This window comes from Acidaminobacter sp. JC074 (genome assembly GCF_022496765.1).
GTDB lineage: Bacteria > Bacillota > Clostridia > Peptostreptococcales > Acidaminobacteraceae > JABXKX01.
The window spans coordinates 1-41,310 of the sequence record NZ_VANV01000035.1 but is presented as its reverse complement, the minus strand read 5'-3'; the positions used below and the strand labels follow the sequence as shown (position 1 = coordinate 41,310).

The following is a 41,310-nucleotide window of genomic DNA, read 5'->3' as shown; positions in this document are numbered from 1 at the left end:
CACAATGGTGAGAAAATGAATGTGACACTTTGGAAGAACTCGAAAGTGTACATTATTCAAAAGCTTTTATCAAATGGGTATTTTAGGAAAATGAAACTGTATGATATGAGTGCTCAAGAGGTTGGATTGTTGTCAAGTGGTAACATCAATTGGAGAGAACTTTCAGGAGCCTAATACGGAAAACGTACGTTGGGTTCTGTGAGAGCGATGAGGTCGAGATTAATTACCTTGACCTCTAGCTACTCGATTATTAAAGCGTCACTTTGATACCTCCAGTAATCAGCTTGGTTTTAATGGAGGTTAACTCTTGGAATGATTTTCATTTGATATTAACATAAATCATGGCATTCCATTGTACTCAATTGATTTTTTGATTCTTTATAAATATAATTTAAACATAGATGTTTTGGGAGGTTTATTATGGCTTATAAAATAATGGAGTTATGTGTCTCGTTTGGCGCTTGTGAAGGTGAATGTCCTCTTGATTGTATTTCATATAATCATGGTATTTTTACTATTAGCTTGAAATTTGTACAGATTTGGCACTTGTGCAGAGCGTGTACTGATGATTCAATTGTTCATGAGTGATTGACTCCTAGGTATCTGATTTTCTTATATTTGTTTATTAAGCAGTTGAAACAATCCATGCAAATATGACTTGTGATGGACTTTTCATGGCAACTAATTAAAATGTGTAATGACTTTCATTACTAACTAGAAAAAAAAGTATATAAATAGTATACTGAAGTTTATATTGGCTTATGCAGGGTATAAGTGTATAAGTAGAAGATTATTTATTACTGTGAGGGGGATAGAATGAGTATTGCATTAGGTTTGTTAACAGGCTATGCTGCAATCAAAGCTTTTAGGAAGGAAGACAGGGGTTCAAAAAGTTTAACTTTTGGTGGCGAAATTGAAGTTGTTCATGCTATTAAGGGTAGAATTCGATTGCGTAGTTCTTACTTAAAAAATGAAGAGATTGTACAAGGTTTGTTATCACAATTAACCAAGATTTCGGGTATCGACCTTGTGAAACCAAGTTTAATCACAGGGAGTCTTTTGATTGATTATGATGGTGATCAAATTGACCAAGACTTATTAGTCGGTGCCTTGTACAGACTGATTGGAATTGAAAGTAATTTAGAGCAAATGAAAAAGTCAAAGGTATTAAAAGAAATACAAAATGTGAATGATAGTGTCAATTATGCAATGTTAGATAAAACAAAAGGTATGATTGACCTGAGAACGCTCTTACCATTGTCTTTTATAGGCATGGCAGGGTATAAGATTATGACATCTGGGACGATTACATCTCCTAGTGCTGTGACTTTATTATGGTGGGCTTATAACAGCATGCAATTAGGGGGAAAACATGAAGTTAACTGATATTATATTCAATTTACATATGCATTTTAAAGTTGTACATAGTTTGCCTGGTAGGGTACGTTTACACGTACCTGTAGCTAAAAAAGTACCAAAAGAATGGCGTTTTGGAAGTGAATATTTTGACTATGCTAAAATGATACCAGGTGTTGTAAATTTTGATTTTAACTACGTCACATGTAATGCTTTGATTGAATACGATGCCAAATTAACCAATGAAAAAAAAGTGATCACAGACATGAAATCTATTGCATATTTAGCAAATGAACATAAAAATGCATTTAAGGATTTTGAATCTGATGATAAAGATAAAATTGTGACTTATTTCTCAGGACTTGTTAAAAGTCATTTTTCGGGAGAGGAGGTGACGAATGCCAAATAGAAATTCGCCATTGATGAAGATAAATGTTATTCATACTCTTGAAGGGCGAATCAGAGTACATGTTAGGGGTTTAAAGTATCTAGGTGGAGTGAAAGCACGTATTATTGAAGAGCTGATTGAAATTGAAGGCCTGCTATATGTTGAGTTTTCAACTATTTCAGGTAACTTACTTGTTAAGTACGACCCTTTTCAACTTTTAGAACTTGATGTTATATCAGCTATAGGAATTGTTTTGGGTCAGTATTCTTTAATGAGTCTTCAGCTTGAAAGAGAAGAAAAGAATACCAATATTGTATCTGAAAGAAGATTGCAAGAGGAGAGCGTGTCTACATTTACAAAACGCTTGTTGATTACATCGAGTGCTTTAATTGCTTTTACTCTTAAAGGCTATCATAGAAGAATGAATGGTGGCTTTAGGGGGATTATGAGTTTACCATCGTTGCTTTCATTAGGTCTTTCCACTTCAATATTCAAAAGTGGTATTGATTCATTGAAGTATAACAAAAAGCCTAATGCAGACACATTGACCATGAGTGCTATTTTAGTAGCTGTTTTAACCGGTAGGTCTATGTCGGCACTTATGACCATCTTACTATCAGATGTCGCTGAATGGATGACTGCCTATACTATGGAAAGAACGCGTGAGGCAATTAGCGACATGCTTAATGTAGATAATCAAAATGTCTATAGGGTCCTAGAAGATGGCTCATTAGAATTTGTACCTATTGAAGACATCAAAGTGGATGATGTTGTTTCTATCCAAACAGGTGAAAAACTCCAAATAGATGGTACGGTTATCATGGGACAGGCCTATATAGATCAATCTGCAATTACAGGTGAGTATTTCCCTGTATCTAGGTCTGAAAAGGAAATGGTGTTTGCAGGTACTGTATTAAAATCTGGGCAGATTCACGTTAAGGTAGAAAATATCGGTGATGACACAACTGTTTCCAGAATCGTTCATCTTGTTGAAGATGCATCTTCTAAAAAGGCACAGATACAAACATATGCTGATCGCTTCTCAGCTCAGTTGATCCCACTTAACTTCGCTCTAGCAGGTATTGTTTTTCTAGCGACTAGAAGTATCACACGAGCATTAAGTATGTTGATCATAGATTATTCTTGTGGTGTTAGATTATCAACTGCAACAGCCTTATCGGCTTGTATCCATAATGCTGCTAGAAATGGTGTTCTCATTAAGGGTGGTAATTATATTGAGGCTATTGCCAATAGTGATTCGGTTGTCTTAGATAAAACAGGTACAATGACTGAAGGGAAACCAAGAATTATCTCAATGATTCCATTTGGTGACTCTGATGAAAAGAAACTCTTAGAATATGCGGCAGCAGCCGAGGAAGATTCTGCACATCCATTGGCTCACGCGATTTTGACTGAACTTCGAGTAAGAAACTATCACATTCCTAAACACGGATTAACGGATGTTGTATTAGGGAGAGGTGTACAAACATCGATAGATGAACGTGTGGTTCGAGTGGGTAATAAGAAGTTTATGTTAGAAAATAAGATAAACTTAGAAGTGTCGAAGGACTTGGCTGAAACGTTAGATAAAAGAGGCGAAAGTATTATTTTTGTGGCAGAAGATGAACAATTGATTGGTATCTTTGGTGTTCACGATGCCTTGAAGGAAAATATGAAAAAAGCCCTTAACAGATTGAGGTATCTAGGAGTAGATGATATCAGATTGTTAACTGGGGATGTAGCATTCCAAGCTGAAAAAGTAGCTGTTAGAATGAATATGGATGATTATGAATATGAACTGTTACCTGAAGACAAGGCTCATACTGTCTTACAAATGCAAGGTAATGGTGCGACTGTTATGATGATTGGTGATGGTGTTAATGATGCGCCTGCACTTGCATATTCTGATGTTGGTATAGCAATAGGAAATACAAGAACAGATATTGCTATAGAATCAGCAGATGTTACCATTACCAATGATGATCCGCTACTAATACCATCTACAGTAGTTTTGGTAAGAAAAACCATGAGGGTTATTAGAGAAAATTTTATTTCTGTAATAGGTATCAACACCGTTGGGATCGTATTATCAGCTTTAGGTTTCTTGCCAGTGTTTTGGTCGTCAGTACTTCATAATTCTTCAACAATTATCGTAGTTTTAAATTCTGGAAGACTGCTTCTTCATAGTTTTGATAGGAGGATACAGCAATGAAATTAAGTATTGTAGTCCTTCATAGGATTCCTGGAAGAATTCGTTTACAATTGAATAGACCGCCCAAGGATATTAGAGAACTCTTGTCTCAAGTTATGAAACATGAAGGCATTAAAAGGCTAACATACAATCCTGTATCGAGATCTTTACTTGCTGAGTATACACCAAGTGTAGTAAAAGCAACAGAGATACTACTTCGTGTAGGCATTGCGTTTTCAATACAGCAAAATGCCAATGTAAAACTTGAGATAAAAAAGGGTAACATCAATGTTGACCCAATGGATTATTATTCGGGGCTATCGATACTTGCAGGTATTGGTACTAGGATATTCCAGTTACCTATGACGGTACAAAACATATTGAACTACAATGCTGGTTTATCAACTACAGCTTCTGTATTAAGACATGCTTATAGGGAAGTACAACATGAAGGGATATATGATCCTGAAGTTGTATCGGTTGTATTTCTTATTAATTCTTTGATTAATGGAAATATTCTTTTAGCAAGTTCTATCACATGGATTGCAACTTTTGGTCGTCATCTACTTGCTCCAAAAGAAGATTCATGTACATTGAAAGCTGTTGATGTAAAAGGTGATGAAAGTAAATCTTATATTGATGTAGAGATTCATCCAAGATCAATGCAAGGTGATAATGTCAATCATTTAAGATTATTGGTTCATGGCATATCAAGAACTGTTGGTATTAAACCGGTAGAAAATCAAACATTAATGGATAGTATTAAAAAAGTTTCTAGATCTCATCATGATGTTCTAGAAGGTGTTGGGAATAAAAATCATCCTGTGTATATGAGGATAGAGTATTAAGGAGGTAAGAATGTTATTAGGAAGAACAGCAATGGGTGTACCAGGTGTAGGGCATATTAACAGAGATCATGTGACTGGTTTTGTAGTAGGTGTTGGTGTAGCAGCGGCAGGCTATTATGTTTACATGAAAAATAAGGACAGTATTGATGATTTCTTAGCTAACCATGGCATTTATGTGCCAAAGAATGAAAGTGAAAACTTCAAGGAGTTAACACTTGAGGAGTTGGTTCTTAAGAAGGAAACTATTGAGGATCTAATTGCTGAAAAAGAGATGGTCATGGAACCAATCGTTGTTGAAGAATAGTGTTTACTCCCATGGTCAAAACTATGGGAGTGTTTTCTTTATTGGGAGGTGAAACCTTGAAAGTAATCAGTCATATTCCTGGGCGTATGAGAATTAGAAGTGATGTATTGAAGAAGCGGTCGCAATCGATTACTGATCTATTGGCTCTTAATCATATCATCAAGGATTGTATTCTTGACGAAAGAGTCGGTTCTTTGCTTATTTTTTATGATAGTTCAATCTCTAAAAAGCAATTTCAGAAATTTATATCTGTTCTTTGGAGACGAGCATACTGTAAAGCAAAAAAGGCGAATCAATTGCAGGTAAGAGGTCTATTAAATACGGGAATGATAGTAACTTTGACAGCATCTATGATAGCTATTTACACAAGGCGTAAGTATTACCATGCTTTGTATGGATATGTATTTTTAGCATTGGCTTTAGGCCATGTTGTTGTCAATAAAAAACAGTTAAATGCATCGATTAAGTCATTAAAGTAGGAGTTTCTGATGAAGCTTCTTTTTTTCAGTTTCCATTAGATTATTTGGATTTTTGAATAAATTTTGCTAAATAAAATCATTTAAATGATTGACAATCGTATCTGAGTTATGTATACTTAAAAAAGTTATGAGAATGATTATCAATTTCATTTGACGAATATAATTGGAGGCGGTAATATGGCAAGAATGAGAGGACCAAGATTTAAGCAATCAAGAAGGCTTGGTTTAAATGTATGTGGCCACCCAAAAGCGATGAATAGAGCTGGGAATGGTCAGGAAAGAGATCGTAAAAAATTAAGTGCTTATGGTATGCAATTACTAGAAAAGCAAAGACTTCGTGGTTACTACGAAGTCATGGAAAAACAGTTTAGAAAGTATGTTATCAAAGCAATAAAAAGTGATGAGCTTTCAGGGGAAGCTTTAGTAAAAATGCTTGAAACACGATTAGACAATATGGTTTACAGGATGCATTTTGCGAGCTCTATTAGACAAGCTAGACAAATGGTTGTTCATGGACATATCAAAGTCAATGGTCAAAAGGTAGATAGACCATCTTTTGCTATTAAAGTTGGTGATGTCCTAAGCCTTAGGGAAAAATCACAAAAGGTGGACATGTTTAAGGAAAACTTAGAAAATGCAGCACCTACAGTACCATATGTATCTCTTGATGCAGATAAATACCAAGGTACTTTAACTGAAGAGCCTAAAAGAGATCAGGTGCCAATTGAAATCAATGACCACTTAGTAATCGAGTATTACTCAAAAGTAATGTAGGTTCTTATGAATAAGCAGGTAAAACTGAATCTTTTTTCATATTGGCATTCAAAAATTGTGAATAATTCGATAGATGACCTTTTGTTCACTTTATCTGATCAGAAGGTGACAAAGCAATCAAAATTCATTTACATGATGTTTCAGGATGAAGAAAAAGATTATTTTAAATCAGGTTGGCGTTTAATAGATGATGAGAATGAGTTAAAAGGCTTCCTAGAGCATATACTTCTGCCGACGATGTTTTATAATTGGTATGATAGATCGTCAGAAGGTTTTTATATACCAATGTCAACTATGGATGTAGTTTATAGAGAAGTTAAATCCTTGAATGAAATATCTCATGAAGCAGAAGAGCTCATTCAACTTCACGATTTGATTAAAAATGATGAGATTAGTGATTTATCTCTAGCTATGAGAACTCTAGAAATTCTTAGTGCAAAGTCTTATGATACCAGGGAGAAAAAGATAATAATTAAATCTTTTGATACCTTATCAGAAATGGCTCATGTCATAGATGATATGTTTGAGTTTGATGAAGTGTTTGAAGACGAGCTGATGATGACAAGGGAAAATTTTTATAAGATATGTAATCATATAGAAGATAACTCTTTCTTTGAAAAACGTCTGATGGCTTACTTGAATCAGCAATTAGCTATTTGCTTTTAATAAGAAGATTGTATTACAATGTAATACAATCTTCTTTAGGTTCATTTGAAGTTCAAAAGGTAAAAGTGACTTCATATATGTTCCGATTGTTAAATGTTTTACAAAAATTTCTCTATTGTGTTGACTAATTCCTAGTAAATTGCTAAGATTTAAATGAGAATCATTATCAACGGAGGTGTGAAATGAAAAAAGTGATGGTTGTTTATAAATCTAACTCAGGCAATACCAAAATGATGGCACAAGCAGTTGCTAGTGGTGCTATGGCCATTGATACAGAAGTTGTTCTGAAAACATTTGATCAAGCAAGTGTTGAGGATATTGAAAATGCAGATTCGGTTGCATTTGGTTGTCCTGCTTGTGGTAATGAAGAAATTGATATTGAAGTTGTTTTGCCTTTTCTAGAACTTGTTAAAGACAAGATGGCCCTAAAAAAGACAGCCTTATTTGGCTCATACGGCTGGGGTGAGGGGACCTATATGGAGGTTTGGTATAAGGACATGATGTCAATGAATGCTTTTCTTGTGGATAAAGGACTGACAATTCTCAATACCCCAGATTCAGGAGGTTTCCAAGCATGCGAACGTTTGGGTGTAAAATTACGATAATAGTCCTCCTATTGGAGGATTTTTCTATGTAAGTAGAAATGGTTGACTTTGACATTTTTTTAATTGACATAAGAAAGATATTTGAATATAATGGATGATAATGAGAATCGTTATCAAGGAGGGGATGTGAAAACTATAATCATATATTCAAGTATAACAGGTAATACAAAAAAACTTGCTCATGCTATTTACAATCATAAGTCAACTTTTGACATTATGGCTGTTGAAGATGTAAATGACTTGAAGGCTTACGATCGCATCTATTTAGGTTATTGGGTTAACAGGGGAACAGCAGATGAAGCAACACTTAAACTACTAAAGGATATAACCAATAAAGAGATAGCCGCTTTCGGTACTTCTGGTCAGTATTCAGATTCACCTGTGTCTCTTAAATATTCTAATAGTGTAAATGATTTGATACTTAGTGACAATGTTTATTTAGGTGGTTATATATGTCTTGGTAAAATTGAGGAATCTAGAACAGAAAGAAGGTTGAAGATAGCAAAAGGAGAGAAACACTATTTAACAGAAGAAGGGTATAAAAGACATTTAGAGTCAAGAAAACATCCGGATGAAGAGGATATCGACCGACTTTTAAGATGGGTAGACAGCATAGAGGAAAAATATGAAATCAGCGACTAAACGAATTAGCTTTTATGAACGATTGGAACAAAGGGCTAATGACCATGAACATTGGCAAAAAATAGTGTTAATTGTAGCCTTGTTTCTCTTATTAGTGGTGGTGACTGTATGTAATCTTGTTTTTGGAGCCGCTGATATATCAGTGAAAGATGGTATACGTTTACTATTACATGACGATGGTTCTATGCAAAGACAAATTATCTTCAATGTTAGATTACCAAGAATACTCATTGCAAGTTTAGTAGGGATATCTTTGTCTTTATCAGGTGTCATTTTACAGGGAGTCATGAGGAACTCCTTGGCTTCTCCAAGTATCATTGGTGTGACAAGTGGAGCTAGTTTTATGGGATATGTCTTTTTAGTCATGCTTCCTCAATATAGTGAGTTCTTAACAATCGGCACATTTATAGGTGCTTTTTCAACTACACTGATTATTTATGCTATATCATTTAAAAATGGTGCAAGTCCTATGAGATTAGTTTTATCAGGGATAGCAATATCCTCCTTGTTAGGTGCTGGTAGCGATCTAATTAGAACCTTCTTTCCTGATAGACTAGAAGGTGTAACAGGCTTCTTGATTGGTGGTTTAAATGGTCGAACTTGGGTTGATTTAGACTTGATTTGGCCTTATGCCTTAGTTGGAATAATCGTTGCGGTATTTATGCCTAGGCGTATGAACATAATGATGTTAGGTGAACAAGTCGCTTTATCCTTAGGTGTAAATACAGAAAAAACAAGGCTCTTTTTTATTGTTATAGCATCACTCTTAGCTGCAGCTTCTGTTAGCGTAGTTGGTATTATAGGTTTTGTTGGTATGATTGTACCTCATATGGCGAGGTTGATTATCGGATCAGATAATAACTATCTTTTTCCAACAACAATAATACTAGGCGCTATTGTTATATTAGCTTGTGATTTGATTGGTAGAACATTCTTTAATCCAATTGAAATACCTGTAGGGATAATTATGTCTGCATTGGGTGCACCATTCTTCTTATACTTATTAAGATCAAAGAAAGGGATTGAGACTTCATGATACAAGTCAATAAAATAAAGCTGGGCTATGACAACCACATCGTTATCGATGATTTATCGCTTGAGATAGAAAGTCATAAGATTACTACTATTATTGGCGCTAATGGTTGTGGTAAGAGTACACTATTAAAATCACTTGCGAGATACCTAAGACCATATGAAGGCAGTATATTACTTGATGGTCAAAATGTTGATCACATTAAACATCAACAGTTGGCAAAACGTATGGCAGTACTGCCACAGATAAGGCATATTCCAGGTGATGTTAAAGTAAAAACCTTGGTATCTTATGGCAGATATCCTTATATGAGATTTGGTAAAAGGTTACAATCTGAGGATTTTGAAATCATAGACTGGGCGCTTGAAAAAACAGGATTGAGTCATATGAAAAATCGACGTGTGTCTACCCTGTCAGGTGGGGAACAACAACGTGCTTGGATTGCTATGGCAGTTGCTCAGAAAACGGAAATTCTAATTCTTGATGAACCTACGACTTACTTGGATATTGCATATCAACTAGAAGTCTTAGAGCTCGTTCAAGATTTGAATAGAGAATTAAAATTAACAATTATCATGGTATTACACGATATCAATCATGCTGCAAGGTATTCTCATAGAATCATAGCAATGAAAGATGGCGGTATTCATACATATAATACTAGTGATAATGTTGTAAAATCTGATGTGCTAGAAGATGTGTTTAACATTGAAGCACGAATGTTTGATGATGACGTAAATGACTGTGTTTATGTTATTCCACAAAAGATTAAAAGGAGATTGTAATGAAAAAGTTAAGTTTATTTGTAGTTGTTATGTTAATAATGACTTCACTGATTGCATGTCAAACAAAAAAAGTTGCAGATGCAGGAGGAGAAGTTGCTGAGACTATAAATTCAAATCAAGAAGTTGAAGCTGATGTAGTTGAAGAGAAAACTGAAGTGGTTGAAGAAAAAACTGACGAAGTGGTTGAAGAAGCTTTTGAGTATGACTTTGAAGTATTAGCCAGAGAAGTCATTTCAAGCGAAGACACGGTCACATTTAAAGATGCATCTGGTGCTGAAGTAACTGTTAAAAAGAATCCAGAGAGAGTCATTGGCTTGTACAACTCATACAATGATTTATGGTATGAATGTGGCGGTGATTTAATTGGAAGAATTGATTCTGAAACTGGTTTGCCTGAGGCTTTTTTAGATGCAGAGATAGTCGGTTCAATAAGAGAACCTAATATAGAGAAGATATTAGAGTTAAAGCCCGACTTGGTTATTTTAAGAAATTCTAAGCAAGGCGGTATCATAAACATTTTGATAGAAAACAATATTGATTACATATCTATGGAGTACAACTCTTTTGAAGATTACTTAAAGATGATGAAGATTTTCACTGAAGTAAATGGTAGCCCTGAACTTTATGAGACATATGGTACAAACGTCATGATGGATATCATAGACATTATTAAGCGAGTACCTGATGAAAAGAAGACTGCTATGTTGATTTTCGGTACTTCAAAAAGCTACAAGGGTTATTTATCATCTACAACGAATGGACAAATTTTAAAGCAGTTAGGTGTAGAAAATATTGCTGAATCTTTAAGTGGGATAGAAGAAGGGGTAACTTCAGTTGAGTTTAGTTTAGAAAGATTATTAGAAGCAGATCCTGATTTCATTTTTGTACAATCTATGAGTGATATTGAAAAAGTTCAGGCGAATCTTCAAGAAAATTTAGAATCTGATCCTGCTTGGAATGCTTTATCAGCAGTAAAGAACGGAAAGTATATTTTTCTAGACCGTTCATTGTTCCATTATAAGCCTAACACTGATTATGCTGAGGCTTATAAACAATTGGCAAAAATAATCTATCCGGAGATTTTTGAATAATGTACAAGGAACGATTCAAATCTCATCATGATGCCAATAGAGCATTAAAAACTGCATTTCAAACAAATGAAAATGCATATGACTACTTGACGAGAAAACTGAATAAAGATGATTTAAAGGATAGGGTACTGTATTTACATGTACCCTATTGCAAAAAAATCTGTTCATTTTGTCCTTTTAGTAAATATTCAAAAGTTGAAAAAGCATCCTACGATCAATATCTAATGGATAGAGTTGATGAAATAAAGGATTACAAGTTTATAAGATCAAAAGCATTTAAGAGCGTTTACTTTGGCGGTGGTACGCCTACAGCGCTTGAACCAAGGCAGATAGATAATGTACTCAATCATCTTCAAAAAAAAATGCCTTTAGATGATCGAGTAGAAATCAGTTTGGAATCCTCGATATCTGAGTTAGATGATGAGATGTTAAGTGTTTTAAAGGCTCATGGTGTGAATCGGTTAAGTATCGGTGTGCAGACATTTAATGATCTAGGTAGAAGATTACTTAACAGAAGGGGCAGTGGCGATTTTGTCAAAAAACGTCTTGAAGTCATTCAAAAGATTATTCCCAATACCAATATTGATATAATTTACAACTATCCAGGACAATCCATACAAAACCTCAAAGAGGATATTAAGGTTGTCAAGGATTTAGACATTGGCGGTTTAAGTTTTTACTCCTTAATGATTCATAAGAATACCCCTTTAGAAAAGACCATAACACGTGCTGAGCTAGAGATTATGCACAACATTCAGAGGGAAAAAGTCTTTTTTGATCATTTGGTAAATGACTTAAGTGATGAAGGTTATGAGATGTTTGAATTAACAAAACTTATAAAAGATAAGAGAGATGAATATAAGTACATTGATATCAAACATCAAGGTGGTCATTGTGTTCCGATTGGTGTAAAAGCAGGAGGTCGGATTGGACGATACAGTTTTTTTAATCCAGAAACCATGATGCCACTATCAAAAAACATGAACATATCAGCTAGAGGAAGAATGGTTTCTGATAAATATTTGGAGATAGAGAAAGTCCTTAATCAACTACAACATGGAAGAATTGTGCTTGATGAACATCCAATCATTCAAGAGGTGATGTTGAAGGAGAGCTTAACTGATTTGTTGGAAAGATTAATCCATCATGATTATATTCAACTGACCAATAAAGAAATAAGATTTAAGAACGATGGTTTCTTTTATGGCAACAATATTATTAGCGATTTTTCTAAGATTATGATAGACTCTTTTTCAGAGGAAAATTAGATGATTAAGTATTTAGTGAAGTATATGAAACATATTAAGCTTTTGATGTTGCTTGTCGTGATAACTGCATTTATTCGTTCGATTGTTTCGGTGAGGGTGCCTATAGTCATTCAAGGGATCCTAAATGAATGGATCAATCAAGTGCCAACAGAAAAGACCCTAGTTTCAACATTGATATTGCTTTTTTCCCTTGTATCTATTCGTGTTCTTGCAAACTTAATCAATATTAGTAGTGGCAGAAAATTAGAAGCTAGACTTTCAAAAGTGTTGATGAAGGAATCTGTCAGTCATATTAATCGTTTATCAATGACTGTTCATGATAAAGAATCTTTGGGAGGCTTTTTATCTAGGGCCATATCAGATGTTGAGACTTTTACATCAATTGTCTACGAAGCGCCAAATGCAATCTTGTCTTCAATACTTATGATCATTGGATCGACTGCTGCTATGTATAGTATAAAGCCTTCATTGACCTTGATTATTTTGATTATTGTACCGCTTTATGTACTTTTAAATGTGTATGTTGGCCCCTTGGTAAGAAAATCTCAGTACAAGATAAGAAAAGATTACTCAGATATTCTTAAACAGGTTGAAAGTGCTTTTTCAAGTATCAAGTTGATTAAGCTTTTCAATCAATATGATTATATGGAAAAACGAGTAGATAAATCCTTAGGTGCTTATGAAGAAAAATTCTCAAGACAGGGTATCATAATAGGATCCTATAAGTCGGGGTTCTTGTTTTTAAGAGAAAGTATTCGCATTTTGGTAGTGGTATTTGGTGGTTATTTATTGGTTCGAGGACAATTGCAAGTAGGTGATATCGTTGCTTTTCAACTGCTTACAATGAGCTTTTTAAGACCGGTTGATGGGCTCTTAAGTATTGTGCCTAGTATCTTAAAAGCCTATGGATCATTTGATAGATACAAGGAGATGGTTGACTTAGAAGAAGAAAAGAATCATCAAATTGGTATTAATGCACCACTTGAAGGACATATTCAATTTAAAAATCTTAGTTTTTCTTATGAGAATGTCGCCTATAAAAAAGTCTTAGACGATATTAGTTTAGAAATTTTACCAGGTGAACATATTGGTTTTGTTGGTGAAACAGGCTGTGGGAAGTCTACCTTATTGGCACTTCTTATGCGCTTGTATGAAGTTGAAAATCAAATGATTTATTTTGACCAAAGAGACATCAACGATTATTCTTTTGATACGATAAGGGATTCTATTGGTCTTGTTCAGCAAGATGTCACCATATTTGATGGTACTATTAAAGAAAATTTGTTAATGGCAAAACCAAATGCAAGTGAACAAGAGATAATACAGGCCTTGTTTCATGCAAAAGCTTTAGGCTTTGTCGAGGAATTCGAAGATCAACTTGATGCTCTAGTAGGCAGCCGTGGTGTATTATTGTCAGGTGGCCAATGTCAAAGGTTAGCACTTGCTAGATTGTTTTTAAAGGATCCGAAAATAATTCTTCTTGATGAAGCTACAAGTGCTCTTGATAATCAGACTGAAAAAAGTGTCCAGTCAGCTTTAAGTAAACTACTTGAAAACAGAACAACCATTACAGTTGCTCACAGGTTGTCGACAGTAGAAGACTGTGATCGTATCTATATGTTTGAAAATGGTAGAATTATTGAAAGTGGTAGTCATGAAGAGTTACTAAGTGAAGAAAAAAGTTATTATAATCTATACATGTCAATCAGTAGTATCAGTTAAATGAGAACCACTTAAGTTTATAGGGACGTTTAAGTGAGTTATAGATAATGTAAAAAACACCTAATCCTTTGAGTTAGGTGTTTTAAATACAATGGCTCTTAAACGTTCATGCTATTTAAAAACCATAGATTCTTATCCAACTCTGGAATGTATTCCTCAAACATGCTGACAACTTCGAAGTCGTCTGTTTCATTAGCTAGTGCTCTGATTTCAATGGCTTCTTTTTTCAAAAGACTTAAATCCTTTATAAGTATCTCAATAACTTCTTTTACTGTAAATGTGTCTTTATTTGATTCTTTAATACTTGCATGAGCCAGATAATCCTTCATAGAAGCTAGGGGATTTTCCCCTTTAATCTTAATCAGCTCTACTAGGTCATCGTATTGTAAGAAGAAGACATTGTATAGTTCTTCTGTGAAGTTGTGGATAGCCATAAATTGAAGTCCTTTGACATTCCAATGCAAATTGTGTAGTTTGATATTAAAGACTGCTAGGTTTGATAAGTATTGATTCATTTTGTTTATTTTCATTTTTCCCTCCATTAGTTTGTGTTTTGTTTTAATTGTCTTTATTGTACAATGAGCTTAAGAAAAGAAATAGAGACAAATTTGTTTGTAAAAAGGATGCAATATGAACCATCAGATGAACGAAGGTTTTCAACTCATTCATGATTTGTTTAGATTAAGATGGATACCTGAAATAGTTCAAACAATCGGCTTAAAAGAACTAAAATACACAGAGATTAGTCAAGAAATTGGTGAAATATCTAATACAGAATTGAATAGAAAAATTGCACTTTTACTTGATAGACACGTCGTTAAGAAAACACAGGATGGTTATGCCTTGTCGGCATTTGGAAAAGATTTAGACCATATATTCAACCACTTCGTTGAAATGAGTGAAAAGTATTTAGTTTAAAATGGCACCTTAGGTGCCATTAACTCATTTTTGACTGTCTGTATTTTCGAGGAGATTCATGGGTTATTTCTTTGAAAACATTTGAGAAATAATTTTGATTGTCAAAGCCTACATCTAAGGAAATATCAAGTATAGATTTGTTGGTATTAGAAAGGAGATACTTGCCTTGATCAATCCTATATTTCTTAACGTAATTCATAATAGAAAGTCCTACTTCAGACTTAAAAGTTGCTGATAAATGAGCCTTAGAAACATATATAGAGTTACAAATATCATCAATTTTAATTTTTTGTGAATAATTTTCATGAATATAAGTCAGTGCTTTCTTAACAATCACTGATTTCTGAGATAGTTTTACATCGGTGATTAAGGAAGAAAAATTCTTAATGATGCATTCACCACATGAAAACATATCCTCATAAGTTCGATTGTTCATAATTCTATGTGTAAATTTTGCTTTAAAATGTTCTAAATATGGAGAATGGTTATGCTCCGAGTTGATTCTGTAGTAAAGAAGCGTCATTAAAGACAATAGATTTGCCTTGAGTTGATTATGATTGTCTAGAATGGCTTCTTCCATCATGTCACCAAACATTAAGGATTGCTTGTATTGTCTAATAGCTTGTTCTGTATTGTTAGACATGACAGAATCCACTATATTCTCTATAACTTTAAAAGGGGTATCCAAGTTACCTCTTTTTTTCATTTCTTCCTTGGTGATAAAAGCCCTATTAGGTTCTGATGAATGTGGACCTATATAGATCGCCTTGTCTAATATATGTTGCATAGTCTGGGATAGATAAAAAATCTTCGTTGTATCTTTTACATTTAGAAAAGATTTTAGTGTTTTATTTGCAGATGAACTCATAGCTTTCAGATGGTCATCTTTTGAATGACACAGTGGTCCAGCTATCATAAATCCTAAGATGTTTTTTTTCTTGTATATTGGTACAACTATAAAAGTGAAGTAGTCGTTACAAGTATATGTATAAGAACTTTTTCTTTTTTGATCGCATTTCGAGTTGTCATTTAAGCTTGTCATAATATCAGAGATGAATTCAAAAGATAAGCTTTTCCATAATTTATCATCAATTGAAAAGCTGATCAAGGAGCCTTTTATATCATATACGGCTGTTGGTAAATCTGTTGAATAGTGGTATGTGCTGATGGTGTGGTTGACATGGGGCGTAATCCACTGATTGTCATTTGTAAAAAGAACACTCATGTAAGACCTCCTAAGTGATAGTGATTCTCATTAATGATATTAAATATCTTGATAAATGTACAGATATTTTTAAGCATTATTTTTGATTCTCTAGATGATTTTATAGAAATAAAGATTTTTTTATAAGTTTTATTATGAGAATTTAGTATACTACTGGTATTGATAATCATTATCAAAAGGAGGAGGGTATGAAAACTTTAATTGTTTATTCATCAAGAACCGGTAATACAAAAAAATTGGCTCAGAGAATATATGAAGATGTTGAAAAACATAGTGCAGTCACCCTAAGTGCTGTTGAAGATTTGAATGAGGAGATTAAGGATTATGACTATGTTGCAATAGGTTACTGGAATGATAAAGGAACTGCAGATAAACTGGCTCAAACGCTAACTGAAAAAATAGTGGATAAAAAAGTGATTTTATTTGGGACACAGGGGGCAGATCCAAAATCAGATCATGGTAAGAAGTGTATTGAAAATGTGAATAAGATATTTAGGTCAAACCAAGTTGTAGGTCATTTTCTATGTCAGGGAAAGATTGATCCAGAACTGACCAAACAATTTCAGTCATTACCTAAAGACCATCCTCATGCAATGGATGAGGCACGTTTAAAAAGACATTTAGAAGCTGCGAAACACCCGGATGCAGATGATCTGAACAACTTATCCAAGATGATTCAGGACATATATAAAGAGGTTTAAATGAAGAAAATTGCTATATATGGAAAAGGTGGAATTGGTAAATCAACAACGACTTCTAATCTTGCAGCAGCTCTATCGATCAAAGGTTATAAGGTTGTTCAAATTGGATGTGACCCAAAAGCTGATTCTACAAAAAATTTAAACAAAGGTCAGGTCATTCCTACCATATTAGATCGTCTTAAAGAAGATGAAGATTTAGAATTAGAGGATTTAGTAACAAATGGTTTTAACGATATAAAATGCTTTGAGTCTGGCGGTCCAACCCCTGGTGTAGGTTGTGCAGGCAGAGGAATTATTACTGCTTTTGAGAAACTTGATGAACTTGAAATGTTTGATGAGTATCAGCCTGATATTGTAATATACGATGTTTTAGGTGACGTTGTCTGTGGTGGTTTTGCTATGCCTATTAGAAATGGCTATGCAGAGGAAGTTTATGTAGTAACATCAGGCGAGATGATGAGCTTGTATGCTGCTAGTAACATTACCACAGCAGTCAATCAATTTAAATCTAGAGGCTATGCTAAACTTGGAGGCATGATTTTAAATGCCAAAGGCATAGAGAATGAAGTTGAACTGGTTCAAAAGGTATCTGAGGAAATAGACCATCCAGTGATTCACTATATACCGAGGAAGCAAATTGTACAGGATGCTGAACATCAAGGTAAAACGGTTGTGGAAGCATTTCCTCAATCAGATATGGCGAAAGTCTATTTTGAGCTTGCAGAAAAGATTATGGCGTAGGAGGCTATTATGAGAAAGTTAGGAATTTTAATTTTGGTTTTATCACTGGTTATGGTTGCATGCCAAAGTGGTGGTGGTAATACAGGAAGTGTCAGTGAAAAGGCTGAAGAAAAAGAGAATGTTATTGAAGAAACGACTGAAGAAGTAAATGAAATGACAGAAGAAGTAAATGAAATGACAGAAGAAGTACCTGTAGTCGTTGCAGGTACAGTAAGTATAACCAATGCACTTTATGCTGTAGGTGTTGAGATAGCTGCAGTTCCTGAAACCAGTCATGAAATACCAGAAGACTTGCTTGACTTACCTAGAATCGGTATGTCAATGACACCTGATATTGAGATTGTTAAATCATTAGAAGCGGATTATTTTTTTACTAACGGTATGTTAAAGGAATCTTTAGATGCATCGTTTACAGAACAAGGCATACCTGTAGAATACATCAACATGTCAACTTATGATGATGTGATTGAGACACTTACATATTTTGGTGAGATTTTTGATAAGACAGAGAATGCTGAATCTGTTATTGCAGAAATCAGGTCTTATGAAAATCAGGCAAAAGAAATATATGAAGGTAAAGAGGCTAAAACGGTTGCAGTTATTTTCGGCACGCCAGGTAGTTTTATGTTAACGACAAGCAGTGCATTCACAGGAGAATTAATTGGTAAGGTTGGCGCAATTAATGTGACAGATGATATGCCTGGTTCTATGGCGCCTTATATTCCGTTTTCACTTGAAACTTTAGCTGAAAAAGATCCAGATGTTATTTTAAGATTGACTCATGCTTCACCAGAGGAGTCGAGAAAAATGTTTGATGAAGAGTTTGCCAATAATTCTTTTTATAGCAGCTTAAAGGCTGTTAAAGAAGGACAAGTGTATGATTTAGATAACAATTATTTCGGTGTTGCAGCAACTGTCAAATGCGGTGAGTCTTTATTAGAAATGGCTAAGTTGATCTATGGAAACTAGTAGCTTTAAGAAGGTAAACTTAATAATTGCCAGTATCATTCTGTTATTGGCAATTTTCTTATTGTCAGTCGCAGTGGGGAGTGTTAAGTTCCCATTTAAAGAGCTCATAAATACTTTGATAGAAAGACCGGATAATGTTAAAACATCGATTTTATATGATTTAAGAATGCCAAGGGCTATAATCGCCATGTTAGTGGGAGCCAATTTAGCTGTTTCAGGTGCCTTGCTGCAGTCTGTAATGAGAAATCCTCTTGCAGATCCTGGCTTGACTGGGATATCAACGGGGGCAAGTTTTGTAGCCATCTTGTTAATGCTGGTGTTTCCACAGTACTATAGCATATTACCAATAGGCGCCTTTTTGGGAGGCGCACTTGCTTGCATGATGGTCTTTTTATTGGCTTGGAAAAATGGGATTAAACCCGTAAGAATTATTTTAGCAGGTGTGGCTGTTAATGCCATATTAGGGGGCGGTACATCTTTGTTATCAATTTTGCACTCTGATAAAATTCAAGGTGTATTGATGTGGGTAAATGGTTCTCTAGTTGGTAAGTCATGGCATCACGTCGGTATCTTGTTACCACATGCCATAATCGGATTAGGCTTATCATTGACGACTATACATAGTGCCAATCTTCTTCAACTTGGAGATGATGCTGCCACAAACTTAGGCATCAATGTTAATAGAACTAGAATTTTATTATCAGCAGTAGCTGTTTATCTTGCTGGTATTTCTGTATCTGTCGTTGGAATCATTGGCTTTGTTGGTTTAGTTGTGCCACATATAGCAAGGCTTTTAATTGGTTCAAATTATAAGTTTTTATTACCATTCTCAATGGTTTTAGGAGCCACTACACTTGTATTTGCTGATATGGTGGCAAGAACAATCGCAGCTCCTATCGAGTTGCCAGTTGGCATTATAATGGCTGTAGTAGGTGGTCCATTCTTCTTGTATTTATTAAGGAAAGGTGAGAAGTAATGTTATTAGCTGAAAATATGTATGTTGGATATGATGGTGTAGATGTGGTAAAGAATTTCAACTACCATTTTGAAAAAGGAAAGATTTCAACTATTATTGGTCCAAATGGTTCAGGCAAATCGACAGTTTTAAAAGCTGTTTCAAGACTTCTTAAAACATCTAGTGGTGATATCCGGTTGAATGAAAAAGATATAAAAAGCTACAAGACAAAATCACTGTCTCAAATGATGGCAGTTTTATCACAGGTAAATTATGCGCCATCAGACTTTTCTGTCAGAGACCTTGTGAGCTTCGGAAGAGCACCTTATAGGAGGTGGTATGAGGTCAACTCAAGAGAAGATGACAAAGTGGTGGATTGGGCCATAGAGGTTACTAGACTAGGAGACCTTCAGCATAAAAGAGTAGTTCAGCTCTCTGGTGGAGAAAGACAAAGGGCTTGGATAGCCATGGCTTTATCCCAACAACCGAAAGTGTTACTTTTAGATGAGCCAACGACATACTTAGACGTATGTCATCAATTTGAAGTTATGGAGCTTGTTAAGGACTTGAATAAAACATTGGGTCTGACAGTGGTTATGGTCTTGCATGATTTGAATCAAGCTAGTATATATTCTGATAATATATGTTTACTTAGAAAAGGTGAGATCGTTTGTCATGGATGTCCAAGAAGTGTCATGACACCTGAAATAATTAAAGATGTTTTTAATGTAAGAGTTGATGTATCTACAGATGACCTAACTGGTAAAACAACTGTTATTCCAAGAGGATTGTAGGAGGGAAGATGTATAAGTATGATTTAGACTCTGTAAAGAAGCTAAGCCAGGTAAAAGTCGATGAAGATATTGTACAAGTATCAAAAGCAATATTTCCAGGAACACATTGTCCTTTGTTTGGTTCATTGATGGTTGCTTCTTATATTAAAGATTTGGCAGTATTAAATATTGGAACTGAGGAGTGTACCTTTTATGGTAAGGATTTTGCACATAGAAGACAATCGGGAAACGATAATGTTTATTCAATGATTGCTACTAAAAGAGAGGTCACTTTCGGTTTTCAGGAAAAAATTGAACAGACAATTAGAGAGCTTGTCGCTAATGAAAAGCCAAAAGCACTACTTGTTATTTCAACATGTGTACTAGAGTTAATCGGTGAAGACGTTGAAGCTATTGTAGATGGTATGTCATCTGAAGTTGATATACCCATGTTTACAATAAAGACTGAGCATTTTAAATGTAACAGTCATATTCCAGGTATCAGTGATACACTGGAACATTTAACAAAATTGATGACTAAACAAGAAAAAGAAGAAAAGGCTGTGAATATACTCGGACATAGATACCAAGGTTTTGAATCAACAGAGCTCAATAGACTTTTAATAGAACATGGCATTAAAGTCAAAATGAGCATTCCTTCTCAAACAAGTGTTGATGATTTAAAAAAAGCACCGAGTGTATCTTTAAATATCGTGACAGATTTTTCTGCACTGGCACTAGCAGAAAGCATGAAAAAGAAGTTTGATATTCCTTTTGTAATGTTTGAAAAACTACTGTCTCCTGAAAAAATAGCAGATGCTTATAGACAATTGTCTCAAGTACTTGATTTGGATTTAGAAGATTTTATTATAGAGCAAATATCAGTGATTGAAGATGCCATGATTGAGACGCAATATACCATGAATAAGAAGACTTTTATATATGGTAATACACCTTTTAAAGCTTTGGAGTTATCAGCCTTTTTAAGTAAAATCGGTATGGTTCCAATATGGGTACAAATGAGAGAACTCTACAGTGATGATCATGATTTAAAAGAACAAGTCCTAGCTTTAGGTCATGATCCCAAAATCTCTAGAGTTGCCAATATTATACCAATGAGAATGGTTTATGATATAGAAAAACCTTATATGTATATTGGTCATGAAAATCCTATGGAGCTTATGCATAGAGGCATTAAACAGCTTACACTTGACAAAGAAGGTGCTGGACTTGGGTTTGAGTTGCCACTTTTAGTCATGAAAAAACTTGTTGATATATCTAAAGGTGGTTCTATGTCGATGATGAGAGGAGCGATGTGATGTCATATATTAAATATTTTCCTATACCTTCCGACAGAATGGGGGCTTTATGGACCTTAGAGTCTATAGAAGATATGGCTGTTGTCGAGTTTGGACCTGCAGGCACAACACATTTTGCAATTGAAGGTTTAATGAATCTCAATGGAGAATCCAAAGCTAAGGTGTTCACAACGCATATCACTGAGAGGGAGTTAACTTTCGGAGATACCACAAACTTAGAACGTGCCATTGTAGAAGTTGACATCACTCAAAAGCCTAAATATATTTTTGTTTTCAATTCCTCTTTAACATCTATTATAGGTATAGATATGGCAAGTGTATGTCATCATCTTCAGAATCAAACAAATGCAAAACTTGTTCCAGTTGAAACCGGTGGTTTTAAAGGTGACTATACTCTAGGCATAAGAGAGATGATGTTTACTCTAGCAAAAAACTTAGTTAAAGAAAAGACTGAATCAAAGAGAACTTACAATATTATTGGCTGTCAAATAGACGAGTATAACCATATAAGTGATCTTAAAGAAATCAAAAATATGATGAAGATGATTTTTGATTTGGAATGTCAAAGTGTATTTTCTCTTGGAAGTACAGTTGATCAAATTGAAACAGCAGCTAATGCAGCATTCAATATTGTCTTAAGATCTGAGGGTCTTAAAGCAGCTGAATACTTAAAAAAGACTTATGGCACACCCTATATTGCTATTAGACCATATGGTTATAAAGCTTCTATGTCTTTTATTAAAGAAATAGAAGCATTAGGTTATGAGTCCATGCCTAGTAAAGACCAAATGGTTTTAAAGAGAATTATTGGTCAATTTAGGAGAATGGAAAAAAGAAAGCTTTTGATTGCTGGTAATCTTGATGCTGTACAAGGCATGATTGAATATTTTTATGAACTTGGTTTTACAGAGGTAATCGGTTTAGTAAATCATAAGAGACCTAAGAAATCTTTAAAATCTATTCAAGATGATTTACTCTTTATGCTTTCAGATAGAGAAAAAGAAGTATTATTAGATTCTTTTAATCCTGATATTGTCTTAGGTGATGCTGTTCTTTGTCAATTAGCGAGTAATAGGGGAATTGTTAACAAGCAAGTAGCCAATCCAAACTTTGATCAAATTCTTTCATATGATGGCACACCATATCTAGGGATTAGAGGCGGACTGTATCTATCAGAGATGATGATGAATTTATTAAGCCAAGTGAGATTGAAAAAAATGAATGAAGATATTAGGTAGAATAGACCATCAGACTTGTGCTGATGGTTTTATTTCATATAAAAATAGAACAGACAAAAATACGTCTTGGGGTGAAAAAGTTACTTCGTTGGGTTGATAATGATTCTCATTCGATGTAATCTTTATACTGGTGGTGTTTGAGAATGAAAAAATATTTATTAGGAAGATTATTAACATTGATTTTGGTTTTGATAGGGATATCAGTTATAACATTTTTGTTAGCAAGTGTATCAAGTATTGATGCTGCTGAGGCATATGTAAGGATGCATAGTCAGTCGCCGACACAAGAGCAAATTGAAAGCATGAGACAAGAAATGGGTTTGAACAATCCTCTTCATGTCCAATACTTTGATTGGTTGAAAAAAGTTCTGAATTTAGATTTTGGTAAATCTTTAAGGACAAGAAACCCTGTTTATGATGAGTTTAAGAGTAGTTTAATGCCTACAGTTGTACTGGTAATTGTTACATTGATTATTTCGACAGCCTTAACGGTCATACTGGCTTTATTGGCCAGTTATTTTCAAAATGGCTTTGTTGACCAGATTATTCGAATCGTTAATTTAATAGGTATGAGTATGCCTAACTTTTGGTTGGGTTATATATTGTTGTTGATATTTGCAGTCAAACTCAAGCTGGTTCCAATAGTATCAACTTTTTCAGTAAAAGATGCTATATTACCAGCATTTACGCTTTCTATTCCCTATGTGGCCTCTAATGTGAGAATCCTCAGATCTTGTCTATTAGATAATATGCATCAAGATTTTGTCATGTATGCAAGGGCAAGAGGTTTATCAGAGACTAAAGTGATGGTTTCATATGTTTTGAAAAACTCACTTGCACCCATGGTGACCATATTTGGTCAATCTATAGGCTATCTCTTAGCAGGAACGGCGATTATTGAAAGTGTGTTTTCATGGCCTGGATTGGGGTCTTACATCTTGAAGTCGATCATGTCTAGGGATTTTCCTGTAATAAACTTGTATGTCTTATTTATGGCATTTGTATTCGTAATTTCTAATCTGATGGCAGATTTGATTAACATTATGATGAATCCCAAACTTAAAGAATCAATAGGAGAACTGTAATGAAGTCTTTGATATCCTTTGAACTAATAGTTGGACTTATTTTGATATTACTCCTTGTCTTTATAGTGATATTCGGTCCTTTATTGACCTCGCATGGTCCTAATGATGTTCATTTAGAAATGAAAAATCAAGGACCATCTGGTCATCATTATCTAGGTACAGATCACATGGGGCGATGTGTTTTTACAAGAATGGTCTATGGTTCTAGATATTCTGTTGGTATCTCCTTATTAACACTAACAGGTACTTTTGTTTTAAGTGTTTTATATGGCTTTTTAGCAGGTTATACCGGTGGTAAATTAGATGTGTTTTTATCTGGAATATGTGACCTGGCGATGGCTTTTCCGCCTATGGTAATTGTGTTATCATTGATGGGTTTATTTGCAACAAGTATCAAAGGTTTGATTATCGCTATTATGATTGCATCGTGGCCATGGTATGCCAAGATCATTAGGAGTGTGGTTATTGTCGAAAAGAACAAATCTTATGTGACAGCCGCACTTATTTCTGGGAGTGGACACTATAAAATCATTTATAAACATATATTGCCCAATATTTTGAATACAATTGTTGTTATGTATTTTACTGGAATCAGTAACATGATTTTAATGGTTTCAGGCTTTTCCTATCTTGGTATCGGTTTTTCTAGTGAAATTCCTGAATGGGGTGCCATGCTTTCTAGTGCGAAATCCTATATTTTTACAAGACCTGAGTTATTAATGATTCCTGGTTTTTGCATATTTGTGACGTCTCTAGGCTTCAACTTAATTGGTGAGTCTTTAAGAAATGGAGAAGGATAATGGAGCGTGTGTTGTTGTCAGTGCAAGGCTTAAGTGTAAGTGTTGATCATGAGCCTTTGATTAAAGATATTAATTTTGAGTTAAGACAAGGCGAAATAGTATCCATACTGGGTTTAAGTGGTTGTGGCAAGTCTTTAACTTGTAAAGCTATATTAAACCTCCTCAACAAAAGAGTTTTTGACATAGATGGTCTTGTTTCTTTTGAAAAAAAAGACATCTATGGACTTAGTAAAAAAGACATGTGTCAGCTAAGAAGTGATCTCTGTTTGATTATGCAAAATCCTTTAACTGCTTTTAATCCATTAACAAAAATAGGTAAACAGTTGATGGAAACCATGATTCTTCATAAAAAAGTGACCAAGAATCAAGCCGAAAATATCTTGAAAAAAGTATTATTAGAACTGAACTTAACCAATATTGATTGGATTTTTAACGCTTATCCACATACCCTAAGTGGTGGCATGCTTCAGAGGTTGATGATAGGACTTGCACTAGCTTTAGAACCGAAACTTATTATTGCTGATGAAATCACTTCATCTATTGATGCGGCGACTAAGAAGGCTGTACTGGAAGAGATATTAAGGATGAAAAAGCGTGGTATTAGTGTTTTATATGTATCTCATGATATCAATGAGGTTAGATACATATCAGATAGGATAATGGTTATGGAAAAAGGGCAGATAATTGAAGAAGGACATGTTGATCAAATCATGCTTGCTCCTAAGCATGCACATACAAAACTTTTGATGACCTCTTCTTTAACTCGTACATCATAGAAGGTGACAAATGATACATATAAAAAGTTTGAGAAAAACATATCAGAAAGTTCAAAACAATGGTAAAAAAAGTACCTTACATGCTTTGGATCAAGTGGACTTTGAGATTAAGTCTAATAGAATTTATGCCATTGTAGGTGAGAGCGGCTCAGGAAAATCAACTTTAGGAAAAATAATAAGTGGATTAGAATCACACGATGAAGGTTGTTTATATTACAAGGGGGATTTGGTAAGGAATAAGTCGTTCTTTTATCGTAAAAATATCAGACAAAACATTCAGTTGGTGCAACAGGATACCTACAGTGCTTTAAATCCCAAGATGACCATTTACCAATGTGTTTTGGAGCCTATCAAGAATTTTAGAAGACTGACATCAGAGGAAGAAAAAAGACTGGTATACAAACTGTTAGATCTTGTCGAGCTTGATGAATCTGTCATGTTTAAAAGGCCAAATCAATTAAGCGGTGGTCAACAAAAACGTGTCAATATTGCGAGAGCAATCGCATGTGAACCTGAACTTCTTATATTGGATGAAGCTACCAGTGGTCTAGATGTGGTTGTGAAGAAAAAAATTCTAGACTTGCTAAAGAAAATACAAAATGAAAAAAATTGCAGTATTTTGATGATTACACACGATATTGACGTAGCCATGTATATGTCGCATCATATATCAGTAATGAAAGACGGCAAGATACTCGAACAAGTTAATTTTGAAAATGATTTGAGTTGCTTTAATCATGCATATTCAAATGTTTTAATAGAAAGTACTTTTTTAGGATAAATAGGAGGGATTATGAAAAATAAGTTAATCGTATTAGTTGTGGTAGTGGCTATGTTATTTGTAGCCTGCTCAAGTGATACAGGTACAGGCAATGGTGGTTCAGTGGAATTGAATATTGGACATAACCAGGAGTTTATGAATTTTACGACTCATAATGGTGGTGACAATGGTTTCATTTGGTATGCTAGTAACTGCTATGAATCTTTGGTTTATGCAAGTGAAGAAGGGATTGTACCAGGTCTTGCAACTTCATGGGACGAAACCGATCATGATTTAACATTGCATTTAAGACAAGGCGTTAAGTTTATTGATGGCACCGACTTTAATGCTCAAGTTGTAAAAGGTAATATTGAAAATCTTCAACGTATTCAAGGACAAGCTGTATCTTTTATTGAACTTTTAAGTCAAATAAAGGAGATTGAAGTCGTAGATGACTACACGGTTAAGTTTACCTTTGATCACTATAGTAAAGTTTATTTAAAAGAACTGGCATCTCTATATCCATTTGGTATGATGTCACTTAATGCCTTTAACGCTGAGGGCTATACAGAAGAAGTTTATTCTGGTAAACCTTTAGGTACTGGTCCTTATCAATTATCAAACTATGAAACAGGCAAGTTTTATGAGTTTATGAAAAACCCAAATTACTGGGGGGAAGAAGCTACTTATGATAAGGTAACTATAAAAGTTATTCCAGATCAGGAATCTATGTCACTTGCATTAAGAACAGGTGAAATTGATATGGTATTTGGTTCTTACCAAGTCAATAATGTTATGTTCGATGAGTTTAAGAATGATGAAGGTTTTATAGCGACTGAATCAAATCGCATCAACAAGTCACATTATATAGCTTTGAATGCAAATGCCTTACCATTTGATGACAAACAGGTGCGTTATGCTGTAGATTATGCGATTGATAAGGATGCTATTTTTAAAAGTATTCTTAAAGAAAGAGGTAAGATTGCTCAAACTCACTTGAATCCAGAATTAGAGTATTGTCATATTTCGGTTGATGAGAGAAACTTTGATATTGAAATGGCGAAATCTTTGTTAGATGAAGCAGGTTGGCTCATGGATGCATCAGGTGTAAGAATGAAGGATGGTAATCCACTAGAGGTAAGTATCGTTTATATTAATGGTTCTAGTGCTTATAGTGATATTTCTTTGGCACTTCAATCGATGTTAAAAGAAATTGGTATGACTGTGTCTATTGAAGGCCTTGACATGATGACATGGTGGGGCAAAGTTATGTCAGGTGATTTTACCATTTCTTTAAACTCAACTATTGGTGTGCCTTATGATCCATATGTGGAGCTAAAATCAATGGTCAGTTTAAATACACATGCTGTTGGTATGGCAGGTAGTGAAGAAAAAGCTGTGATCGATAAAAAAATTGCAGAAATTTATCAAACCAACGATCCAGTAGAGCTACAATCAATATTTAATGTAGTTATTCAAACACTTCATGAAAGTGGTTGTGATCTTCCTATCTATCATGAAAAAGAACCTGTAGTTTTTAATGCTAATAAGATTAATGAAGTTAAGTTTACAGATACTGTAACATTCTTAACATTTGATAATGTTATTCTAAATTAGCAAAAGGAGAGACCCATGAACTCTATTACAATTAATACACCATTAGACTATTTTGAAGTTTTGACAGATAAAGATTTTTTTGATACGTCAACAAGTACAAATGATGTATATAGGCTGAATCCTAACTATGGACATGGTACAGTTGAGAGAGTGGTTCTTTCTGAGGGAGTAGAGCTTGCATTTATGGATATGACCTTTCATAAAGATGTCATCTACGAATATGAGATACCTGTGAAATTCTTTGAGTTTGCTTATTGCATTGAAGGTAGGTTAACATATGGTCATTACGATAGGGAGACACACATCACGATAAATCCAGGTGATACATTTTATTGGATTAATGGTTCTGACAAGGGATGGATCAAGTATCACAAAAATACTAGGTATAATATGATAGCTATTATCTATAGGGATTACTTCTTTAATGGTTTAGTTGAAAAATCAGATGAGATAAAGAAAATTATGTTTTCGACGGATAAAAAATCTTATACGGGCTTTATCAAGTCTTCTGAGTTGATACTATGTTTTAATCAAATTCTATTTTGCAAAGAGGAAGATAAATCGTTACATAAGTATATGTATCTTTATAGTAAAGTATATGAAATGGCAGCAATATTCTTGAAGGAAAATAAGACAATGCAACATATTAAATCATCCTTAAAGTTGTCAAAAGAAGATAAAGATAAGATTTTTGAAGCCAAGGAACTTGTAGAAAATAATTTAGTCAATCCTTATTCAATAGAAGATTTATCAAGAAAGGTTGGTCTCAACACATTCAAGTTGAAATCTGGATTTAAGGAAATGCATCAGAATACAGTCTTTGGTTATTTGAGAGTATGCAGAATGAAAAAGGCTAGACGATGTCTTGAGTGTTCAGATTGTACGGTTCTTGAAGTAGCAAATAAGGTAGGTTATTCAAATCCGAGTCATTTTTCTGTTGCTTTTAAAAAAATTTATGGTGTTTTCCCAAGTGAGTTACGAAATGGAGTTATAAAACTCCCTGATGGAGTTGAGAGTTGTTCTCAATGAAATGTATAATAAACACGGTCTAAGTAGCCGTGTTTATTTTTTATTGGTTTGAAACAAATGTTTCATGATAACGAAAGGCTCGATGCCTTGAGTTCTTATTGGAGGTTTTTATGAATCAAAGAATGGATTCTATCAAACGTGTCTTTGCACTTTGTAAAGCACAAAAGAGTAAGCTTACAATGTCTGTGATTTTTTCTATCATTGGCTTTTTATTGTCCCTTGTACCATTTTATATTGTGTATATGGTCATTAAAGCTTTGATAGCAGATATCTTGACCTTAAATCAGTTGACTCAGTATGCTGTCGTCGCTTTAATAACAATTGTCCTAAGAGTTTATATGCTAGCAAAATCAAGTGAGTATTCTCATATTGTTGCATTTAATGTGCTGTATAAACTCAGAAAGGATACATCAGAGAAAATTATGAGGCTGCCGCTTGGTTATTTTTCAGGTGTCAGTGCTGGGGTATTAAAGAAGACCATTAATGAAGATATCGAAAAACTAGAACTCTTTATTGCTCACAATATTCCAGAAATCAGCGGTGCTATTGTTACACCTGTTTTAACAACTATCTACATGTTTTTCATGGATTGGCGCATGGGCATAGCTGCAGTACTGATGATTCCTTTAATGTTTTTGGCCATGTCCTTATCATTTAAGGGGTCTGACACTTTAATGGTTGAGTATTATGAGTCTAGTAAGCAGATGAATGCCTCTATAGTTGAATATGTTGTAGGCATGCCGGTTATCAAAGCTTTTGGTAGGAGCATGTCTTCATATAAGAAGTTAACAGAGTATATTAGAAAGTACGCCAAGTTTGAATACGATTGGGGTGTTGCATCAACTCCATATATGACTATGGTCTCTATGATAGCAGAAATAGGTGTTATAACCATTTTCCCTGTAGGTCTTTATTTATCTTATAGGGGTATCTTAGAACCAGAAATGCTTCTTCTTTTTATACTACTAGGTATAGGTTATGCAGCGCCTTTAATGAAACTGATGATGTTTATGGGCATGTTTGGTCAGATATCAAAAGGTGAAGAAGCTATTCATGCACTACTAACTGAAAAGGAGTTGAATGCTAGTGGGCGTGAAAAAATTAGTGCTTACGATATTTCATTTGAAAATGTGACTTTTTCATATGATGAAAGAGTTATACTTGATGATTTGAGTATAAACTTTGAACCTGGTCAAATTACAGCTTTAATTGGGCCTTCTGGGGCCGGTAAAACTACCATAGGTCGACTAATTCCACGATTTTGGGATGTGGATATGGGTTCAATAAAAATTGGTGGCAAGAACATTAAATCTCTTGACAATCAAAATCTAATGGAAAATGTATCGTTTGTATTCCAAGATGTTTTCTTGTTTAACACATCGATTATGAACAATATTAGGATGGGAAAACCAAATGCTAGCGATGAGGAAGTTTATGCTGCTGCCAAACAGGCCCAGTGTCATGACTTTGTTTCTAAATTAGATGATGGTTATCAAACGCTAGTTGGAGAAAAAGCTGTTAAACTAAGTGGTGGTGAAAAACAGAGAATTGCACTTGCAAGAGCAATTCTAAAAGATGCTCCAATTGTTATATTCGATGAGGCCACATCGGCAGCCGATCCAGAAAACGAAGATAAAATTCAAGAAGCACTCAACAAACTTATAAAAGATAAAACTGTTATTGTAATCGCTCATAGATTATCTTCAATAACTGAAGCAAATAAGATTGTGATTATTGATTCTGGTAAAGCAGTAGCCCAAGGTAATCATAAATCACTCCTAGAGCAGTCAAAAATTTATCAAAATATGTGGTTTGCACATATTGGATCTGAGGAATGGTCAATCATGGGAGGTGAGAAGGTTGTATAAGAGTTTAAAGAACTTGTATAAAGAAAATCCTAGAATTCTTTATAATTCTATTATTTTAAACATTTTAGTAGGTATGGTGAATGGTCTACCCCTTGCGGTAATTTATTTTACAATCAGAGACATTATTGATGCATCTTTAACAAAAGAGAGTATGCTCCTTTATATTGGTAGTTTTCTTTTAGCTTGTTTTCTTGTATGGTTTGTTAGAAAAGTAGCGAGTAAAAAAATGACCTTGGATACCTACTTGTTCTTGGGTGAAAAAAGAATCTATCTAGGTGATCATATTAGGAAACTGTCTATGGGATTTTTCGGATCTAAAGATGCCAGCCAACTAGGTGCCATTATGACTCAAGATTTTGATTTTCTCGAGATGGCTGGGAATGTCTTATTGGAGAAGTACTACATGACGTCTATAGCATCAATGGTTGCCTTCTTATTCTTGTCATTTGTTAATTGGAAGTTAGCTCTTGTAACATTTTTAGGCGTTCCATTAGCACTTTATCTTATTATGAAAAGAGATGATGATGACTCTCAGGCAACCATAAAAAGACAAGAGATACAAGGTGAGTTATCAGCAAATACCATCGATTTTGTATCTGGTATAAAAGAAATCAAAGCATTTGGTAAAAGTGATGAGTCACTTAAAAACTATACAGATTCAATTCAAGCATTTAGAGATGTTAATCTTAGTCTTGTAGGTCTAAAAGGTCCAAAGGTCATGAAATTTAAGATGGCTATTTCAATTTGTATGCCCCTCGTTTTATTTCTTGGTATATATATGTATAAGTTTACAGAAGAGATATCTTTGCCGCTGGCTTTAATCTTTCTTCTAGTAAGCTTGAAAATCTATGTACCTTTAGAAGAGATTGGTGGCTATCAGGAAATTCTGTCCTTGATTCAGGCTTCTTTGGTCAGAGTGAATAAGATATTTTCTAAAGAGCCTTTAGATGAGAAAAATCTGGTTTCAAAGTTGAATAAGTTTGATGTTGAAGTTAGAGATGTGACTTTCTCATATGACCAGAAAGTTGTTCTAAATAATGTGTCGTTTAAGGTAAAAGAAAAATCTATGACAGCCCTAGTAGGGCATTCAGGTAGTGGAAAGACTACTGTGACCAATTTGATTGCTAGATTTTGGGATGTTAACAAGGGTCAAATTCTGGTTGGGGGTCATGATGTTAGAGACATCGAAAACAAGGAACTTTTGTCTCATATGTCTATGGTTTTTCAGGATGTATTTCTTTTCAATGATACCATTATGAACAACATCAAGTTTGCAAAAACAGAAGCCACTGATGAAGAGGTTTACTTAGCTGCACAAAAAGCTATGTGTCACGATTTTATAATGGCTTTACCTGATGGCTATCAAACAGTAGTAGGAGAAAATGGCAAGAAGTTATCAGGTGGTGAAAGGCAAAGAGTATCAATTGCAAGAGCTATATTAAAAGATGCTGAGATTATTCTTTTGGATGAAGCGACTGCCAACATTGATCCTGAAAACGAGGTTGTGATTCAGAAGGCTATTGATAAACTTGTTGAAAATAAGACAATCATAATTATTGCCCATAAGTTATCTACCATAAAAAATGCAGATCAAATTGTTGTCTTAGACCAAGGGGAAATTTCACAAATAGGTGTTCACGATGACTTAAAAGAAGTAGATGGTATTTACAGAAGCTACTGGTTACATAGAGAACAAGCAAATAAGTGGAAAATTGCAAATTAGTTAAGATTTATACGCCATGTTGGCGTATTTTCTTTTTATATGCTAAAAGTTATGTTAAACTTAATCGAGAATGATTATCAATTGATGAATGGAGGGAAAAATGAATCACGTCCAGAATACAAAAGTACCAGAAACGATGTATATTCCTTTAGTCAGCAGAATCTATACATCTGAAAAGTTTCCAAAAGTTTTGTATGATGAAATCGCATTAGATCTAAAGGAAAAACTTAACTTAGATCTTATATGGGATGCATCTAATGAATATGCACTTCTTGCATCTGCGACAAGAAGCTATCATATAGATAAATTTGTTGTTCAATTTCTAGATCAAAACCCTGGTGGCAACGTCATTAATATGGGGGCGGGTTTAGAAACTATCTTCTCTAGAATATCTAGCGTTAAAGGAAACTTTTATAACATAGATCTTAGAGAATCCATGGATATTAGAATGCAATTGATTGAAGATGGAGAATTTGAAAAGTCTGTAGAAGGTGATTTGTTTAGCGAGGATTGGATCAAACTAATCGATACATCTCTACCAACATTGATTGTTTATGCGGGTGTTTTTCAGTATTTTGAAGTTGACCAAATCAAAAACGTCTTAAAATGTACGTCTCAAGCTTTTAAACATGTAGAGGTTGTATTCGATTCGACCAATAAGGCCGGTTTGAAGTTTGCAAATGATTATGTTAAAAAGACAGGGAATCATAGTGCGGAAATGTTCTTCTACATAGAAAATATCCACGAATTTTGTTCAGATATCTCTGGACAGGCAAGAGTACTGGAAGTCATTGATTTTTATAAGGAGATTAGACCTATATTAAATGGTAAGATAAAAATTTCGACTTATATGATGATGTTCTTTTGCGATATTTTAAGAAGGGCCAGAATCTATCATTTGAAGTTATAAAATTGCATATGCACTATATTAGTAAACAAAGAAATGGAAAATGATTAAGTTTTATGTCAAAGGGTAAAGAGATGATAGATTTAGTCAGAAAGGATGAATAAATGAAAAATTTAAGAGTAAGAATAAAGCTTTTTTTAGGATTTGGTTTAATACTTATGATGATGATAGGTATTATATTGTTTTCAAACTATAACATCATTGCATTTGAGGAAGCAAATAATTGGAACATACATACATATAAGGTCTTAGACTTATTAGATGCCTCATTAGAATCCATGATTAATATGGAGACTGGTCAGAGAGGCTTTGCGTTAACAGGTGATGAATCTTTCTTAGAGCCCTTCGAAGGAGGCATGGCAGCTTTTGAAGAAAACATTGTAGCAGTAACAAAGTTAACCAGTGATAACCCAGAGCAACAGACACTACTAAAAGAAGCTAGGGATGCAGCTGAAGAATGGATATCCATAGCCAACACAAGTATTGACAAAAGAAGACAAGTTAATCAAGGTTCTATGACTATGGATCAGATTATTGCAGATGAAAAAGAGGCATATGGTAAAGCTTCAATGGACCATTTTAGGTCAATTATTGCGCAGAGTGTGGCAATGGAGCAAGTATTAATTGAAGAAAGAAATGATACGGCGGTTTCCTTGATGAACGTGACAAAGTCAGGTTTAATTATTAGTGGTATACTTGTTGCAATCGTATCAGTGGTTATTGCCCTTATTATCACTTCAGGTGTTGTAACGCCATTAAGAAAAATTGGAGATCATTTGAAATTGATGGCTGCTGGGGATTTAAAAACGGATGTACCTGATGAGTTAGTCACAAGAAAAGATGAAATCGGAGAACTATCACATTCTCTGTTAAAAATGAAGACTGATTTTCAGTATTTAATCAATAATGTGACAAATGTTGTAGGTGAAGTTGAAGTATCAACAGAGTCAGTAGCAAACATCGCAAAAGATGCCAATATTGCAACATCTGAAATTTCTAAATCAATAGAACAAGTAGCAATAGGGGCTTCATCACAAGTCTCATCAACGAGTATCATATCAAATAAAGTAGAAATGCTTGCTGATATCGTTAGAAATAGTAATGATGCAATACAAAGTGCTTTTAAGAGTTCTGAAAATGCAACTGAAATGAGTATCAAAGGTCAAGAAATAATGAGCAACTTAAACCTAAAGACTAAAGCTAACAATCTGAAGACAAAGGAAGTTAATAGTGCTATTATGGAAATGAATGCTTATGCCAATAATGCTGAATCTATTGTAGCCTTGATAGATAATATTTCTGAGCAAACTAATTTACTAGCTTTAAACGCAAGTATTGAAGCTGCTAGAGCAGGTGAAGCCGGTCGAGGTTTTGCGGTTGTTGCTGATGAAATAAGAGGTTTAGCTGAGGAAACATCTAGAGCAACAAATAACATAAGTAATCTAATACAAAATATCCAATGCAAGTCACAAAATAGTGTTGGTATAATTAGTGAAGTATTAGAAATTGTTGATGACCAGAATGAATCAATAAAAAATACAACTCTCATTTTTGACGAAACATCATCGGAAATTAATAAGCTTATGTCACATGTAAATATAGTTAAGGATTATTCACATCAGATTAATGTAAGTAATGAGGATATTTATTCTGCTGTAGAAGATATTTCGAGATTAACAGAAGATGCTTCAGCTTCAACAGAAGAGATATCTGCATCAGCACAGCAACAGCTTGCATCAATGTTTGAGCTAGCTTCACATTCTTCTGTTACCAAAGATCATGTAAGTAATTTAAGACGAGAGGTGTTTAAGTTTAAGATTTAAAAGGATGAACTTTTTACGAAACATATATAATACAAGACAATAAAGAAGCGGTTTAAAAACCGCTTCTTTATTCGTGGTCAATACATGGAAAGATGCTGTCTTTAACTTGACCCTTAAGCCAGGCCTTTGCAACTTCTTCTACGCTTCCAGAACACCCTCTTATTACTTCAATAGATTCTTTAGTGAGTTTACTAAGTGCGTTGCCGCCAAGGTTGTTTGTTAAGAGGACTTTTACATTCTCTGAAGCCAAGACACTTGCAATATTTGATCGGCAGCCACATCCTTTAGGTGCCTCAATTCTACTTTCTTCTATAATAAGTTTAGTATCTGTGTTTACTTTATAAACAGTAAAATATTCACAATGTCCAAAATGACCGTCTACAGAATTGTTACTAGTAGGTAATGCTATTTTCATCTTTTTCTCCTTTATAAAGCTTGTTTGATATAGTTAACTAAATGACTAAGACCTATAGGATTTTTATGTAAGTAAAGGTTAGGTTCAATCATTTCCAGTTCTAATAATAAGGGATTGTTTTCCTTATGCAAGTAATCAATTCTAACATAGGCCGTTTCGTCAGGTAGGTTAGAGATGATTTTTTGAATAAAAGCCATGTCACTTGCATCTACTTTGTCTGGTATATATTGACCACCATGATGTGTATGAACAAGAAAATTACCTTCAGCAGGTATTTTATTCATTGTAAAAACTATCTCGTTATTGATAACAACAGTGGATTTTTCACCAGAAGTTTCAATCGAGTCAATGTAAGGCTGTAACATGGCAGAAGATTCTTCTAAGATGCGACTAGAATACATGATAAGATCAGGATCATCTTTACTAAAACGAAAAGTATTTCTTCCACTTGCACTAACTGTTGGTTTTAATATTACCATTTCTGTACTAATGTTATCTAGAGCTGATGCTATGTCATTAGGACTAAATAGGAATTCTGTTTGAACAATAGGGATTCCTTTAATTGATAAATCATGGAGATATAGTTTGCTGCTGTTTTCTATTATTGTAGATAGGGGATTAATTAACTTGGTTTTTGAGCTAATACCTTGCATTGTTTCAAGAAACTCATCTACACGTTGATCATAATCCCAACAAGAACGAATAATAACCAAATCTGATTTCTCAAAATCATATTCTTTATTATCCCAGTTGATAATATCAACATAATAGTTTTCTTTTAATAGAGCTTTCTTTAAAGTGAGATCATCTACATGTTGATTTATTCGATAATATTCACTAACTAGAATCGTTATTCTTTTTTTCATGCAACCTCCTTATGATAATGATTATCAATTAAAATTGTATATTCAAATTTTATTTTTGTCAACGAACAAAGTAGCAAACTATATATTGTGAAATATATGTCATAAAGGCGAGTGATGGCAGGCAAAACTTTGGTGTGCTAGTCGATACAATTATGTAATCGTTGCAATTTTGAAAATGTGTATCGATAAATATGTTGAAATTTGAATGGTTTTCACTAGTTTTACTCTCAATTGATTTTTGCGAGTATATTACTAAGAAATGTTGAAAATATATTGACAAAATATCTATATGGGGCTATAATAACTTTGTTAACTCAGGGTAACTTTGCGAATGATTCTCATTTTGAAAGGAGTATACATGTCTTATAATGAATCCGCAGAAATGTATTTAGAGACAGTATACATTCTTGAAAAGAGTCATGGACATGCACATGGTACTGATGTAGCGAAAAAACTTGGTGTTTCAAAGGCAAGTGTTTCAAAAGCTATGAAACTCTTAAAAGAGAAAGGTCTTATTCACAAAGAAACTTATGGTACAATAACTTTAACGCCTAAAGGTTTAGAGTTATCAAAACAAATATATTATAATCATAGGATGATTTCGCTTTATTTAAAGGAGTCTTTGAAATTATCTGATCAAGAAGCTGCAGACAATGCATGCAGAATGGAACACATAATTTCTGAAAATATGCTAGAGTGTATAAGAAAATATCTGGAAGAAAAGCATATTGAGGTTTCTGAGTTGGAGGAGGAATGATATGGAAAATACTTTTTTTACAAAAGGCATTTTTAAGAAGATGGCAAAATCAGATGAAAAGAATGGCAAAATATCAGACCTATCAAGAGCAAAAATTAATACTATTTATGAAATAAAAGATATAAAGACTAACGATAGTGAAATTGAGAATTTTCTATTCACCTTGGGGTGTTATCCAGGTGAGAAAGTCGTTGTTATTTCAAGGTTAGCAGATAATTTTGTAATATCTGTTAAAGACGCTAGGTACAGTATTGATACTGAACTAGCAAAAGCTATTAAAATATAGCTTTTTATTTTGAATCAAAAGTTAACTGCGGTTAACTGTGATAGATGTTATCATTTATATGAGGTTATAGGAGGGAATTATGAAAATTGCACTTACGGGAAATCCCAATAGTGGAAAGACAACTTTGTTCAATGCCATCACTGGTAAGATTGAAAAAGTAGGTAACTGGGCTGGTGTTACCATAGAAAAAAAAGAAGGACCTATTAAGTCAAGTTTAAACAGTACAGCTAGAGATATTGTTGCAGTTGACTTGCCAGGTGCATATTCGATGTCACCATTTACATCGGAAGAGAACATCACTAGAGATTTCGTTAAAAACGAAAATCCTGATGTGATTGTAAACATTGTTGATGCTACAAATCTATCAAGATCTTTGTTTTTTACAACACAATTATTAGAACTTGATATTCCAGTGGTAGTTGCACTTAACAAGAGTGACCTTAATGTTAAGAAAGAGAACAGAATCAATGTTCAAAAGTTAAGCAAGGCTTTAGGTTGTCCAGTTATAGAAACAGTTTCTACGAAATCTTCAAATAACGGTTTGAATGAGCTGATCAGCAAGACGGTTGAAGTCTTAGGAAAAGGACAATCTGCTCCATTTGACGCAAAAGATGTTAATCATTCAGATGAAAAATCAGTAAGAGCTTCAGATGAAAGTAGATATTCATTTGTAAACAAGATTGTTACTGATGTAGAGAATAGAAAAACTAAGTCAAGCTCTCAAACGACGCAAGATGCTGCAGATAGAATTTTAGCACATAAGTGGTTAGGTTTACCTATCTTTGCCGTAATTATGTGGGCAGTATTTTCAATTTCACAAACACATGTAGGTCCATTAGTTGCTGATACTTTAGTAGGATGGATAGAAGGATTCCAGGGAGCTGTTGGTGAAGCACTAGGCGACTCAGTATCTCCAGTACTTTATGCTATTTTAGTTGATGGTATCATTGGTGGTGTTGGTGCTGTTGTTGGTTTCTTACCACTTATCATGGTATTATTCTTCTTACTTGCATTATTAGAAGATTGTGGTTATATGGCTCGTGTTGCTGTAATTATGGATAGATTCTTTAAAAAAGTTGGTTTATCAGGTAAGTCAATTATTCCAATGATTATTGGTACTGGTTGTGCAATCCCTGGTGTAATGGCAACAAGAACAATAAAGAATGAAAGACAGAGAAGAACAACTGCAATGTTAACACCATTTATGCCATGTGGTGCAAAGCTTCCTGTTATCGCTTTATTTGCAGGCGCTTTCTTTAACGAAGCGGCATGGGTTGGTACTTCAATGTACTTCTTAGGTATTTTCATAATTATTTTAGGAGCTTTAATCGTTGTTAGAATTACTGGCGAAAAGCATGCAAGAGAATTCTTTATCATGGAATTACCAGAATACAGAATGCCTAGCATTAAACGTGCTACTATCTCTATGTTATCTAGAGGTAAGGCTTTCATTATCAAAGCTGGTACAATTATCTTATTGTGTAACGCTGCTGTTCAAATCATGCAAACATTTAACTGGCAGTTCCAAGTAGTTGCTGAAGGTGCTGAAAACACTAGTATCCTTGCTTCAATTTCATCACCATTTGCATTCTTATTAATTCCATTAGGATTTGGTGTATGGCAATTAGCAGCAGCTGCAATCACTGGTTTTATTGCAAAAGAGAACGTTGTTGGTACTTTAGCAGTTGTATATGGTATTACTAACTTTATTGATACAGAAGCGTTAGAAATGACTGGTAGCGCTACGGATGTTGCAGGCGTTATGGGCCTAACTTCAGTTGCTGCACTTTCATATTTAGTATTCAACTTATTTACCCCTCCTTGTTTCGCAGCTATTGGTGCGATGAACTCTGAAATGGAGAACAAGAAATGGTTGTGGGGAGGCATAGGCTTCCAGTTTGGTATGGGTTATGTAGCAGCATTCTTAACTTATCAAATTGGTACACTTATTACAACAGGTACTTTTGGCACTGGTTTCGTTCCTGGATTAGTTGCAGTTGCGTTAATGATTGGAGCTGTGGTTGTTTTAGTTAGAAAAGGTGACCAAAAAGCCGCTAATAAATTAAAAGCTACAGCTTAGGAGAATATTATGGCAAATATAATTGTTAGTTTAATCATATTAGGAATATTGGGATTATCTATCACTAAGATAGTTATTGAAAAAAGAAAAGGTGTTAGATGCATTGGTTGTCCTCATAGTGGTACAGTAAGTAAGAACAATTGTAGTTGCGATGTAGTAGAGTTAGAATTAAATAAGAAGTAATAACTTTATTTAATAAGTATATAGACAATAAAAGCTAGCACAAAGTGCTGGCTTTTATTTGCGTATAATTCAAAATCATCATGTTCAATTATAGTTTAAACTCCTTAACCTTGTATTGTACATACCTAGTTGACACTTCTAAAGCTTTTGCAGTATCTGAGATATTGCCGTTGAATTGATTAAGTACCCAGGTCAGGTATTTGATTTCTGATTGAGTTTTATACTTTTTCATTGGAATGATTTCATTAAAATGAAAATGATTGCTGGTATGATTTGTAGCCTTAACTGAATGCATGATAGGCAGGCCGTCTCTTGTGATCATACCCTTGTCAGATAAAACAACCATCCTATCTATAAGGTTTTTGAGTTCACGAATATTACCAGGATAGGAATAGTTCATCAAGAAGTCTTTTGCCTCATCGCACATACCTGTCACTTCTATGTCATGTTCCTTTTGACTCTCTTTAAGCATGTAGTCAATTAAATCCTCAAGGTCTTCTTTTCTTTCTCTAAGAGATGGTACCCTGATCACAATGGTTGATATTCTGTAAAAGAAGTCTTCTCTAAACTTATGATTGGTGACTGCATCTGCCAGATCAATGTTGGTTGCAGTAATCAACCTAAAATCCACGTCGTGTTTAACATTAGAACCAATATGTTGAATTTTCTTGTTCTCTATTGTCCTCAGTAGCTTAATTTGTGTTAGAAGGCTCAAATCGCCGATTTCATCTAAAAACAAGGTCCCTTTATCAGCTGTTTCTATGATCCCTTTTTTAGATTTTAAGGCACCTGTAAAAGCCCCTTCTTCATAGCCAAAGAGTTCAGATTCTAGCAGTGATTCTGTATAAGAAGAACAGTTGACAGAAACCAGTGGACTGTCTTTTCTCTGACTGCAGTAGTGTATATATTTTGCAGCCACTTCTTTACCGGCACCTGATTCTCCTATCAAAAGGATATTAGAGTTTGACTTGGCTGCCTTTTCGCAGTAATAAAGCATTTTCAAGTACTGAGGATTGTTACTTTTTAAATGATATTTCTCATGGATATTCATAAAACCTCCCTAATAATTGTCAGCTAGCGTAAACTACTTTCAGTAGTTACACTGTTTAATCTATTGCAATTACTATATTTTCAAAAAAATATAGCAACCTCCCGTTTTCGTTGTATAATTTAAGCACCACACAAAAACAACAACTAAAAAACACGGAGTTTGCTATGCCTAAAATTATACTAGATTTAACTAAATTAATCCAATCTTTATATCAAATTATTTATTCTTTACTCGTCTTTATTGCTATGAACATCAAGTTGCCTGATATTAAGGATGAGACTAAAGCACCTTAT

At 34.2% G+C, this 41,310-nt stretch carries 43 protein-coding genes; 38 read left to right on the top strand and 5 right to left on the bottom strand.

The window, feature by feature from the left end; genetic code table 11:
* Window positions 1-420 precede the first annotated feature (420 nt).
* The 16 genes from EZV73_RS26240 (at window position 421) to EZV73_RS26165 (ending at window position 14,152) form a co-directional block, all read left to right on the top strand.
* The gene (locus tag EZV73_RS26240) at window positions 421-588 is read left to right on the top strand and encodes a ferredoxin (protein WP_240843477.1); all 168 of its coding nucleotides are present in this window, start codon (window positions 421-423) and stop codon (window positions 586-588) included.
* Window positions 589-816: 228 nt separating this feature from the next.
* A complete protein-coding gene (locus EZV73_RS26235; protein ID WP_240843475.1) occupies window positions 817-1,386 on the top strand; it encodes an HMA2 domain-containing protein in 570 nt (189 codons plus the stop codon).
* Window positions 1,373-1,765: a hypothetical protein gene (locus EZV73_RS26230; RefSeq protein WP_240843474.1), complete on the top strand. Its 393-nt coding sequence runs from the start codon at window positions 1,373-1,375 to the stop codon at window positions 1,763-1,765. The genes EZV73_RS26235 and EZV73_RS26230 overlap by 14 nt, the downstream gene beginning before the upstream one ends.
* Window positions 1,755-3,956 carry a cation-translocating P-type ATPase gene (locus EZV73_RS26225; RefSeq protein ID WP_240843472.1) on the top strand — a complete coding sequence of 734 codons (2,202 nt, stop codon included), beginning with the start codon at window positions 1,755-1,757 and terminating at the stop codon, window positions 3,954-3,956. Before EZV73_RS26230 ends, EZV73_RS26225 begins: the two co-directional genes overlap by 11 nt.
* Window positions 3,953-4,783: a hypothetical protein gene (locus tag EZV73_RS26220; protein WP_240843470.1), complete on the top strand. Its 831-nt coding sequence runs from the start codon at window positions 3,953-3,955 to the stop codon at window positions 4,781-4,783. The genes EZV73_RS26225 and EZV73_RS26220 overlap by 4 nt, the downstream gene beginning before the upstream one ends.
* A 10-nt stretch (window positions 4,784-4,793) precedes the next feature.
* Complete coding sequence (locus tag EZV73_RS26215) at window positions 4,794-5,087, top strand: hypothetical protein (protein WP_240843469.1); 294 nt, start codon at window positions 4,794-4,796, stop codon at window positions 5,085-5,087.
* A gap of 56 nt (window positions 5,088-5,143) precedes the next feature.
* Window positions 5,144-5,566: a hypothetical protein gene (locus EZV73_RS26210; RefSeq protein WP_240843468.1), complete on the top strand. Its 423-nt coding sequence runs from the start codon at window positions 5,144-5,146 to the stop codon at window positions 5,564-5,566.
* A 177-nt stretch (window positions 5,567-5,743) separates the two neighbouring features.
* Entirely contained in the window at window positions 5,744-6,340 is a 597-nt protein-coding gene (gene rpsD / locus EZV73_RS26205; protein WP_240843467.1) for a 30S ribosomal protein S4, read from the top strand.
* 6 nt (window positions 6,341-6,346) lie between these two features.
* Entirely contained in the window at window positions 6,347-7,006 is a 660-nt protein-coding gene (locus tag EZV73_RS26200) for a hypothetical protein (protein WP_240843465.1), read from the top strand.
* Between the two features lie 182 nt (window positions 7,007-7,188).
* A complete protein-coding gene (locus EZV73_RS26195; protein ID WP_240843464.1) occupies window positions 7,189-7,611 on the top strand; it encodes a flavodoxin domain-containing protein in 423 nt (140 codons plus the stop codon).
* A 126-nt stretch (window positions 7,612-7,737) separates the two neighbouring features.
* Window positions 7,738-8,253 carry a flavodoxin family protein gene (locus EZV73_RS26190; protein ID WP_240843463.1) on the top strand — a complete coding sequence of 172 codons (516 nt, stop codon included), beginning with the start codon at window positions 7,738-7,740 and terminating at the stop codon, window positions 8,251-8,253.
* Window positions 8,237-9,289 carry an iron ABC transporter permease gene (locus tag EZV73_RS26185; protein WP_240843462.1) on the top strand — a complete coding sequence of 351 codons (1,053 nt, stop codon included), beginning with the start codon at window positions 8,237-8,239 and terminating at the stop codon, window positions 9,287-9,289. Before EZV73_RS26190 ends, EZV73_RS26185 begins: the two co-directional genes overlap by 17 nt.
* A complete protein-coding gene (locus tag EZV73_RS26180) occupies window positions 9,286-10,071 on the top strand; it encodes an ABC transporter ATP-binding protein (protein WP_240843461.1) in 786 nt (261 codons plus the stop codon). The genes EZV73_RS26185 and EZV73_RS26180 overlap by 4 nt, the downstream gene beginning before the upstream one ends.
* A complete protein-coding gene (locus EZV73_RS26175) occupies window positions 10,071-11,162 on the top strand; it encodes an ABC transporter substrate-binding protein (protein WP_240843459.1) in 1,092 nt (363 codons plus the stop codon). Before EZV73_RS26180 ends, EZV73_RS26175 begins: the two co-directional genes overlap by 1 nt.
* The gene (locus EZV73_RS26170) at window positions 11,162-12,430 is read left to right on the top strand and encodes a coproporphyrinogen-III oxidase family protein (RefSeq protein ID WP_240843457.1); all 1,269 of its coding nucleotides are present in this window, start codon (window positions 11,162-11,164) and stop codon (window positions 12,428-12,430) included. Before EZV73_RS26175 ends, EZV73_RS26170 begins: the two co-directional genes overlap by 1 nt.
* A complete protein-coding gene (locus tag EZV73_RS26165; protein WP_240843456.1) occupies window positions 12,431-14,152 on the top strand; it encodes an ABC transporter ATP-binding protein in 1,722 nt (573 codons plus the stop codon).
* A gap of 98 nt (window positions 14,153-14,250) precedes the next feature.
* Here EZV73_RS26165 and EZV73_RS26160 read toward each other — a convergent pair whose 3' ends face one another.
* Window positions 14,251-14,682, bottom strand: a complete 432-nt coding sequence (locus tag EZV73_RS26160; protein WP_240843455.1) for a DNA starvation/stationary phase protection protein — start codon at window positions 14,680-14,682, stop codon at window positions 14,251-14,253.
* A gap of 100 nt (window positions 14,683-14,782) precedes the next feature.
* On the opposite strand from EZV73_RS26160, the gene EZV73_RS26155 reads away from it, so the two are divergent.
* Window positions 14,783-15,070 (top strand): winged helix-turn-helix transcriptional regulator, encoded by a 288-nt coding sequence (locus tag EZV73_RS26155; RefSeq protein ID WP_240843454.1) that lies wholly within the window; start codon window positions 14,783-14,785, stop codon window positions 15,068-15,070.
* A 19-nt stretch (window positions 15,071-15,089) separates the two neighbouring features.
* Here EZV73_RS26155 and EZV73_RS26150 read toward each other — a convergent pair whose 3' ends face one another.
* Window positions 15,090-16,295 carry a helix-turn-helix transcriptional regulator gene (locus EZV73_RS26150; protein ID WP_240843452.1) on the bottom strand — a complete coding sequence of 402 codons (1,206 nt, stop codon included), beginning with the start codon at window positions 16,293-16,295 and terminating at the stop codon, window positions 15,090-15,092.
* A 188-nt stretch (window positions 16,296-16,483) separates the two neighbouring features.
* Here EZV73_RS26150 and EZV73_RS26145 point away from each other — a divergent pair, with 188 nt between their 5' ends.
* The 17 genes from EZV73_RS26145 to EZV73_RS26065 all read left to right on the top strand — a co-directional run bounded on the left by EZV73_RS26145 (window position 16,484) and on the right by EZV73_RS26065 (window position 35,379).
* A complete protein-coding gene (locus EZV73_RS26145; RefSeq protein ID WP_240843451.1) occupies window positions 16,484-16,996 on the top strand; it encodes a flavodoxin family protein in 513 nt (170 codons plus the stop codon).
* Window positions 16,997-17,737: an AAA family ATPase gene (locus EZV73_RS26140; protein WP_240843450.1), complete on the top strand. Its 741-nt coding sequence runs from the start codon at window positions 16,997-16,999 to the stop codon at window positions 17,735-17,737.
* 9 nt (window positions 17,738-17,746) lie between these two features.
* Window positions 17,747-18,706, top strand: coding sequence for a helical backbone metal receptor (locus EZV73_RS26135; protein ID WP_240843449.1), 960 nt, complete (start codon window positions 17,747-17,749; stop codon window positions 18,704-18,706).
* Window positions 18,696-19,682 (top strand): iron ABC transporter permease, encoded by a 987-nt coding sequence (locus EZV73_RS26130; protein ID WP_240843447.1) that lies wholly within the window; start codon window positions 18,696-18,698, stop codon window positions 19,680-19,682. The genes EZV73_RS26135 and EZV73_RS26130 overlap by 11 nt, the downstream gene beginning before the upstream one ends.
* Entirely contained in the window at window positions 19,682-20,455 is a 774-nt protein-coding gene (locus EZV73_RS26125; protein ID WP_240843445.1) for an ABC transporter ATP-binding protein, read from the top strand. The genes EZV73_RS26130 and EZV73_RS26125 overlap by 1 nt, the downstream gene beginning before the upstream one ends.
* A gap of 8 nt (window positions 20,456-20,463) precedes the next feature.
* Window positions 20,464-21,753, top strand: coding sequence for a nitrogenase component 1 (locus tag EZV73_RS26120; RefSeq protein WP_240843443.1), 1,290 nt, complete (start codon window positions 20,464-20,466; stop codon window positions 21,751-21,753).
* Window positions 21,753-22,991 (top strand): nitrogenase component 1, encoded by a 1,239-nt coding sequence (locus EZV73_RS26115; protein ID WP_240843441.1) that lies wholly within the window; start codon window positions 21,753-21,755, stop codon window positions 22,989-22,991. Before EZV73_RS26120 ends, EZV73_RS26115 begins: the two co-directional genes overlap by 1 nt.
* A 143-nt stretch (window positions 22,992-23,134) precedes the next feature.
* The gene (locus tag EZV73_RS26110; protein ID WP_240843439.1) at window positions 23,135-24,076 is read left to right on the top strand and encodes an ABC transporter permease; all 942 of its coding nucleotides are present in this window, start codon (window positions 23,135-23,137) and stop codon (window positions 24,074-24,076) included.
* A complete protein-coding gene (locus EZV73_RS26105) occupies window positions 24,076-24,876 on the top strand; it encodes an ABC transporter permease (protein ID WP_240843438.1) in 801 nt (266 codons plus the stop codon). The genes EZV73_RS26110 and EZV73_RS26105 overlap by 1 nt, the downstream gene beginning before the upstream one ends.
* The gene (locus EZV73_RS26100; protein ID WP_240843437.1) at window positions 24,876-25,652 is read left to right on the top strand and encodes an ABC transporter ATP-binding protein; all 777 of its coding nucleotides are present in this window, start codon (window positions 24,876-24,878) and stop codon (window positions 25,650-25,652) included. Before EZV73_RS26105 ends, EZV73_RS26100 begins: the two co-directional genes overlap by 1 nt.
* Before the next feature lie 10 nt (window positions 25,653-25,662).
* Window positions 25,663-26,433, top strand: a complete 771-nt coding sequence (locus EZV73_RS26095) for an ABC transporter ATP-binding protein (RefSeq protein ID WP_240843436.1) — start codon at window positions 25,663-25,665, stop codon at window positions 26,431-26,433.
* A 12-nt stretch (window positions 26,434-26,445) separates the two neighbouring features.
* Complete coding sequence (locus EZV73_RS26090) at window positions 26,446-28,029, top strand: ABC transporter substrate-binding protein (RefSeq protein ID WP_240843435.1); 1,584 nt, start codon at window positions 26,446-26,448, stop codon at window positions 28,027-28,029.
* A 15-nt stretch (window positions 28,030-28,044) separates the two neighbouring features.
* Window positions 28,045-29,058 (top strand): AraC family transcriptional regulator, encoded by a 1,014-nt coding sequence (locus EZV73_RS26085; protein WP_240843434.1) that lies wholly within the window; start codon window positions 28,045-28,047, stop codon window positions 29,056-29,058.
* Window positions 29,059-29,168: 110 nt separating this feature from the next.
* Window positions 29,169-30,926 carry an ABC transporter ATP-binding protein gene (locus tag EZV73_RS26080; RefSeq protein ID WP_240843433.1) on the top strand — a complete coding sequence of 586 codons (1,758 nt, stop codon included), beginning with the start codon at window positions 29,169-29,171 and terminating at the stop codon, window positions 30,924-30,926.
* Entirely contained in the window at window positions 30,919-32,649 is a 1,731-nt protein-coding gene (locus EZV73_RS26075) for an ABC transporter ATP-binding protein (protein ID WP_240843431.1), read from the top strand. Before EZV73_RS26080 ends, EZV73_RS26075 begins: the two co-directional genes overlap by 8 nt.
* 100 nt (window positions 32,650-32,749) lie before the next feature.
* Window positions 32,750-33,559 (top strand): class I SAM-dependent methyltransferase, encoded by an 810-nt coding sequence (locus EZV73_RS26070; protein ID WP_240843429.1) that lies wholly within the window; start codon window positions 32,750-32,752, stop codon window positions 33,557-33,559.
* A 101-nt stretch (window positions 33,560-33,660) separates the two neighbouring features.
* The gene (locus EZV73_RS26065; RefSeq protein WP_240843428.1) at window positions 33,661-35,379 is read left to right on the top strand and encodes a methyl-accepting chemotaxis protein; all 1,719 of its coding nucleotides are present in this window, start codon (window positions 33,661-33,663) and stop codon (window positions 35,377-35,379) included.
* Window positions 35,380-35,446: 67 nt separating this feature from the next.
* On the opposite strand, the gene EZV73_RS26060 is transcribed toward EZV73_RS26065, so the two are convergent.
* Entirely contained in the window at window positions 35,447-35,794 is a 348-nt protein-coding gene (locus EZV73_RS26060; protein ID WP_240843427.1) for a NifB/NifX family molybdenum-iron cluster-binding protein, read from the bottom strand.
* 11 nt (window positions 35,795-35,805) lie between these two features.
* The gene (locus tag EZV73_RS26055; protein ID WP_240843426.1) at window positions 35,806-36,660 is read right to left on the bottom strand and encodes a RimK family alpha-L-glutamate ligase; all 855 of its coding nucleotides are present in this window, start codon (window positions 36,658-36,660) and stop codon (window positions 35,806-35,808) included.
* Window positions 36,661-37,018: 358 nt separating this feature from the next.
* Here EZV73_RS26055 and EZV73_RS26050 point away from each other — a divergent pair, with 358 nt between their 5' ends.
* The 4 genes from EZV73_RS26050 (at window position 37,019) to EZV73_RS26035 (ending at window position 39,966) form a co-directional block, all read left to right on the top strand.
* Window positions 37,019-37,417, top strand: coding sequence for a metal-dependent transcriptional regulator (locus EZV73_RS26050; RefSeq protein WP_240843425.1), 399 nt, complete (start codon window positions 37,019-37,021; stop codon window positions 37,415-37,417).
* 1 nt (window position 37,418) lies between these two features.
* Window positions 37,419-37,703: a FeoA family protein gene (locus EZV73_RS26045; protein ID WP_330637252.1), complete on the top strand. Its 285-nt coding sequence runs from the start codon at window positions 37,419-37,421 to the stop codon at window positions 37,701-37,703.
* Between the two features lie 79 nt (window positions 37,704-37,782).
* A complete protein-coding gene (feoB, locus tag EZV73_RS26040) occupies window positions 37,783-39,783 on the top strand; it encodes a ferrous iron transport protein B (RefSeq protein ID WP_240843424.1) in 2,001 nt (666 codons plus the stop codon).
* A 9-nt stretch (window positions 39,784-39,792) separates the two neighbouring features.
* The gene (locus EZV73_RS26035) at window positions 39,793-39,966 is read left to right on the top strand and encodes a FeoB-associated Cys-rich membrane protein (protein WP_240843422.1); all 174 of its coding nucleotides are present in this window, start codon (window positions 39,793-39,795) and stop codon (window positions 39,964-39,966) included.
* An 88-nt stretch (window positions 39,967-40,054) separates the two neighbouring features.
* Here the strand turns inward: EZV73_RS26035 and EZV73_RS26030 are convergent, their stop codons facing one another.
* Complete coding sequence (locus EZV73_RS26030; protein ID WP_240843421.1) at window positions 40,055-41,017, bottom strand: sigma-54-dependent Fis family transcriptional regulator; 963 nt, start codon at window positions 41,015-41,017, stop codon at window positions 40,055-40,057.
* Window positions 41,018-41,310 lie beyond the last annotated feature (293 nt).

Coding starts and splice junctions, on each gene's coding strand:
- EZV73_RS26240 (WP_240843477.1), top strand. CDS start 421: ATGGCTTATAAAATAATGGAGTTATGTGTCTCGTTTGGCGCTTGTGAA.
- EZV73_RS26170 (WP_240843457.1), top strand. CDS start 11,162: ATGTACAAGGAACGATTCAAATCTCATCATGATGCCAATAGAGCATTA.
- EZV73_RS26050 (WP_240843425.1), top strand. CDS start 37,019: ATGTCTTATAATGAATCCGCAGAAATGTATTTAGAGACAGTATACATT.
- EZV73_RS26180 (WP_240843461.1), top strand. CDS start 9,286: ATGATACAAGTCAATAAAATAAAGCTGGGCTATGACAACCACATCGTT.
- EZV73_RS26195 (WP_240843464.1), top strand. CDS start 7,189: ATGAAAAAAGTGATGGTTGTTTATAAATCTAACTCAGGCAATACCAAA.
- feoB (WP_240843424.1), top strand. CDS start 37,783: ATGAAAATTGCACTTACGGGAAATCCCAATAGTGGAAAGACAACTTTG.
- EZV73_RS26090 (WP_240843435.1), top strand. CDS start 26,446: ATGAAAAATAAGTTAATCGTATTAGTTGTGGTAGTGGCTATGTTATTT.
- EZV73_RS26105 (WP_240843438.1), top strand. CDS start 24,076: ATGAAGTCTTTGATATCCTTTGAACTAATAGTTGGACTTATTTTGATA.
- EZV73_RS26135 (WP_240843449.1), top strand. CDS start 17,747: ATGAGAAAGTTAGGAATTTTAATTTTGGTTTTATCACTGGTTATGGTT.
- EZV73_RS26035 (WP_240843422.1), top strand. CDS start 39,793: ATGGCAAATATAATTGTTAGTTTAATCATATTAGGAATATTGGGATTA.
- EZV73_RS26200 (WP_240843465.1), top strand. CDS start 6,347: ATGAATAAGCAGGTAAAACTGAATCTTTTTTCATATTGGCATTCAAAA.
- EZV73_RS26060 (WP_240843427.1), bottom strand. CDS start 35,794: ATGAAAATAGCATTACCTACTAGTAACAATTCTGTAGACGGTCATTTT.
- EZV73_RS26070 (WP_240843429.1), top strand. CDS start 32,750: ATGAATCACGTCCAGAATACAAAAGTACCAGAAACGATGTATATTCCT.
- EZV73_RS26100 (WP_240843437.1), top strand. CDS start 24,876: ATGGAGCGTGTGTTGTTGTCAGTGCAAGGCTTAAGTGTAAGTGTTGAT.
- EZV73_RS26165 (WP_240843456.1), top strand. CDS start 12,431: ATGATTAAGTATTTAGTGAAGTATATGAAACATATTAAGCTTTTGATG.
- EZV73_RS26220 (WP_240843470.1), top strand. CDS start 3,953: ATGAAATTAAGTATTGTAGTCCTTCATAGGATTCCTGGAAGAATTCGT.
- EZV73_RS26145 (WP_240843451.1), top strand. CDS start 16,484: ATGAAAACTTTAATTGTTTATTCATCAAGAACCGGTAATACAAAAAAA.
- EZV73_RS26045 (WP_330637252.1), top strand. CDS start 37,419: ATGGAAAATACTTTTTTTACAAAAGGCATTTTTAAGAAGATGGCAAAA.
- rpsD (WP_240843467.1), top strand. CDS start 5,744: ATGGCAAGAATGAGAGGACCAAGATTTAAGCAATCAAGAAGGCTTGGT.
- EZV73_RS26150 (WP_240843452.1), bottom strand. CDS start 16,295: ATGAGTGTTCTTTTTACAAATGACAATCAGTGGATTACGCCCCATGTC.
- EZV73_RS26065 (WP_240843428.1), top strand. CDS start 33,661: ATGAAAAATTTAAGAGTAAGAATAAAGCTTTTTTTAGGATTTGGTTTA.
- EZV73_RS26130 (WP_240843447.1), top strand. CDS start 18,696: ATGGAAACTAGTAGCTTTAAGAAGGTAAACTTAATAATTGCCAGTATC.
- EZV73_RS26030 (WP_240843421.1), bottom strand. CDS start 41,017: ATGAATATCCATGAGAAATATCATTTAAAAAGTAACAATCCTCAGTAC.
- EZV73_RS26125 (WP_240843445.1), top strand. CDS start 19,682: ATGTTATTAGCTGAAAATATGTATGTTGGATATGATGGTGTAGATGTG.
- EZV73_RS26055 (WP_240843426.1), bottom strand. CDS start 36,660: ATGAAAAAAAGAATAACGATTCTAGTTAGTGAATATTATCGAATAAAT.
- EZV73_RS26225 (WP_240843472.1), top strand. CDS start 1,755: ATGCCAAATAGAAATTCGCCATTGATGAAGATAAATGTTATTCATACT.
- EZV73_RS26230 (WP_240843474.1), top strand. CDS start 1,373: ATGAAGTTAACTGATATTATATTCAATTTACATATGCATTTTAAAGTT.
- EZV73_RS26110 (WP_240843439.1), top strand. CDS start 23,135: ATGAAAAAATATTTATTAGGAAGATTATTAACATTGATTTTGGTTTTG.
- EZV73_RS26140 (WP_240843450.1), top strand. CDS start 16,997: ATGAAGAAAATTGCTATATATGGAAAAGGTGGAATTGGTAAATCAACA.
- EZV73_RS26185 (WP_240843462.1), top strand. CDS start 8,237: ATGAAATCAGCGACTAAACGAATTAGCTTTTATGAACGATTGGAACAA.
- EZV73_RS26155 (WP_240843454.1), top strand. CDS start 14,783: ATGAACCATCAGATGAACGAAGGTTTTCAACTCATTCATGATTTGTTT.
- EZV73_RS26235 (WP_240843475.1), top strand. CDS start 817: ATGAGTATTGCATTAGGTTTGTTAACAGGCTATGCTGCAATCAAAGCT.
- EZV73_RS26080 (WP_240843433.1), top strand. CDS start 29,169: ATGAATCAAAGAATGGATTCTATCAAACGTGTCTTTGCACTTTGTAAA.
- EZV73_RS26095 (WP_240843436.1), top strand. CDS start 25,663: ATGATACATATAAAAAGTTTGAGAAAAACATATCAGAAAGTTCAAAAC.
- EZV73_RS26120 (WP_240843443.1), top strand. CDS start 20,464: ATGTATAAGTATGATTTAGACTCTGTAAAGAAGCTAAGCCAGGTAAAA.
- EZV73_RS26215 (WP_240843469.1), top strand. CDS start 4,794: ATGTTATTAGGAAGAACAGCAATGGGTGTACCAGGTGTAGGGCATATT.
- EZV73_RS26085 (WP_240843434.1), top strand. CDS start 28,045: ATGAACTCTATTACAATTAATACACCATTAGACTATTTTGAAGTTTTG.
- EZV73_RS26160 (WP_240843455.1), bottom strand. CDS start 14,682: ATGAAAATAAACAAAATGAATCAATACTTATCAAACCTAGCAGTCTTT.
- EZV73_RS26175 (WP_240843459.1), top strand. CDS start 10,071: ATGAAAAAGTTAAGTTTATTTGTAGTTGTTATGTTAATAATGACTTCA.
- EZV73_RS26115 (WP_240843441.1), top strand. CDS start 21,753: ATGTCATATATTAAATATTTTCCTATACCTTCCGACAGAATGGGGGCT.